Annotated in this window: 55 protein-coding genes, 2 rRNA genes and 1 riboswitch (2 of these 58 cut by a window edge); of the genes, 24 read left to right on the top strand and 33 right to left on the bottom strand. The window is 58.0% G+C overall.

The genetic code is table 11. The features are described 5' to 3' along the window. From L6418_RS05705 to L6418_RS05685, 5 genes are all read left to right on the top strand, one after another. On the top strand, positions 1-428 hold the 3' end of the coding sequence (locus L6418_RS05705; RefSeq protein WP_237248509.1) for an MFS transporter. It extends 853 nt beyond the left edge of the window; only the last 428 of its 1281 coding nucleotides appear in the window; its start codon lies beyond the left edge, outside the window; it ends in the stop codon at positions 426-428. Continuing rightward, positions 425-634 carry a hypothetical protein gene (locus L6418_RS05700; protein WP_237248508.1) on the top strand — a complete coding sequence of 70 codons (210 nt, stop codon included), beginning with the start codon at positions 425-427 and terminating at the stop codon, positions 632-634. Before L6418_RS05705 ends, L6418_RS05700 begins: the two co-directional genes overlap by 4 nt. Beyond that, the gene (gene miaA / locus L6418_RS05695; RefSeq protein ID WP_237248507.1) at positions 631-1572 is read left to right on the top strand and encodes a tRNA (adenosine(37)-N6)-dimethylallyltransferase MiaA; all 942 of its coding nucleotides are present in this window, start codon (positions 631-633) and stop codon (positions 1570-1572) included. Before L6418_RS05700 ends, miaA begins: the two co-directional genes overlap by 4 nt. Before the next feature lie 20 nt (positions 1573-1592). Further along, complete coding sequence (locus L6418_RS05690) at positions 1593-1982, top strand: DUF302 domain-containing protein (protein ID WP_237248506.1); 390 nt, start codon at positions 1593-1595, stop codon at positions 1980-1982. 69 nt (positions 1983-2051) lie between these two features. Beyond that, positions 2052-3218: a nucleotide sugar dehydrogenase gene (locus tag L6418_RS05685; RefSeq protein ID WP_237248505.1), complete on the top strand. Its 1167-nt coding sequence runs from the start codon at positions 2052-2054 to the stop codon at positions 3216-3218. A 34-nt stretch (positions 3219-3252) separates the two neighbouring features. Here L6418_RS05685 and L6418_RS05680 read toward each other — a convergent pair whose 3' ends face one another. From L6418_RS05680 to xseA, 9 genes are all read right to left on the bottom strand, one after another. Continuing rightward, positions 3253-4101, bottom strand: coding sequence for an HDOD domain-containing protein (locus tag L6418_RS05680; protein WP_237248504.1), 849 nt, complete (start codon positions 4099-4101; stop codon positions 3253-3255). A 55-nt stretch (positions 4102-4156) separates the two neighbouring features. Further along, positions 4157-5062, bottom strand: coding sequence for a polysaccharide deacetylase family protein (locus L6418_RS05675; RefSeq protein WP_237248503.1), 906 nt, complete (start codon positions 5060-5062; stop codon positions 4157-4159). Between the two features lie 80 nt (positions 5063-5142). Continuing rightward, positions 5143-6186: a bifunctional UDP-4-keto-pentose/UDP-xylose synthase gene (locus L6418_RS05670; RefSeq protein ID WP_237248502.1), complete on the bottom strand. Its 1044-nt coding sequence runs from the start codon at positions 6184-6186 to the stop codon at positions 5143-5145. Positions 6187-6196: 10 nt separating this feature from the next. Continuing rightward, entirely contained in the window at positions 6197-7120 is a 924-nt protein-coding gene (locus L6418_RS05665; RefSeq protein WP_237248501.1) for a formyltransferase, read from the bottom strand. Beyond that, positions 7117-8190, bottom strand: a complete 1074-nt coding sequence (locus L6418_RS05660; protein WP_237248500.1) for a glycosyltransferase — start codon at positions 8188-8190, stop codon at positions 7117-7119. Before L6418_RS05660 ends, L6418_RS05665 begins: the two co-directional genes overlap by 4 nt. Positions 8191-8233: 43 nt before the next feature. After that, a complete protein-coding gene (locus L6418_RS05655) occupies positions 8234-9355 on the bottom strand; it encodes a DegT/DnrJ/EryC1/StrS aminotransferase family protein (RefSeq protein WP_237248499.1) in 1122 nt (373 codons plus the stop codon). Between the two features lie 150 nt (positions 9356-9505). After that, positions 9506-9877, bottom strand: coding sequence for an EamA family transporter (locus tag L6418_RS05650; protein ID WP_237248498.1), 372 nt, complete (start codon positions 9875-9877; stop codon positions 9506-9508). Beyond that, complete coding sequence (locus L6418_RS05645) at positions 9874-11520, bottom strand: glycosyltransferase family 39 protein (protein ID WP_237248497.1); 1647 nt, start codon at positions 11518-11520, stop codon at positions 9874-9876. The genes L6418_RS05650 and L6418_RS05645 overlap by 4 nt, the downstream gene beginning before the upstream one ends. 44 nt (positions 11521-11564) lie before the next feature. Next, positions 11565-12899, bottom strand: coding sequence for an exodeoxyribonuclease VII large subunit (gene xseA, locus L6418_RS05640; RefSeq protein ID WP_237248496.1), 1335 nt, complete (start codon positions 12897-12899; stop codon positions 11565-11567). 404 nt (positions 12900-13303) lie between these two features. Between xseA and L6418_RS05635 the strand changes: the two genes are divergently transcribed. From L6418_RS05635 to L6418_RS05605, 7 genes are read left to right on the top strand one after another with little or no spacing between them, the layout of a single operon-like run. Beyond that, positions 13304-13909, top strand: coding sequence for a MotA/TolQ/ExbB proton channel family protein (locus L6418_RS05635; RefSeq protein ID WP_237248495.1), 606 nt, complete (start codon positions 13304-13306; stop codon positions 13907-13909). 9 nt (positions 13910-13918) lie between these two features. After that, positions 13919-14344 carry a biopolymer transporter ExbD gene (locus L6418_RS05630; RefSeq protein WP_237248494.1) on the top strand — a complete coding sequence of 142 codons (426 nt, stop codon included), beginning with the start codon at positions 13919-13921 and terminating at the stop codon, positions 14342-14344. 9 nt (positions 14345-14353) lie between these two features. Then, entirely contained in the window at positions 14354-15337 is a 984-nt protein-coding gene (lpxK, locus tag L6418_RS05625; RefSeq protein WP_237248493.1) for a tetraacyldisaccharide 4'-kinase, read from the top strand. Continuing rightward, positions 15337-15522 (top strand): Trm112 family protein, encoded by a 186-nt coding sequence (locus tag L6418_RS05620; protein WP_237248492.1) that lies wholly within the window; start codon positions 15337-15339, stop codon positions 15520-15522. The genes lpxK and L6418_RS05620 overlap by 1 nt, the downstream gene beginning before the upstream one ends. Before the next feature lie 5 nt (positions 15523-15527). After that, complete coding sequence (gene kdsB / locus L6418_RS05615; protein WP_408641574.1) at positions 15528-16286, top strand: 3-deoxy-manno-octulosonate cytidylyltransferase; 759 nt, start codon at positions 15528-15530, stop codon at positions 16284-16286. Between the two features lie 20 nt (positions 16287-16306). Further along, positions 16307-16963 carry an adenylate kinase gene (adk, locus tag L6418_RS05610; protein ID WP_237248490.1) on the top strand — a complete coding sequence of 219 codons (657 nt, stop codon included), beginning with the start codon at positions 16307-16309 and terminating at the stop codon, positions 16961-16963. A 2-nt stretch (positions 16964-16965) separates the two neighbouring features. Beyond that, positions 16966-17364, top strand: a complete 399-nt coding sequence (locus L6418_RS05605) for a heme-binding protein (RefSeq protein WP_237248489.1) — start codon at positions 16966-16968, stop codon at positions 17362-17364. Between the two features lie 104 nt (positions 17365-17468). Here the strand turns inward: L6418_RS05605 and L6418_RS05600 are convergent, their stop codons facing one another. Then, positions 17469-18245: an MBL fold metallo-hydrolase gene (locus tag L6418_RS05600; RefSeq protein ID WP_237248488.1), complete on the bottom strand. Its 777-nt coding sequence runs from the start codon at positions 18243-18245 to the stop codon at positions 17469-17471. A gap of 184 nt (positions 18246-18429) precedes the next feature. Here L6418_RS05600 and L6418_RS05595 point away from each other — a divergent pair, with 184 nt between their 5' ends. Together L6418_RS05595 and L6418_RS05590 are read left to right on the top strand one after the other, a co-directional pair. Continuing rightward, positions 18430-19683: a 6-phosphofructokinase gene (locus tag L6418_RS05595; RefSeq protein ID WP_237248487.1), complete on the top strand. Its 1254-nt coding sequence runs from the start codon at positions 18430-18432 to the stop codon at positions 19681-19683. Positions 19684-19735: 52 nt separating this feature from the next. Next, on the top strand, positions 19736-21754 hold the full coding sequence (locus L6418_RS05590) for a sodium-translocating pyrophosphatase (protein WP_237248486.1): 2019 nt from the start codon (positions 19736-19738) through the stop codon (positions 21752-21754). 142 nt (positions 21755-21896) lie between these two features. On the opposite strand, the gene L6418_RS05585 is transcribed toward L6418_RS05590, so the two are convergent. Further along, positions 21897-22103 (bottom strand): hypothetical protein, encoded by a 207-nt coding sequence (locus L6418_RS05585; RefSeq protein WP_237248485.1) that lies wholly within the window; start codon positions 22101-22103, stop codon positions 21897-21899. Positions 22104-22586: 483 nt separating this feature from the next. Between L6418_RS05585 and L6418_RS05580 the strand changes: the two genes are divergently transcribed. Continuing rightward, a complete protein-coding gene (locus tag L6418_RS05580; RefSeq protein ID WP_237248484.1) occupies positions 22587-22940 on the top strand; it encodes a c-type cytochrome in 354 nt (117 codons plus the stop codon). A gap of 95 nt (positions 22941-23035) precedes the next feature. Here the strand turns inward: L6418_RS05580 and L6418_RS05575 are convergent, their stop codons facing one another. The 3 genes from L6418_RS05575 to L6418_RS05565 form a co-directional block, all read right to left on the bottom strand. Continuing rightward, positions 23036-23224, bottom strand: a complete 189-nt coding sequence (locus L6418_RS05575; protein ID WP_237248483.1) for a hypothetical protein — start codon at positions 23222-23224, stop codon at positions 23036-23038. Between the two features lie 124 nt (positions 23225-23348). Next, positions 23349-24413 (bottom strand): formylglycine-generating enzyme family protein, encoded by a 1065-nt coding sequence (locus L6418_RS05570; protein WP_237248482.1) that lies wholly within the window; start codon positions 24411-24413, stop codon positions 23349-23351. 141 nt (positions 24414-24554) lie between these two features. After that, positions 24555-25460, bottom strand: coding sequence for a LysR family transcriptional regulator (locus tag L6418_RS05565; RefSeq protein WP_237248481.1), 906 nt, complete (start codon positions 25458-25460; stop codon positions 24555-24557). 91 nt (positions 25461-25551) lie between these two features. Here L6418_RS05565 and L6418_RS05560 point away from each other — a divergent pair, with 91 nt between their 5' ends. From L6418_RS05560 to folD, 6 genes are all read left to right on the top strand, one after another. Then, the gene (locus L6418_RS05560) at positions 25552-26418 is read left to right on the top strand and encodes a pirin family protein (RefSeq protein WP_237248480.1); all 867 of its coding nucleotides are present in this window, start codon (positions 25552-25554) and stop codon (positions 26416-26418) included. Positions 26419-26501: 83 nt separating this feature from the next. Then, a complete protein-coding gene (locus L6418_RS05555) occupies positions 26502-27080 on the top strand; it encodes a YceI family protein (RefSeq protein WP_237248479.1) in 579 nt (192 codons plus the stop codon). Between the two features lie 30 nt (positions 27081-27110). After that, positions 27111-27677, top strand: coding sequence for a YceI family protein (locus L6418_RS05550; protein ID WP_237248478.1), 567 nt, complete (start codon positions 27111-27113; stop codon positions 27675-27677). A gap of 33 nt (positions 27678-27710) precedes the next feature. Beyond that, positions 27711-28805 (top strand): alkene reductase, encoded by a 1095-nt coding sequence (locus tag L6418_RS05545; RefSeq protein WP_237248477.1) that lies wholly within the window; start codon positions 27711-27713, stop codon positions 28803-28805. A 103-nt stretch (positions 28806-28908) separates the two neighbouring features. Further along, positions 28909-29457, top strand: a complete 549-nt coding sequence (gene ppa, locus L6418_RS05540) for an inorganic diphosphatase (protein WP_237248476.1) — start codon at positions 28909-28911, stop codon at positions 29455-29457. Positions 29458-29474: 17 nt separating this feature from the next. Beyond that, the gene (folD, locus tag L6418_RS05535) at positions 29475-30329 is read left to right on the top strand and encodes a bifunctional methylenetetrahydrofolate dehydrogenase/methenyltetrahydrofolate cyclohydrolase FolD (RefSeq protein WP_237248475.1); all 855 of its coding nucleotides are present in this window, start codon (positions 29475-29477) and stop codon (positions 30327-30329) included. Between the two features lie 427 nt (positions 30330-30756). Here the strand turns inward: folD and L6418_RS05530 are convergent, their stop codons facing one another. From L6418_RS05530 to gloA, 5 genes are all read right to left on the bottom strand, one after another. Further along, complete coding sequence (locus tag L6418_RS05530; RefSeq protein WP_237248474.1) at positions 30757-31956, bottom strand: hypothetical protein; 1200 nt, start codon at positions 31954-31956, stop codon at positions 30757-30759. Positions 31957-32138: 182 nt separating this feature from the next. Next, positions 32139-33569 carry a tetratricopeptide repeat protein gene (locus L6418_RS05525; protein ID WP_237248473.1) on the bottom strand — a complete coding sequence of 477 codons (1431 nt, stop codon included), beginning with the start codon at positions 33567-33569 and terminating at the stop codon, positions 32139-32141. Positions 33570-33691: 122 nt separating this feature from the next. Then, positions 33692-34498 carry a hypothetical protein gene (locus L6418_RS05520; protein WP_237248472.1) on the bottom strand — a complete coding sequence of 269 codons (807 nt, stop codon included), beginning with the start codon at positions 34496-34498 and terminating at the stop codon, positions 33692-33694. A 188-nt stretch (positions 34499-34686) separates the two neighbouring features. Next, complete coding sequence (locus tag L6418_RS05515) at positions 34687-35130, bottom strand: hypothetical protein (RefSeq protein WP_237248471.1); 444 nt, start codon at positions 35128-35130, stop codon at positions 34687-34689. 134 nt (positions 35131-35264) lie between these two features. Further along, positions 35265-35651: a lactoylglutathione lyase gene (gene gloA, locus L6418_RS05510; RefSeq protein ID WP_237248470.1), complete on the bottom strand. Its 387-nt coding sequence runs from the start codon at positions 35649-35651 to the stop codon at positions 35265-35267. Between the two features lie 107 nt (positions 35652-35758). Here gloA and L6418_RS05505 point away from each other — a divergent pair, with 107 nt between their 5' ends. Next, positions 35759-36235 (top strand): Mut7-C RNAse domain-containing protein, encoded by a 477-nt coding sequence (locus L6418_RS05505; protein WP_269807832.1) that lies wholly within the window; start codon positions 35759-35761, stop codon positions 36233-36235. A 180-nt stretch (positions 36236-36415) separates the two neighbouring features. Here L6418_RS05505 and mgtA read toward each other — a convergent pair whose 3' ends face one another. Together mgtA and L6418_RS05495 are read right to left on the bottom strand one after the other, a co-directional pair. Continuing rightward, positions 36416-38935, bottom strand: a complete 2520-nt coding sequence (mgtA, locus tag L6418_RS05500; RefSeq protein ID WP_237248468.1) for a magnesium-translocating P-type ATPase — start codon at positions 38933-38935, stop codon at positions 36416-36418. A gap of 21 nt (positions 38936-38956) precedes the next feature. Then, complete coding sequence (locus tag L6418_RS05495; protein WP_237248467.1) at positions 38957-39256, bottom strand: hypothetical protein; 300 nt, start codon at positions 39254-39256, stop codon at positions 38957-38959. 171 nt (positions 39257-39427) lie between these two features. Between L6418_RS05495 and L6418_RS05490 the strand changes: the two genes are divergently transcribed. Continuing rightward, positions 39428-41932: a cation-translocating P-type ATPase gene (locus tag L6418_RS05490; RefSeq protein ID WP_237248466.1), complete on the top strand. Its 2505-nt coding sequence runs from the start codon at positions 39428-39430 to the stop codon at positions 41930-41932. Between the two features lie 15 nt (positions 41933-41947). On the opposite strand, the gene L6418_RS05485 is transcribed toward L6418_RS05490, so the two are convergent. The 6 genes from L6418_RS05485 to recQ all read right to left on the bottom strand — a co-directional run bounded on the left by L6418_RS05485 (position 41948) and on the right by recQ (position 48036). After that, on the bottom strand, positions 41948-42874 hold the full coding sequence (locus tag L6418_RS05485) for a DMT family transporter (RefSeq protein WP_237248465.1): 927 nt from the start codon (positions 42872-42874) through the stop codon (positions 41948-41950). Positions 42875-43153: 279 nt separating this feature from the next. After that, a complete protein-coding gene (locus L6418_RS05480; protein WP_237248464.1) occupies positions 43154-43492 on the bottom strand; it encodes an integration host factor subunit beta in 339 nt (112 codons plus the stop codon). 77 nt (positions 43493-43569) lie between these two features. Further along, positions 43570-44487 carry a flagellar motor protein MotB gene (gene motB, locus L6418_RS05475; RefSeq protein WP_237248463.1) on the bottom strand — a complete coding sequence of 306 codons (918 nt, stop codon included), beginning with the start codon at positions 44485-44487 and terminating at the stop codon, positions 43570-43572. A 77-nt stretch (positions 44488-44564) separates the two neighbouring features. Beyond that, positions 44565-44667, bottom strand: a riboswitch (cyclic di-GMP riboswitch). 138 nt (positions 44668-44805) lie between these two features. After that, positions 44806-45510, bottom strand: coding sequence for a YebC/PmpR family DNA-binding transcriptional regulator (locus tag L6418_RS05470; protein ID WP_237248462.1), 705 nt, complete (start codon positions 45508-45510; stop codon positions 44806-44808). A 131-nt stretch (positions 45511-45641) separates the two neighbouring features. Next, positions 45642-46106, bottom strand: coding sequence for a hypothetical protein (locus L6418_RS05465; protein ID WP_237248461.1), 465 nt, complete (start codon positions 46104-46106; stop codon positions 45642-45644). An 82-nt stretch (positions 46107-46188) separates the two neighbouring features. Continuing rightward, positions 46189-48036 (bottom strand): DNA helicase RecQ, encoded by a 1848-nt coding sequence (gene recQ / locus L6418_RS05460; protein ID WP_237248460.1) that lies wholly within the window; start codon positions 48034-48036, stop codon positions 46189-46191. A 116-nt stretch (positions 48037-48152) separates the two neighbouring features. Here recQ and L6418_RS05455 point away from each other — a divergent pair, with 116 nt between their 5' ends. Further along, on the top strand, positions 48153-49784 hold the full coding sequence (locus L6418_RS05455; RefSeq protein ID WP_237248459.1) for an alpha-D-glucose phosphate-specific phosphoglucomutase: 1632 nt from the start codon (positions 48153-48155) through the stop codon (positions 49782-49784). On the opposite strand, the gene ftsB is transcribed toward L6418_RS05455, so the two are convergent. From ftsB to L6418_RS05425, 6 genes are all read right to left on the bottom strand, one after another. Beyond that, on the bottom strand, positions 49777-50109 hold the full coding sequence (ftsB, locus tag L6418_RS05450; protein ID WP_237248458.1) for a cell division protein FtsB: 333 nt from the start codon (positions 50107-50109) through the stop codon (positions 49777-49779). The two genes, L6418_RS05455 and ftsB, sit on opposite strands and share 8 nt — an antisense overlap. After that, positions 50109-51392, bottom strand: coding sequence for a phosphopyruvate hydratase (gene eno / locus L6418_RS05445; RefSeq protein ID WP_237248457.1), 1284 nt, complete (start codon positions 51390-51392; stop codon positions 50109-50111). Before eno ends, ftsB begins: the two co-directional genes overlap by 1 nt. A gap of 17 nt (positions 51393-51409) precedes the next feature. Then, positions 51410-52261, bottom strand: coding sequence for a 3-deoxy-8-phosphooctulonate synthase (gene kdsA / locus L6418_RS05440; RefSeq protein ID WP_237248456.1), 852 nt, complete (start codon positions 52259-52261; stop codon positions 51410-51412). Positions 52262-52355: 94 nt separating this feature from the next. Next, positions 52356-54002 (bottom strand): CTP synthase, encoded by a 1647-nt coding sequence (locus L6418_RS05435; protein WP_237248455.1) that lies wholly within the window; start codon positions 54000-54002, stop codon positions 52356-52358. Positions 54003-54308: 306 nt separating this feature from the next. Then, positions 54309-54421, bottom strand: a 5S ribosomal RNA gene (rrf, locus tag L6418_RS05430). 119 nt (positions 54422-54540) lie between these two features. Continuing rightward, a 23S ribosomal RNA gene (locus L6418_RS05425) occupies positions 54541-57407 on the bottom strand; it runs 15 nt beyond the window's last position.

Genomic DNA, 57407 nt, shown 5'->3' with positions numbered 1-57407 from the left:
TCTTCATGGCAGCCGCCACGCCGCTCTCCGCCTGGCTGGGCGACCATTATGGCCGCCGCCCGGTGTTGCTGGTTGCGGGTATTGCCGCGCTGCTGTCCGGTTTTCTGATGGAGCCACTGCTTAACAGCGGTTCGCCGGTGTCGATCACTGTGTTCCTGAGCCTGGAACTGTTCCTGATGGGTGCGACGTTTGCACCGATGGGCGCGCTGCTGCCGGAACTGTTCCCGACCGCCGTGCGCTATACCGGCGCAGGCGCGGCCTACAATCTGGGCGGCATCCTCGGCGCGTCGCTGGCGCCTTACCTCGCACAGCAACTGGTGCAGCATGGCGGCCTTGCCTGGGTGGGCGGATACATTTCGGTCGCGGCGGCGATCAGCGTGCTGGCCGTGTTGGCGATACACGAGACGCGACATCAGGAGTTGGCATGAACGCCAACATTGATTTCCCCCGTCATTCCGGCGCAGGCCGGAAAACAAGGCCAGCGGCCGCAGTTTCGAGGGACGGCCATCCAGTTGAAAAAATGATTCCCGCGAAGCGGGACAGCTGGTTGTGTCGCTGCGCGGTGGTCTTGTTTCACTGGATTCCGGCCTGCGCCGGAATGACTCGCTTTGTCCTAACGGATTATTTGGGATGAACATTCTGCCCCCTGCAATCTTCCTGATGGGCCCCACCGCCAGCGGCAAGACCGGCGTCGCCGTGGAACTGGTGCAAAAACTTCCGGTGGAACTCATCAGCGTGGATTCGGCACTGGTGTTCCGTGACATGGACATCGGCACCGCCAAACCGGATGCCGCCACGCTGGCCCGCGCACCGCACCACCTGATCGACATCATCCCTCCCACCGAAGCCTATTCCGCCGCGGCCTTTCGCCATGACGCGTTGCGCCTGATGGCGGACATCACCGCGCGCGGCAAGGTCCCGCTGCTGGTGGGGGGGACCATGCTCTATTTCAAGGCGCTGCGCGAAGGCCTGAGCCCGTTGCCGCAAGCCGATGCCGCACTGCGCGCCGAGCTGGATGCCGAGATCGCGCAGCAAGGTATCGAACACCTGCACGCCAGGCTGGCCGAGGTGGATGCCGAAACCGCCGCCCGGCTGCATTCCACCGACACGCAGCGCATCCAGCGCGCAATGGAGATCTACCGACTCAGCGGCCAGCCGATGTCGGTGCTGCTCAAGCAGCAGGAACAGAACCCGCTGCCCTACCGCATCCTGCCCATTGCGCTCATCCCTTCCGACCGCGCCGTGCTGCACCAGCGCATTGCCACTCGCTTCGCAGAGATGCTGGAACAGGGGCTGGTGGATGAGTTGCATCGCTTGCGCAAAAAATACACACTGCATCCGAACATGACTTCGATGCGCTGCGTCGGCTATCGGCAAGCCTGGCAATTCATCGAAAACGAGATCACCGGACCGCAACTGCTGGAGACCGGCATCGCCGCAACACGGCAACTGGCCAAGCGCCAACTGACATGGTTGCGCTCAACACCGGATATTATCGAACTGGATTGCCTGAAACCGGAGCTTGCCTCTGCTGTCCTAACCATCGCCGAACAGGCTGGCATCGCCCATTGAACCCGAACAAGGAGACCACCATGACCGCCATCAACTTCAAACGCGAAATCCACGACACCTTCGACCATGCCATCGAGCGCGCCACCAAAGCCCTCGCTGCCGAGGGTTTCGGCATCCTCACCCGTATCGACATGCACAGCAAGATCAAGGAGAAAACCGGCAAGGAGATCATCCCCACCGTGATCCTCGGCGCATGCAACCCGAATCTGGCCTACGAGGCGTATACCGCAAACAGCGACGTGGCCAGCCTGTTGCCCTGCAATGCGGTGATCCGCGAATTCGCGCCGGGCAAGGTGTCGGTCGAATTCGCCAAGCCGACCGGAATGATGAAGATCATGGGCGATGCCAAATTGGTCGCATTGGCTGCAGAAGCGGATGCCAGGATCGAACGCGCGCTGACACAAGTCTGAAAGATGCCTGTAAACCTCCATCGCGTATAATGCGCGCCATCGTTTTCACATTACGCTAACGTTCATTCCATGAAAATCGCCATCGCCGGTACCGGTTACGTAGGCCTTTCCAACGCCATCCTGCTTGCCCAGCACAACGAAGTCGTGGCCATCGACATCGTTCCGGAAAAGGTGGCAATGCTCAATCGCAAGCAGTCGCCGATCGAAGATGTCGAGATCGAGGACTACCTGACGCACAAAAAGCTCAATTTCAAGGCCACGCTGGACAAGCGCGAGGCCTACACCGGTGCGGAATACGTCATCATCGCCACGCCGACCGATTACGACCCCGAAACCAACTACTTCAACACGAAATCCATCGAGGCGGTGATCAAGGATGTGCTGAGCATCAACCCGCAAGCGGTGATGATCATCAAGTCCACCATCCCGGTCGGCTATACCGCCAAGCTCAGGCAGCAACTCAAGTGCGACAATCTCATCTTCTCGCCCGAATTCCTGCGCGAAGGCAAGGCGCTGTACGACAACCTGCACCCGTCCCGCATCGTGGTCGGCGAGCGCTCGAAGCGTGCCGAGACCTTCGCGAACCTGCTGAAGCAAGGCGCGATCAAGCAGGACATCCCGACCCTGTTTACCGACTCGACCGAGGCCGAGGCGATCAAGCTGTTTGCCAACACCTATCTCGCGATGCGCGTGGCCTATTTCAACGAGCTCGACACCTACGCGGCCACGCATGGACTGGATACGAAACAGATCATCCAGGGGGTGAGCCTCGATCCGCGCATCGGCGACCACTACAACAACCCTTCGTTCGGTTACGGCGGCTACTGCCTGCCGAAGGACACCAAACAGCTGCTGGCCAATTACCGCGACGTGCCGCAGAACCTGATCCATGCTATCGTCGAGTCCAACACAACGCGCAAGGATTTCATCGCGGAAAGCATCATCAAGCGCAACCCCGGCGTGGTCGGCATCCACCGCCTGGTCATGAAGAGCGGCTCCGACAATTTCAGGTCAAGCAGCATCCAGGGCATCATGAAACGCATCAAGGCCAAGGGGATAGAGGTGATCGTGTATGAACCCGCGCTCAAGGAGCCGGAATTCTTCCACTCCAGGGTAGTGAACGACCTGGCTCAATTCAAGAAGCAGGCCGACGTCATCGTGGCCAACCGCATCACCGACGACATCCGGGATGTGGCGGACAAGGTCTATAGCAGGGACCTGTTTGGGAAAGACTGAACGCCTGCCTTGGCAGGCAGGGAGATGAACCGGCTCAGTGCGGCTTGCTCAGGTCGCACACGATGCCCGCTTCGGCACCGACGATGAGCATCGCCTGCTCCGCACTTGTACGCAACAACTCGCCGATATCCTTGTAATCGTCCGGCAAGGCCGCATCGTCCCAGCCGTTGGCCGAGTGGCGCGCCAGGTTGACCGCCAGCACGACGTTTTTCACCCGGGTCTTCTTGGCGTTCGCATCGTCCATCAGGGTCATCAGCAATTCCGGCAGTTCCCATTGCTGGACCAGTTTCTTCTGCAGGTCGCCCAGGGCAAACCCGAATACCTGCTCCTGCGCCACCCGACTGCGCAGCGTCTTGTCCTGCTGCTGCATGGCACGCACTTTCAGCATGTCCTGCGGTGCAAAACACCACATCAGCATCTCGGCCAAATCATGCAGCAACGCCGCTATGCGGACCTCCTCGTAATGCAGGTCGTTCAGCCGCACCGCCCAATCATAGGCATATTCCGAGGCACGGTGCGCACGATGGATCGCATGCAGCAGATGGACCAAGGCATCCATCTGGCCTTTCAGCACATCCTGCACCGTGGGTTGGGAGGGTATCTTGTTGAAGAAGGCTTCGACGCCCAGCATGATGAGCGCCTGCTCGACCTGCATCACTTCGCTGGTCTGGCTGCGCCGTTTATGTTGCTGGAGATAGCGCAACAGCTTGACCGTCATCATCGGATCGACCGCGATCACCTGGGCAACGGCTCGCGCGCTCAACCGGTTCTGGTCCTGGTGGAGCGCATCCAGGTCGCGCGCGGTCTGCTTGAGCACCGGAAGGTCCGCCCTGGTCAGGAAATCGACCCAGCCATCCAACCCTGTCACATTCTGCTGTTGCATGATTGCCCCTCCCCATACCGGTACACAGCAGTTTACGGCATTTTTACAGCAATCTTTAGCTGTTCCGGCCTTGTACCGCCAGCGTACCACTGCGTCCTTCGACCATACCGGGTTTCACTTCGTATCTGGGCAGATCGGCCAGCTTGAATCCTTGCAGGTATTGACGCATCGATACCAGTTCGTAGCCCTGCGCCGTCCAGCCTTGCAACAGCTGCTCGAAGATCGGCATCCACTTTTGCCCTTCCAGCTCGGCATGCAGGGTATAGACATGACCGGTCTCGGACGGCTTGCTGGTGATGTCGAGCAGATGCTGGGCGACATTCTGGATGGTAATGCCGTCGCGCCCGACGAGTTCGTCCAGCGTCGGCAAGGTGGTGGGCAATTGCGGGCAGGCGATAATCTCGGCATCCCAGGTCGGAATGAATGGCCGCGTACCGCGCGTATCGGAGCTGTATTCAAAGCCCAGGTGCTGTGTCTGCCGCAAGGCATGACGATTGGTCTGCCATCCTGCCGCCGCATGGGCCTTGGGCGGGGTGCCGAATATCTCGGTGAATCGCCCGACCGCCCGCTGCATCTCGCGCTTGGTCCAGCGAGCCCCTTTGGCTGCCACATGGTCCTGCCAGCGGATATGGTCGTAGCAATGGATGCCCACCTCGAAACCCGCATCGCGCACGCTACGCATGATATCGGCACAATTGCGCCCGATGTCCGGCCCCGGCAGCAAAGTGCCGTACATCAGGGTCTTGAAACCATAATGTTCCAGCACCGAGGTACGCGACACTTTTTTCATGAATCCCGGACGAAACACGCGCTTGATCGCACGTCCGGTATGGTCCGGCCCCAGGGAAAAATAAAAACTGGCCTGCGCGTGATGATTCTTCAGCGTTTCCACCAGACGTGGCACACCTTCGCGCGTGCCGCGATAGGTGTCCACATCGATCTTGAGGGCGATTTGTTTCATAAAGACGAGTACTGAGCGCCGAGTTCTGAGTGCTGAGTACTGGTGTTAACTCAGCACTCGGCACTCGTTACTCAGCACTTTCAGTCGACCAGGCCGCGTGCTTCGGCGATCTGGCTGCGATAGGCGTCGAATATCTTGCGCAGGGTGTCGGCCATGGTGGTGGACGGTTTCCAGCCAAGATCTTCGCAGGTGTTGGTGATCTTGGGCACGCGGTTCTGCACATCCTGGTAGCCCTTGCCGTAATACGCATCGGAAGTGGTCTCGACGATCTTCACCTTGGCGGCGGAATCGCGATACTCCGGATATTCCTTGGCCAGCTTCAGCATCATGTCGGCCAGGTCGCGGATGGCGTAGTTGTTGGTCGGGTTGCCGATGTTGTAGATCTTGCCGGTAGCCACGCCGTTCTTGTTCTCGATGATCTTCATCAGCGCGTCGATGCCGTCGTCGATATAGGTGAAGGCGCGTTTCTGATGGCCGCCGTCCACCAGACTGATGTTGTTGCCGCGGATGATGTGGCCGAGGAACTGGGTCACCACGCGCGAGCTGCCTTCCTTCGGCGTATTGATCGAATCCAGGCCGGCGCCGATCCAGTTGAACGGGCGGAACAGCGTGAAGTTCAGGTTGTCCTGCATGCCGTAACCCCAGATCACGCGGTCCATCAGCTGCTTGGAGTTGGAGTAGATCCAGCGCGGCTTGTTGATCGGGCCGCAGATCAGTTCGGAATTTTCCGGGTCGAATTCTTCGTCGTGGCACATGCCGTAGACTTCGGAGGTCGATGGGAACACCAGGTGCTTGTTGTACTTCACGCAGGCGCGCACGATGGGGAGGTTAGCTTCGAAGTCCAGTTCGAACACGCGCAAAGGCTGCTTCACATAGGTGGCCGGTGTGGCAATGGCAACCAGCGGGAGGATCACGTCGCATTTCTTGACGTGGTACTCGACCCATTCCTTGTTGATGGTGATGTCGCCTTCGAAGAAGTGGAAGCGCGGCTTGCCGATCAGGTCGGAGATGCGGTCGGTGCTCATGTCCATGCCGTAGACTTCCCAGTCGGTGGTGGCCAGGATGCGGTTGGACAGATGGTGGCCGATGAAGCCGTTCACACCCAGGATCAGTACTTTCTTCATTTCTTTTTCCTCAACGATTGAACTCAAACTTTTCCGCGCCGTACTTCGCTGCGAATTCTGCGGCACTCATTTCGACACCGTCCAGCTCGAAGCGCACCACTCGCAGCAGCCCGCTGCCGCATGTCGCATACGCCCTGCCTTCTTTAACGTAGAAGGCTGGCCGTTCCTTGCCTGAAGCTGCGCGTTCGCCGACCAGCGTCTGCAGGATGCGCATCGACTTGCCCATCACTTGTGTCGTCGCTCCGGGATACGGGGGCGCTACAGCGCGCACCAGGTTGTGTATCTGCGAAGCCGACTGCGTCCAGTCGATGATGCCATCTTCCGCCTTGCGCCCGCCGAAATAGGCACCCTTGCTCAGATCCTGTTTCACTGCCTGTGCCTTGCCTGCCAACAGCGAGGGCAACACGCCGTTCAGCGCCATTTCTGCTGCCACCGTCACCTTCTGGAACACCTCGAATGCCGTGTCGTTTGGCAGGATGGGTACAGCCTGCTGCGCCACGATGTCGCCGTTGTCGGGCTTTTCGGTCATGTAGTGCAACGTCGCGCCGGTTTCCGTTTCGCCGCGGATTATCGCCCAATTCACCGGCACACGCCCGCGATATTTAGGCAGCAGCGAACCGTGCATGTTCAGCGCACCGCGCCTGGGAATGGCCAGCAGCGGCGCTTTCAACATCTCGCGGTAGTAGAACGAGAAATAGAAATCCGGCTGCAAGGCGCGTATCCGCTCTTCCACTTCCGGCACATTCGGATTGTCCGGCGTGATGGTCGGGATGCCGTGCAGTTCGGCCAGCTTCTGCACGCTCTCGAACCAGATGGTCTCTTTCGGGTTGTCGCGATGAGTCACCACCAGCGCCACATCGACGCCGTGCGCCAGCAGGACATTGAGGCATCGGACGCCAACGTTGTGATACGCTAAGACGACGGCCCTGCTCATTCCTCACCATCCGCGAACAAGGAAGGATGCGCCGCATCACCGGCAGGCTTGGCCTTCGCCCTGGCTTTCCTGGGTGCGGTCTCAGCAGCGTCGGGAGCAGCTGCCTTGCCCTTCCCGCTTCCCTCCTCCCCCTTCTCGGACTGCTCCAGCACTGCTTCGACCAGATAACGCGGGCGATGACGTACCTGCTGGTAGATGCGCCCGACGTATTCACCCAGCAGGCCGATACCGAACAGCGCAATACCGATGAGGAAGAACATCAGCGCAAACAGGGTGAACAAGCCCTCGGCTTCGGGGCCTATCACCAGGCGACGCACGACTAGGAAGACGAAGAACAGGCCTGAGAGTACCGAAATCAGCATCCCCAGCATGGAAAACATCTGCAACGGCACCAGCGAGAAGCTGGTCATCAGGTCGAAATTAAGACGGATCAGACTGTACAGCGAATACTTGGATTCCCCCGCTGCGCGCTCTTCATGCCCCACCACCACCTCGGCGGGATTGCGCGCGAAGCTGTAGGCCAATGCCGGGATGAAGGTATTCACTTCCTTGCAGCTGTTGATCGCGTCGATGATGTTGCGGTCGTAGGCGCGGAACATGCAGCCCTGGTCGGTCATCTTGATGCGGGTGATCTTCTCGCGCAGCCCGTTCATGGCGCGCGAGGCGACATGCCGCCACCAGCTGTCGTTGCGCTGGCGACGGATGGATCCAACGTAATCGTATCCCTCGTCCATCTTGGCCAGCAGCAGACCGGTGTCTTCGGGCGGATTCTGCAGATCGGCATCCAGCGTCACCACACGTTGTCCGCGGCAGTGCTCGAAACCGGCCATGATCGCCATGTGCTGGCCGAAATTGCCGTTGAACAGCACCACCCGTGTCACATCCGGCCGTTTCTGGAACTGCTCGCGCAGGATAGCGGCGGAACGGTCGCGGCTGCCGTCGTTGACGAACAGTATCTCGTAACCGATGCCGAGCTTGTCCAGTGCGGGATACAGACGGTCGAACAGGGCATGCAGGCCCTGCTCTTCGTTATAAACTGGGATGACGACGGAAAGTTGGGGTGTACTCATAGGGGCGGCATTTTACCGCAGAGAGGCGAGATAACGAAATTCGCTAACTTGCCAGCACTTCCCGAACAGCCTTCACCACGCGCTCGACATCCGTTTCGCCCATCTTCGGGAACAACGGTAACGTGACGATGCGGCGCCCTACGCTCTCCGCGACAGGGAACATGCCTTCCTTGAAGCCGCGCTCGCGGTACATCCTGAACAGGTGGATAGGCGGGTAATGCACACCGCAGCCGATGTTGCGGGCCTTCATCTTTTCCATGAACCCGGCACGCACCACCCCTTGCGGCAGCACGATCTCGAACATGTGCCAATTGGTGTTCTCGAAATTCGCCAACGGCAGCTGCACCCCGGTCTGCCGCTCGAAATCCGCGCCGAAGGTCGCGAAATAATGCCTCGCCAAGGCATGGCGACGCGCAGTGATGGCATCCAGCTGCGGCAACTGGTTCAGGCCGATGGCGGCGGCGACATCGGTCATGTTGTATTTGCCGCCCAGCACATCAACCTCCATGCCGTCGAAACCGCTGCGCGTCACGCCTTGCAGGCGATATTTTTCCGCCAGCCGTGCCTCATCCTCGTTGTTCAGCACCAGGCAGCCGCCTTCGGTGGTGGTGAGGTTCTTGTTGGCCTGGAAACTGAACGACACGAAATCGCCGAACGAGCCGATGCGCTTGCCTTTCCACAGCGAGCCGATGGCCTGCGCCGCGTCTTCCACCACGCGCAGCTTGTGGCGCCTGGCGATGTCGTAGAGCCTGTCGCGATCCACCGGCAAACCGGAAAGATCGACCGGGATGATGGCTTTCGTGCGAGGCGTGATCGCCGCTTCGACCTTGTCCAGATCGATGTTGCGCGTGGCCGGGTCGATGTCCGCAAATACCGGCGTGGCCCCGGTCTCGATGATCACATTGGAAGTGGCCACCCAGGAAATGGGGGTGGTGATGACTTCGTCGCCGGCGCCGATGCCCGCAATGCGCAAGGCGATCTCCATGGTGCAGGTACCTGAGTTGAAGGTACGTACCGGGCGCCCGCCGAAATATGCGGAGAGCTGCTTCTCGAATTCCAGTACCTTGGGGCCGCTGGTGACCCAGCCGGAACGCAGCACGTCGCCAACGGCCGCGATGGCTGCTTCGTCGATATAAGGTCTGGTAAAGGGTAAGAATTCGCTCATAATTTCATCCGTTTCTATTCTACAAATCCGCCATTCCGGCGCAGGCCGGAATCCAGCGGTTTTATCAAAATGCCTTTGGTTTTATCTCCGCGGTGCGGAGAATCCTTTCACTTGTCTGGATACCGTCCGTCGCCGGCATGACGGTCAATCTCAAGCTCTTGAAATGATGATGACACCGAGGATGATCACCCCCATGCCGGCCAGCTTGGTCGGATTGAAGGCCTCGCCCAGCAGGTACCAGGCAGCGACTGCATTGACCACATAGGCCATGGACAGCATCGGGAAGGCGATGCTGACCGGCACGCGCGACAGCGCCAGTATCCACACCACCACGCTGATGCCGTAGCAGAACAGCGCGGTAACGATGTGCCATTCGGTCGCCAGCTTCCAGCCGATGGGCAGGATGTTCGCCGCGCTGAATTCGAAATGACCGATGGCGTTGGTACCTGCCTTCATCAGGATCTGTGCAGCGGCGTTCAGCATCACGCCGGTAAAAATCAAACCGAAACTGACCAGGTTCATGGCTTGCTCACCACCACATATTGTTCGTCACGATAAATCTCTTTCATTGCCATTCCCTGCTGCTGGAGGATATAGAACAGTTGCGTCGGCACGATAGCATAAGCCTGCGCCTGTGCGCTCCAGCGCTTGGCCAGCAGCTCCACCGAGGGTATCCAGCGTTCCGGCTCCATCTTGATGCCGAAATCCATCTCGTCCTGATAGCTCACCAGAGTGAACGTGCGCTTGAGGTAGAACGGCAGCGTCTGCTCGTAGCAGAACACGGAGTAGAACGGCACCTCCGGCTTGATCAGCGGTTTGATGGCTTCGGCGAGGATATAACTGGAACGCTCCGGGGCGATGGTGTTGTAGCCCGAGGTGGCCAACTGCGCGGCAGTGAGCGAAGAGAACGACAGCAAGATGACGGCGATCATCTTGCGTTCGCGGCGCAACAGCCACAATGCGCCAGCCACCCCGACGAACCAGCTCGCCGCTGCGATCACCAGCCACACCGAGTAGTTGCCGTACATCTCATGCTGCAACGGCGTATCGGCAGCCCTGTCGGCAAAAGGAGCCCCCGCCAGCAACGCCACCACCACGGCCAGCACGGGCAGCGTCAGCCAGAACAGGCGGCGCGCATTCATTTCCGCAAGCTGTTTGCCCATCAGCAGCGCCAACGCCGGGAACATCGGCAGCAGGTAAGACGGCAACTTGGAATCGGAAACCGAGAAGAAGAGGTAGACGAACACCGCCCACACCAGCAGGAAACGTTCCGGACTGAATGATCTGGCCTTCTGCACGCTCCCGCGCCATGTGCGCAGCAAGGTGTCGAACATCAGCAGCGTCCACGGCATCATGCCCAGCAACAGGATAGGCACGAAGTAATACCAGGGCTGGAAGCGCCCGTGCACCTTGGTGGTGAAGCGCTCAAAATGTTCGTAAATGAAAAAACGCTGGAAAAATTCCGGGTTGGCCTTGATCACCAGCACGAACCAGGGAACCGCGATCAGCGCGAATAACAACAAGCCGCTGAACCAGTGCATGCGTTTCCACACGCCGATATCCCGGTTGAACACGGAATACAGGAACAGCGCAGCCCCCGGCAGGATCAGCCCCATCAGCCCCTTGCTCAACACGGCCAGCGCCAGCCCGGCCCAGGCCAGCAACATCCAGTTGCGTCGGGTCGCGACCCGCTCTTCGCCTTGGGCGAGCAGCAGCGAGAATAGACCGAGCGTGATGAAGAAGGTCACCCCCATGTCCAGCGTGTTGATATGCGCCAACATCGCGTACAGCATGCTGCTGCCCAGCAACAATGCCGCATAGATGCCCGCCTCGCGCCCGAACAGGCGTGTGCCTGCGAACCATGCCAGCAGGATGCCGGCAAAACCGGTCAGCGCCGCCCAGATACGCGAGGTCCATTGATGCTCGCCGAACACCTCATATGCCACGGCGGTGGCCCAATACTGCAGCGGCGGTTTCTCGAAATACTTCAGCTCGTTCAGGCGCGGCGTCGTCCAGTCGCCGCTCACCGTCATCTCGCGCGGGATCTCGGCATAACGGCCCTCGTCCGGCCGGATGAGTTTGCGGTATTCGAGATTGCCGAACCAGATGATCGCGACCAGCAGCAACAACAGCCAGAGTCCGCGTCGGGAAATGTCATTCGTCATAAAGAAACAATTCGTGGACTGAAAGAACAGGCGCGGATTTTAACCTAATCCGTTTGGCGCCCGCGCTTTTCCTGCACCACGGCACGTGCCCCGCCTTGCGCAAACGTGATGTCCAACAGCTCTCCCGGGGCGAGCTGCTCGCTGCTCGCCACGATGTCGCCTCGCGCATCGCGCACCAGGCTGTATCCACGCGCCAGCACCTGTTGCGGATCGAGGAACTGCAAGTGCTGCTGCAATGCGACCAGCCGCGCGTCATGGCGATCCAGCAGGTTGCGCATGACCGAGATTAGCCGCCGGGCCCGGTTGGCATGCTGTTCGCGCGCGCGGCTAATCTCCGGGCGCAACGCCCGCAACCGCTGCCACAACACATTGCAGCGCGCCTGCTGATGCTGCATGGCATAGGTTTGGGCGAGCCGCACGCGCTGTTGCAATCCGTCCAGGCGCTCGCTTTGCTGGCGAATGCGTTGCGCCGGATGCACCAGCCGCCGTTGCAGGAAATCCACCTGTTGCATGCGCTGCTCGAACTGGCGCATGGCCGCACGCGCCAGATGCCGTCGCTGCTGCACCAGGCGTTGCTGCAATTCCTGCCGATCCGGCACCACGGCTTGAGCCGCCGCCGTCGGCGTGGCGGCACGCAAGTCGGCCACGAAATCGGCAATGGTAAAGTCGGTCTCGTGCCCCACTCCGCACACCACCGGGATGTGGCTGGCGGCAATAGTCCGCGCCACGACTTCCTCGTTGAATGCCCACAGGTCCTCGATGCTGCCGCCGCCACGGCACACGATCAATACGTCGCACTCAGCACGCTGGCTCGCCGCCCTGATCGCTTGCGCGATCTTTTGCGCGGAGCCCTCGCCCTGCACTGGCGTCGGATACAACACCACCGGCACGCCAGGCATCCTGTTCGCCAAGGTACGCAGCACATCGCGCAGCGCAGCCGCTTGCGGCGAGGTGACGATGCCGACCTGTTTTGGCAGCAGCGGCAGGGCGCGCTTGCGGTCGGCATCAAACAATCCTTCATCCTCAAGCCTGGATTTCAGGCGCTCGAACGCCTCATACAGCGCGCCCAGTCCCGCCGGACGCATCCTTTCCAACGTCAGCTGAAAATCCCCCCGCGCTTCATAGAGCGTGGCCAGTGCCAGAACCTCGACCTGCATGCCGTTGGCAGGTTTGAAATCCAGGTACTGACTCTTGTGGCGAAACATCACGCATCGGACCTGGGCAGCTTCGTCCTTGAGCGAAAAATACCAGTGCCCGGAAGCCGCACTGACGAAATTCGATATCTCGCCACGCACCCACAATAACGGGATGCCGCTTTCAATCAATTGTTTTGCCGCGAGATTCAATTCGCGCACACTCAACACATGGTTTTTATCCATCCAGATTCCCGATCCCGCATTTGCCCAAGGCAAAATTTTTTATCGCAATTAGGCCAAATGGCATATTGACAATTCGTTTCCATCCACAACCCCAGCAAATTCGCCGCTTTCCATGGGGATTACATTTCGCGCAGATGACAACTTACATCAAGTCATTGTTTTTAATCGATTTTAATGCGGCGCATTTTTTGAGCGATTATCCGGAAAGCGCGACAGTACTAGGGTTCCGATGGCCATCCCGGATATTCATGCACAAAGTTATCCACAGATTTTGTGCATAAGAAAACAAATCGTTTATACAGCGCTCAGTTAGCGCGCAGCACTCCTCGCCCACCTTGCTCAAACATGCCCTACAAGATACAGTGCCGCCTTCGAATTTAAGCATAATTTCCTGGAGACGTTGCGTGTTCACACTCATTGAAGCAGCCGGCTGGCCGATTTATTTACTCCTCATCGCTTCCGTGGTCGCTGGCGCACTCATCATCGAACGAGCCATCTTCCTGCGCAGCAAGAAGATCGTGCCCCCCGCCCTGCTGGACGAAGTGGTACAAGAACTCAAACAGCGCGGCGTCAGCCAGCAGATGCTCGCCAAATTGAGCGAAGGCTCGCCGCTGGGCATGGTGTTCGCCGCCGGATTGAAGAACATCAAGAGCTCGCCGGAGGTCATGAAGGAATCGATCGAAGAGGCCGGCCGCAGCGCCACCCACCAGCTCGATCGCTTCCTCACCACCCTGGGCACCATCGCTTCCATCAGCCCCCTGCTTGGCCTGTTCGGCACGGTGATCGGGATGATCGAGATCTTCGGTTCGCAGAATGCCGGCGGCGCAGCCCCCACCGAACTGGCACACGGCATCTCGGTCGCCCTTTACAACACGGCGTTTGGCCTGATCGTGGCCGTGCCCAGCATGATCGCCTACCGCCACTTCCGCGCCCAGGTCGAGAGCCTGACCATCGAGATGGAGCAGCAAGCGATCAAGCTGGTCGAGATCGTGCATGGCGAACGGAAATAAGGGGGCCTTATGAATTTTCGGCGCGGCATCACCCGTGAAGAGCCGGAGATCAACCTGATCCCGATGATCGACGTATTGCTGGTGATCCTGATCTTCCTGATGGTCACCACCAGCTACTCGAACTTCGCCCAACTGCAGATCAACCTGCCCCAGGCCGCCGGAGATGAAGGCGTGTCGCCCCCGGGCAAACCGATCAATGTCGCGGTCGATGCCTCCGAACATTATGCGGTGAACAGCGTGCGCACGCCCTTCAACGGCGTAGCGGATTTCAGCGCAGCCTTGCGCAAGGCTGCCGGCAGCCAGAACGACCCGACCATCATCATCAACGCCGATGGCAAGGCAACCCACCAGTCCGTCATCAACATCATGGAAGCCGCACGCATCGCCGGCTTCGGACGCATCACCTTCACCACCCAGAACCAGAACAACAAATAGACACCCGGCATGGAGCGGCTGCAACACCACTGGTATCGACTCTCGCCGCTTCACCTGGTGCTGCTTCCCGCCAGCCTGCTCTTCCGCGCACTGGCTGCCGTGCGGCGCTTCCTTTACCGCAGCGGGATCGTCGCTTCGGTCAAGCTGCCTGTCCCGGTTGTCGTCGTCGGCAACATCAGCGTAGGGGGCACCGGCAAGACGCCGCTCACGCTATGGCTGGCCCGGCAGTTGATCGATAACGGCTGGCACCCCGGCATCATCAGCCGCGGTTACACCAGAACCGCCAGAGGGCACAAAGCGCCGCAGGAAGTCAGCGGCACCGATGACGCCGACGATGTCGGCGACGAACCGCTGCTGATGGCGCAGCGTGCGCTATGCCCGGTATGGATCGGCCGTGACCGTCCGGCAGCGGCATTGGCCCTGCTGCAGGCGCATCCCGAATGCGACATCGTGCTCAGCGACGATGGCATGCAGCACTATCGCCTGCAGCGGGATGCCGAGATCGCGGTCGTCGATGGTGCGCGGCATTTCGGCAACGGCCTGCTGCTGCCGGCAGGCCCGCTGCGCGAGCCGGTATCGCGGTTGCGCCAGGTCGATGCGGTCGTGATCAACGGCGGCAAGGCAGGCGACGGGGAATTCTCCATGAGCCTGCACGGCTCGCTCTTCTACAACCTGCTCAATCCTGAGATCGAGGTTGCGGCGGGCGAATTCGCCGGCCAGCGTTTGCATGCCATTGCAGGCATCGGCCATCCGCGTCGTTTCTTTTCCCACCTCGACCAGCTCGGGCTGGATGTGCAACCGCATGCTTTCCCTGACCATCACCGCTATGCCGCGAGCGATATCGCCTTCGCCGATGCGGATGCGATACTCATGACTGAAAAAGATGCGGTAAAATGTGCAACCTTCGCCACCGAAAGATGCTGGGTGCTGCGAGTGGATGCACAAATCGATCCGTCCCTCACCCAACTCATCCTAAAAAAGGTCACGCCGTAATGGACGCCAAACTTCTCGATATCCTGGTTTGCCCGCTGTGCAAATCCCCGCTCATCTATCGCAAGGCCGAACAGGAGCTGATCTGCAAGGCCGACCGCCTGGCTTTCGCCATCAAGGACGGCATCCCGGTGATGCTGGCAGACGAGGCACGCGAACTGAGCGCACAAGAGGTCGAGGCACTTTGAAAGCGATCTTCAAGGTCGTCATCCCCGCCCGTTTTGCCTCCACCCGCCTGCCCGGCAAGCCATTGCTGGACATCGGCGGCAAACCGATGGTGATTCGCGCGGCAGAGCAGGCCTCGCTCAGCGGTGCCGGGCAGGTCATCATCGCAACCGACCACCAGCCCATCGTGTCCGCCGCCCAAGAACACGGTTTTCAGGCCTGCATGACGCGCGCCGACCACAACAGCGGTACCGACCGCATCGCCGAAGTGTCGGCGCAACAAGGCTGGGCCGACGACACCATCGTGGTCAACGTGCAGGGCGACGAACCGTTGATCCCGCCCGCCCTCATCCGCTCCGTCGCGCAACATCTGCACGACCATCCGGATTGCGCCATCGCCACGGCATGCCACCCCATCCATGACGAAGCGTCCATGCGCAATCCCAACATCGTCAAGGCAGTGCTGGACAAGCAAGGCAATGCCCTGTATTTCAGCCGCGCCCCCATTCCCTGGCCGCGCGATGCCTATGCCGGCAACCTGCCGTCGCCGCAACACGCCCATGCGCTGCGGCACATCGGCATCTATGCCTATCGCGCCAGCTTCCTGCGGATATATGGCCAGCTGGCCCCGGCACAGATCGAACAGATCGAATCGCTGGAGCAGCTCCGCGCGCTGTATCATGGCTACCGGATCGGCGTAGCCATCACGCCCGAGGCTCCGCCCAGCGGCGTGGACACCGAAGCAGACCTGCTGCTTGCCAGAAAGATTTTCGAAACGAGACGATAAATTAACTGGAGGAACGAACCATGAGACTGATCCTGTTAGGAGCACCCGGAGCCGGCAAAGGCACCCAGGCGAATTACATCAAGGAAAAGTTCGGCATCCCGCAGATTTCTACCGGCGACATGCTGCGTGCCGCCATCAAGGCGGGCACACCGCTCGGCCTCGCAGCCAAAAAAGTGATGGATGCGGGCAACCTGATCTCCGACGAGATCATCATCAACCTGGTCAAGGAGCGCATCAAGGAAGCCGATTGTGCCAAAGGATTCCTGTTCGACGGATTTCCCCGCACCATTCCCCAGGCACAGGCGATGAAGGATGCTGACATCCGCATCGACTATGTGGTGGAAATCGACGTGGCCGACAGCGAGATCGTCCAGCGCATGGGCGGCCGCCGCGTGCATCTGGCATCGGGACGCACCTACCACGAGATATTCAACCCCCCCAAAGTGCCCGGCAAGGACGACATCACCGGCGAGGAACTGGTGCAACGACCGGACGATGCGGAAGATACCGTGATCAAGCGTCTCAACGTCTACCACGAGCAGACCCAGCCATTGGTCGAGTACTACACCGCCTGGGCCAAATCCGGAGACCTGAAGGCCCCGAAAATCATACACATCCCGGGAGTGGGCAGCGTGGAAGGCATACGCGACCAGGTCTTCCGCGCACTGGGCAAGTGACCATGGCCGGCAAACCCATCCTCACACTGGAAGATGCCAGACGCGTTGCCGCGGCCGCCGAAAATGAAGCGCGCGCCAACGAGTGGAAGGTCGTCATTGCGGTGGTGGACGACGGCGGCCATCTGCTCTATCTGCAACGCAGCCATGACACCCAGTTCGGCAGCGTCGAAACGGCCATCGCAAAGGCACACGCCGCTGTTGCCTTTCAGCGTCCGACCAAGGCCTCCGAGGATGCCGTACTCAGCGGCCGGCTCATCCACCTTGCCCTGCCGGGGGTGATACCGGCTGAAGGTGGCGTGCCGCTGGTGCGTGACGGAGTCGTCGTCGGCGCGCTCGGCATCAGCGGAGTGCGTTCCATCCAGGACGGACAGATCGCCCAGGCCGGGGCGAGCGCACTTTGATCCGCGGCTGGTTCGCTCCCCTTACCGCACAAGCAATACCGCTCATCAAATGAAACGGGCATCATCCGCACACGGATGATGCCCGCTCAGCGCATACATGAAAATCAGTTGGCCGGCGCCCGGTAGTTATCCTGCGTCAGCAGGTCGATGCCGCAAGGCAGGGCTTCGATCCAGTTCAGGAATTCGTTCACCATTTTCTTGCCAACGAAAGAACGCCCATGCTGGGGCACGATCGCCTCGACATCCATCTGGCGCACCATATTCACCCAGAAACGGCAAATCTTGTTGGAAATCATGTAGCGCCTGTGGAAACCTTCCATGTACTGGATATGCGACTTGAAGTTCTCGACCGGCTTGTCAGCCTCGGTATGGCCCACGATGGAAGCACCCATGTCGCCCGAGAACAGGATCTTGCTGACTGGATCATAGAACTGGAAGTTGCCTTCCGAGTGCATGAAGTGGGCCGGGATCGCCTTGATGACGGAACTCCCGAGGGGAATATTCATGCCCTCGTCGGGGATGCCGAGCACTCGTCCGGAAGAGTTGTCGCCGCTGCAGAAATGGGGCACAAAGCGCACCCACAGCTTGGAGATCATCACATTGCAGTCGGAATGGATCATCCACTTGTTGACCGAGGCGATGATGTCGGGGTCTGCGTGCGAAGCCAGAATGTACTTCAGCTTCTTGGGCGGGAAATAATTGTGCATCTCCATCAACAGACCGTTATAGGTCATGTTGCCGCCCGGATCGACCAGCGCGCCTTCGCCGTTATCGACGATCAGGAACTGGTTGGCCTGCACCGCCTCGCCGGCGGAATCATCCACCAGATCGTCGAACATCAGGCACTGGTGCTTGCCGTTATTGAATAATTCGATGGCCATTCTGCTTCTCTCCCCCTGGATTTTTATGGACACTTACCGAGCATCGGCGCCATTCTACTTGAGTCCGCCCCAAGCCGACAGGGCATGATTTTCTTCGGCAACACATGACACATCGAAAGGCGTAAGATAGCCCCGGCATCGTGCTCGAAAGTCACTACTAAATCACTCATGGAGAGCTAAAAGTATGGCAAAGAAGAACGCGTTCTATGCACAGTCCGGCGGCGTCACCGCCGTCATCAATGCTTCAGCCTGTGGCGTCATCGAAACCGCCCGCAAACATAAAGACAAGATCGGCAAGGTATATGCGGGGCGCAACGGCATCATCGGTGCACTCACCGAAGACCTGATCGACACCTCCAAAGAATCCGCCAAAGCCATCTCCGCCCTGCGTTACACCCCTTCCGGTGCCTTCGGCTCCTGCCGCTTCAAACTCAAATCTCTGGAACAGAACCAGCGCGAGTATGAGCGCCTGATCGAAGTGTTCAAGGCCCACAACATCGGCTATTTCTTTTACAACGGCGGCGGCGATTCCGCCGACACCTGCTACAAGGTCTCGCAACTGTCGGAAAAGATGGGCTACCCGGTGCAGGCCATCCATGTACCGAAGACGGTAGACAACGACCTGCCCATCACCGATTGCTGCCCCGGTTTCGGCTCCGTTGCCAAATACATCGCCATCTCCACCCTGGAAGCCAGCTATGACGTACGTTCCATGGCCAAGACCTCGACCAAGGTATTCGTGCTCGAAGTGATGGGACGCCATGCAGGCTGGATCGCTGCGGCAGGCGGCCTTGTCGAGGAGCACGGAATCCCGGTCGTCATCCTGTTCCCGGAAATCGAGTTCGACCAGAAGAAATTCCTCGCCAAAGTGGATGCGATGGTCAAGAAGCACGGCTACTGCAGCGTCGTGGTATCGGAAGGCTGCCATTATCCGGATGGCCGCTTCCTCGCCGAACAGGGCACGCGCGACGCCTTCGGTCACGCACAGCTGGGCGGCGCCGCGCCGGTGGTCGCCAACATGGTGAAGGATGCGCTGGGCTACAAATTCCACTGGGCTGTCGCCGATTACCTGCAACGCGCGGCGCGCCACATCGCCTCCAGGACCGACGTCGAACAGGCCTATGCACTTGGCAAATCGGCCGTCGAGCTGGCACTCAAGGGACAGAACGCGGTGATGCCCACGGTGGAGCGCATTTCAGACAAGCCCTACAAATGGAAGGTCGGCGTCGCCCCGCTGTCGAAAGTGGCCAATGTCGAGAAGTTCATGCCGCGCAACTTCATTACGGCCGACGGCTACGGCATCACCGAAAGATGCCGCGCCTATCTTGCCCCGCTGATCAAGGGCGAAGACTATCCTCCTTACAAGGACGGCATGCCGCAATACGTGCAGTTGAAGAATGTAGCTGTCGCAAAGAAGCTGGTGGAATTCAAGATTTAACGTCGCTAACTCGCCGCTCCGCAAGGGGCGGTTTTTACTTGAGGAGAACATCATGGCAAGTGGCCTGGGATTTGCGCTGTTTTGTGCGATTGCAGCGATTCTGTATGGCGTACTTTCAAGCAAATGGATACTTGGAAAATCGACCGGTAGCGCCGAAATGCAGCGCATCGCCGCCGCCGTACAGGAGGGGGCATCCGCTTACCTGAAACGCCAGTACACCGCCATTGCCTGGGTTGGCGCAGCCTTGTTCGTCGTCATCCTGATCGCGCTGGGCTGGAAGACCGCCTTCGGCTTCGCCATCGGCGCCCTCCTCTCCGGCCTGACCGGCTTCATCGGCATGAATGTTTCTGTGCGTGCCAACGTACGCACTGCCGAGGCAGCGAAACACGGGCTCAACCCCGCACTCAACATCGCCTTCAAGGGCGGCGCGATCACCGGCATGCTGGTGGTGGGTCTGGGGCTGCTCGGCGTGGCAGGCTACTACGTCTTCCTCACCGGCATGGGAGCAAGTTCCACTGAAGCCACGCACGCTCTGGTGGGTCTCGGCTTCGGCGGCTCGCTGATCTCCATCTTCGCCCGTCTCGGCGGCGGCATCTTTACCAAAGGCGCGGACGTCGGCGCCGACCTGGTCGGCAAAGTCGAGGCCGGCATCCCCGAGGATGACCCGCGCAATCCCGCGGTGATTGCCGACAACGTCGGCGATAACGTCGGCGATTGCGCAGGCATGGCTGCCGACCTGTTCGAGACCTATGCGGTGACCATCATCGCCACCATGCTGCTCGGTGGCCTGCTGATGGCGAACGCCGGCCCCAATGCGGTGATCTATCCACTGGTACTGGGCGGTTTCTCCATCATCGCCTCCATCGTCGGCACCTTCTTCGTCAAGGCGCGCGAGGGCGGCAAGATCATGAACGCGCTGTATCGCGGCCTCGCGGTTTCTGCCGCGCTGGCGCTGATCGCTTTCTACCCGATCACCAAATGGATGATGGCTGACAATGGTGTCTACAGCGTCAATGCGCTGTATGCTTCTGCGGTCGTGGGCCTGATCCTTACCGCCGCGCTGGTATGGATCACCGAGTACTACACCGCCACCGAGTTCAGCCCGGTACGCCACATCGCACTGGCTTCCACCACCGGACACGGCACCAACATCATCGCGGGCCTGGGCGTATCGATGAAATCCACCGCAGCGCCGGTCATCGCGGTATGCATCGCCATCTGGACCGCTTTCCATTTTGCCGGACTGTATGGAATCGCCATCGCCGCAACTTCGATGCTCTCCATGGCCGGCATCATCGTGGCGCTGGATGCCTATGGCCCGATCACCGACAATGCCGGCGGTATCGCCGAGATGTCACACCTGCCCCATGACATACGCGTGATCACCGATGCACTGGATGCGGTAGGAAACACGACAAAGGCAGTCACCAAGGGCTACGCGATCGGCTCTGCAGGTCTCGCGGCACTGGTACTGTTCGCGGACTACACGCATGCGCTCACCGCCAGCGGACATAATCTGACGTTCGACCTGTCCAACCACATGGTGATCATCGGCCTCTTCATCGGCGGCATGGTGCCCTACCTGTTCGCGGCGATGGGCATGGAGGCGGTGGGCCGTGCGGCAGGCAGCGTGGTGATCGAAGTGCGGCGCCAATTCAAGGAAATCCCGGGCATCATGGAAGGCACCAGCAAACCCGAATACGGCACTTGCGTGGACATGCTGACCAAAGCGGCCATCAAGGAAATGATCGTTCCTTCGCTGTTGCCAGTCGCCGTTCCGGTGGTGGTCGGTTTGACTCTGGGAGCGCAAGCGCTTGGCGGTGTGCTGGTCGGCACCATCGTCACCGGCATCTTCGTTGCCATCTCCATGACCACCGGCGGCGGTGCATGGGACAATGCGAAGAAATATATCGAGGAAGGCAACTATGGCGGCAAAGGCTCGGAAGCCCACAAAGCCGCAGTGACCGGCGATACCGTGGGCGACCCCTACAAGGACACTGCAGGTCCGGCGGTGAATCCACTGATCAAGATCATCAACATCGTTGCGCTGATGATCGTACCGCTGCTGTAAACGCAACCTGGCCCCAGCGCCCAGCAAATGGCCGGCAGCCGCCGGCCATTTTTGTTGCACGGACGATTAATGCGAGCTGGATACAAGATGCGCAGGCATGGCGTCAGCCATCTTCAGTTCGACACCGGCGACAGCAGTCCGATCAGCGAAGAACCAGAAACTGGCCTGTCAGGTCTATGGTGTATTTCTGCGCTTCGCGCCTGGACAGGAAGCGGTTTGACTTGACGTCATAGTAGAGGCGTTTCCTGGATGACTTGTGCACCATGCATATCACGGCATCCCCGCTCGGATTCTTGTACTGCATGAAAAGCTGTTCCCAATCGTTTTCGATCCTGTCCAATTTGCCCATGATCTCTTCCTTCCATTCAATAATGCCAAGCATTACCACTGGCGGAATTCCACGCTATCAAAGATCAACTCTCCGACCCAAGACCGTGCGTCGTTCGGGATGCGGGCGATTTGTCGGTACAAAAGGAGATGGGCGGTTTGCCCATCGAGGATGAACGGTTGTGAGCCCGCTGTGCCAGGCTTATGACAGCGCGGGGGCCCTCCTTCCAGGCGGCCGTCAGATCGTTCTTGCCATCATCGTGAGTCAGCACTGGCGCAATTTTTACCTGACTTGAATCTTCGGCTCACAAGGCTGTTGCAGCAAACGCAAATTAACCCATATTTAATGCTTTATTAACGAATTATTAACTTAATCATTGCTAGGATATGGAGTATCGAGCTGTCCTGAAACGCGATCACGCCTCCTTATTCGTATGAATGGGCGGACAGATAAGATACGTAATTTTCACATTTATTATTCACTAACTCTACAAGGGGGAAACACATGAAGTCTATTCTCGTAAGCATGACAGTTGCAGCAGGGCTGATGGTTGCTGGCAGCGCAATGGCCGCAGAAATGCCGGAACTGGCCAAAAAGAACAACTGCGTTGCTTGCCACGCGATCGACCACAAAGTGGTTGGCCCGGCCTGGATGGATGTTGCCAAGAAATACAAAGGCGCCAAGAGCTACACTTTCAAGGGCAAGGAATATCCCCTGGTTGAAGGCCTGATGATGAAGGTTTCCCAAGGTGGTTCCGGCAACTGGGGCTCCGCAGCCATGGTTCCTAACGATCCAGCTGGCAAGAAGCAAGACCAGATCAAGGAACTGGTTGAATTCGTTCTGGGCTTGGCCAAGTAAGTCAGTAGCTGTATACGAAAAAGCCGACGCAAGTCGGCTTTTTTATTTGCTGTTTGCTTTTGCAACACGCCCCCCTTCGAAGCGGTATCAGCAGGTCAGAACATTTCCCACACCTTATCCCGGTTGACATACGCCAGCGCCCAGGCGCCGATGGTGAAGGCCCAGGCGATGATCTTGAAAATGACCGACTTGATGATCAGCATGTCCAGTTGCAGCAGCACGGTGAATGCGGTGATGTTGAAAGCAATGATCATGTAGACGATCACGGCGGGTAGCTTGAACATTGGGTACTCCTTCCCCTTGAATTGTCGAATCCTGTCGCCCGCTCAGGGCGCCTTGGCGGCATGTCCAGCCCGCCCCGGTATCCGCCCTGCGCTGTCATAACTTATCGCATCGATCGCGGATCGATTACGGCAGCGTACGCGCCAGGCGGAATCCGTAACTGTAGTAACGATAGGTGGAGCCGAACTTGGAGCGGGATGCCGCTCGCCCGAATTTCTGGTCATATCCCCAGGAGCCGCCGCGCAGCACATGCATCGAACCGCCCATCCATGCACTGCCATCGGCCGGGGCGCCGTTGTAATCGTCATGGTAGTTGTCCTCGACCCACTCCCACACGTTGCCGCTCATGTCGAACAGGCCAAAGGCATTGGCCTGCTTGGTCGCCACCGGATGCGGTGTGTTGAAGAAGAAGCTGCCGCTGTTGAAACTGTTCCACGACACGCTGTCCCCGCTGTCGCTGCCGCAATATTCCTGCTGCTTGCCCGCGCGACAGGCATATTCCCATTCAGCCTCGGTCGGTAACCGGTATTGCTTGCCGGTCCTGGCATTGAGTTTCTGGATGAACGCCTGGGCGTCATCCCAGCTGACCTGCTCCACCGGGCAGGTATCGCCGCAAGTCGAGAAATAACTGGGATCGTTGCCCATGATCGCGCGCCATTGCGCCTGGGTGACCTCGGTCTTGCCGATGGCGAAAGGCTGCGCGATGGCGACGGGATGCACCGGTTTCTCGTCGGCCTCGCCATTGTTCGAGCCCATGTCGAAGCTGCCCGCCGGCAGCTCCACCATCTCAGGGCATTCCGGACAATCCTTGAATGTCCTGCCCGCTTCGGGTTCTGCCACGCTCTCCCACTGGTATATCTTGTCCTGCGCCGCACGCGCTTCGGGGGCGGCTGGCGCAAGCAGCAAATAACGCTTCATTTCGCGCATCGCATCGCGATATTTCTTCGTTTCTCCCAGCACCAGCGCCAACTGGTAATGCCCTTCCGGCCACCACGGGGCAATCTCCAGCGCCTTGCCGTACAGTTCGATTGCCTTGTCGTTACGCTTCTCCTGCACGGCGAATTCCGCCTGCACCTTGTACTTGTGCGCCTCTTCCGACAGCACCGGCTTGGGATCGGCTGCCAGATATTTGGCGGCGATTTCCTGGAAGGGATCCTTCGCCACCTCGGCCAATGCCGGTGTACAGAGCAAGAAAAGAACAGCCAGCAGGCCTTTCCGAATGTTTACCAAAATATCACTCCCTATCGTGCGCATTGTCGGTGCAATCAGTCGAGCATTGTAGCCGCTTTTTCGACATGGTTTTTCATCAAGCTGCCGATCGGCCGCAGCGGCCTATCCCTTTTCCATGAAGCGATCGAGATGATCGAGAAAAGCTCGCGTCTTGGCCGGCAGGTAGCGGCGCATCGGCATCACCGCCCATGCCGGCACGGAAGGCAGACACCATTCCGGCAACACGCGCACCAGCCGTTTCATGCGTACATCCTCCTGCGCGAACCGGTCGGGCAAGGCGCCGATCCCGGCGCCGTCCAGCAACACCTGCTGGATGAGGCCGATGGAATTCAACGCCAGCCGCCCGGAAGGAACCCCCTCCCAGATCGCCTTGCCGCGTGACAGCTTCCACGGAACGGAATCGCCGTGATCGGAAAGCAACCGGACCGCAACGTGCTGCAGCAACTCATCCGGGTGTTTCGGCGCGGGATGCAGGCTCAGGTAGATGGGACTGGCATACAGGCCGAAGTGCTGCTCGTCTATCTTGCGGGCGACCAGCGTGGAATCGTTTTCCAGGCTGCCCATGCGGATGGCGAGATCGAACCGTTCTCCGATCAGGTCGACCCGGCGCGAACTCAGATCGAGATCGAGCTGGATCTCCGGGTAGGCTTCGATGAAAGTGGCCAGCGCGCGCGACAGATTGTGCTTGGCATAATCTTCCGGCATGGAGACCCGCAGACGACCATGCGGCTGCACATCCTGGCTGCGGACGAAATCCTGCGTGGTCGCCACCTCCTCGGCCACACGGCGGCAGTGATCGAGGAACTCCTGTCCGAACTCGGTGAGCGTCAGCCGGCGCGTCGTGCGCAGCAACAAGCGCTGCCCCAGCGCGGTTTCCAGGTTGGTCAAACGGCGCGAAACCGTGGCCTTGGGCATGCCGAGCTGCTCGGCGGCCCGCACCAGACTTTCCTGGTCGGCGACAGCGACAAACAGGATGTAATCATCGGCAGAGATATTTTTTTGTTCCATTTATGGGACAGTCTATCCCGAATTAGCGGCTTTATCTATCTTTTCGGGACGCATAATATGCAAGCACTTTACTCCACCAAGGAGAGTTGCCATGAATATCGCCACCCAGACAAAATTGCGGCAATCGCGCACCATAGAACGCCTGGTCGAGGGCATCGCCACTTCGGACGGTGCCGGCGTCAAGCTGACCCGCGTGCTGACCGGCAAATTGCAACACCGGCTCGACCCGTTCCTGATGCTCGATGCGTTCGGCAGCGACGATCCGGACGATTACATCGCCGGATTTCCCGATCATCCCCATCGCGGTTTCGAAACAGTGACCTACATGCTTGCCGGGCGCATGCGTCATCGCGACAGCGCCGGACACGAGGGCCTGCTGGGCAATGGCGGCGTGCAATGGATGACCGCGGGACGCGGCGTGATCCATTCGGAGATTCCGGAACAAAAAGACGGAGTGATGGAAGGTTTCCAGCTCTGGCTGAACCTCCCGGCACAACAAAAAATGAGCGCGCCCTGGTACAAGGATTTCGCCAGCGAGGACATCCCGGAATACACCACGGCCGACAATGTCACCGTACGCGTGATCGCCGGACACAGCAACGGCGTGGCCGGGGCCGTCACGCGCGAAACGACCGAACCGCTGTATCTCGATATCCACCTGCCGGCAGGCAGTTCGTTCTCGACCGCGGTGCCCGAAACGCACAACGCGTTCATCTATGTCTACCGCGGCACGGTGCAAGCCGGCGGCATGCCAGTGGGAGCGCAGCGCATGGGCATACTGGGCAACACCCCGGGGGCCGACGGCATCATGCTTGCCGCAGCGGAAGACGCGCGCCTGATCCTGGTCGCAGGCAAACCGCTCAAGGAACCCATCGTGCAGTACGGACCGTTCGTGATGAACACCCAACAGCAGATACACGAAGCGCTGGACGATTATCGTTCAGGCCGCCTCGCCTGACGCTCGCGATGCCACAGAACCCGGCATTCATCATGGCGTCATCTGGCACAGGTCGAATACGAACGCATTCAGCAAGGAGAAAAATGAATACCGCAATCAAGTACATTGGCAGCGTTGCCGCCCTGATACTGCTGACCAGCCCGGCCGGTGCGGCCGAGTTCAGGCAGGTGCAGCCGAGCGAAAGCGCCGTGACGTTCGGCTTCACGCAAATGGGCGTGCCGCTGGAAGGCAAGTTCAACCAGTTCTCGGCCCAGATCTACTTCGATCCTGCCAAGCTGGCCAAAGCTCAGGCGCGCATCGACATCAACGTTTCCAGCATCGATACCGGCTCGGCCGAAGGCAACGAAGAAGTGGTCGGCAAAAAATGGTTCAACGCCAAGGATTACCCCACCGCCAGTTTCGTTTCCACCGACCTCAAGGCGCTGGGCGGCAACCGCTATCAGGCAACCGGCAAGCTCAGCATCAAGGGCAGGACGCTGGATGTCACCACGCCTGTCACCTTCCAGGCCAATGGAACGCATGGCTCGTTCGATGGCGCCTTCACCATCAAGCGACTCGACTACATGATAGGTGAAGGCGAATGGACCGATGTCAGCTCGGTCGCGAACGAGATCCAGATCAAGTTTCACGTTGTAGTGAATGCAGCACCCAGTCACAAGTAGCTTTAACTTCATCAACCACAGGAGAACACCATGAATAAATTAGTCGCCCTGGCCCTGGCCGCTTCGATGTCTTCGGTCGCTTATGCCGCGTCTGAAACCTATGTCATCGACACCAACCATACCAAGCCGCGTTTCGAGTACAGCCACTTCGGCTACTCCAACCAGGTCAGCCGTTTCGATACTGTGAAGGGAACGATCACGCTTGACCGCGCAGCCAAGACTGGCGCAGTGGACGTCGAGATCGATGCGAAGTCGGTGGATACCGGTTACGCCCTGTTCAACGAACACATCCAGGGAGAAGATTTCTTCGATACGGCGAAGTATCCGACGATCACCTTCAAATCGACCAAGGTCAAGTTCGACGGTGACAAGGTAGCCGCAGTAGACGGCAACCTGACCATCAAGGGCATCACCAAACCAGTGACGCTCACCGTGACCTCGATGATGTGCATGCCGCACCCGATGGCCAAGAAGGACGCTTGCGGCGCCAACGTCACCGCACAGGTCAAGCGCTCTGAATTCAATATGGCCAAATATGTGCCATACGTGGGCGACGATGTCACCCTGTCGATCCCGGTCGAATCCATCAAGCAATAATCCGTTATCTCCCCCTCCCGCCGAGGGGGAGATATGTCCGAAGTCAGCAAGGAGCACGACATGAGCAATATCCTGTTCACCCCTGTCACCCTGGGCAAACTGCAGTTGAAGAACCGTATCGTGATGGCCCCGATGACGCGCTCTCGCGCCATCGACAATGTGCCGAACGCGCTGATGGAAAAATATTACGCAGACCGTGCAACTGCCGGCCTGATCATCACCGAAGGTACATCCCCCTCCCCCAACGGGCTCGGCTACGCACGCATTCCCGGCATATTCAGCGATGAGCAGGTAAAGGGATGGAAACAGGTCAACGATGCCGTACATGCCAGGGGCGGCAAGATTTTCATCCAGTTGATGCACACCGGCCGCGTCAGCCATCCGGCCAACATGGCCGCTGGCAGCAGGATCCTGGCGCCTTCCGCCGTTGCGGCCCCGGGCGAGATGTGGACCGACAGCAGCGGCATGCAGCCGCATCCGGTACCCGCAGCAATGAACGAAGCGGAGATCCTCTCCACTATCGCCGAATATGCAAATGCGTCGAAACGTGCGATCGAAGCGGGCTTCGACGGCGTCGAGCTGCACGGCGCGAACGGCTACCTGATCGACCAGTTCTTCAACACCGCCACCAATCAGCGCACCGACCAATGGGGCGGCAGCGTCGAAAACCGCATCCGCTTCGCCGTGGAAGTGGCCAAAGCCTCTGTCGCCGTGATCGGCGCCGACCGCATCGGCATGCGCATCTCGCCTTATGGCGCGTTCAACGGCACTGTTTCCGACCTCAAGATGGATGCGATGTATCTGCGGCTGGTCGAGGAATTGAACAAGCTCGGCCTGGCGTACATCCACGTCGTCGATCACAGCTCGATGGGCGCACCGGAAGTCAGCCCGGAATTGAAGGCCAAGATCCGCGCCAACTTCACGGGCAAGTACATCCTGTCCGGCGGCTACGATGCGGCGCGCGCCCATGCCGACCTTGATGCGCAGCGTGGCGACCTGGTGGCCTTCGGCCGCCCCTTCATCGCTAATCCAGATCTGGTGCAGAAACTGCAGAACGGGACCGCATTGACTGCGCCGGACGCAGCCACTTTCTACACACCGGGCGAGAAGGGCTATACCGACTACTGATCGGGGCTGTTGACCAGTATTGGCACCGGGTGGCGGTCTTTGGCAGACGGTCACTCGGTGATACAATTCGCGCCTTTCAATTTTCACGTAAAGGCGTCGCACCATGAGTTTGAACAAAGTCCCCTCCGGCAAGGATCTTCCCAACGATTTCAACGTCATCATCGAGATCCCGATGCATGGCGAGCCAGTGAAATATGAAGTGGACAAGGAATCCGGTGCGATTTTCGTGGATCGCTTCATGAATACGGCGATGCACTACCCCTGCAACTACGGTTACATCCCGCATACGCTGTCCGACGACGGCGACCCCGTCGACGTGCTGGTCATCACCCCGGTGCCGCTGAACAGCGGAGTCGTGGTACGTTGCCGCCCGCTGTGCGTGCTGAAGATGGAAGACGAATCCGGTTTCGACGCCAAGGTGTTGGCGGTGCCGGTGGACAAGCTCTCCACCCTGTATCGTGGCCTGAAGAGCCATACCGAACTGCCAGAGATCGTGCTGAAGCAGATCGAGCACTTCTTCGCCCACTACAAGGACCTCGAACCCAACAAATGGGTGAAGATCGGCGGCTGGGGTGATGTGGAAGAAGCCCGCAAAGAGATCATGGCAGGCGTTGCCAATTACGAAAAATCCTCGGACAAGCCGCAGTTCTGAGACACAAGGAGATCAACATGACCGCACGCATCATTGACGGCAAGGCCATCGCGCAGGAAGTACGCGCCGAATGGAAAGCTCGCGCCGATGCCCTCAAGGCGCGCGGCATCGTTCCCGGACTCGCGGTCATCATCGTCGGCGAAGACCCGGCCTCCAAAGTCTACGTGGCCAACAAGGTAAAAGCCTGCGCCGAGCTCGGCCTGCATTCCGAGCACATCGTCATGCCTGCCGATACATCGGAAGCGGCACTGCTGGGCAGGATCGCTGCACTGAACGCAGACCCGAAGATACACGGCATCCTGGTGCAACTGCCGGTGCCCAGGCATATCGACAGCGGCAAGGTGCTCGAAGCCATCAGCCCGGACAAGGACGTGGACGGTTTCCATCCGGTCAACGTCGGCGCACTGGCGACCGGCAACATGCGCTTCGCGCCCTGCACCCCCTATGGCGCGATGAAACTGCTGGAAAAGAGCGGGGTTTCCATTGAAGGCAAGCATGCAGTCGTGATCGGCCGCAGCAACATCGTGGGCAAACCGATGGCCATGCTGTTGCTGCAAGCCAACGCCACCGTCACCATCTGCACCTCGAAAACGGTCGACCTCGCCAAGTTCACGCGCGACGCCGATATCCTCGTGGTTGCCACCGGCAAGCCGAAGATGATCACCGGCGACATGATCAAACCGGGCGCTGCCGTCATCGACGTCGGCATCAACCGCATGGCGGATGGAAAATTGTGCGGCGACGTGGATTTCGATTCCGCCAAGGAAGTCGCCGGCTGGATTACCCCCGTGCCCGGCGGCGTCGGCCCCATGACCATCACCATGCTGGTGGCCAACACCGTTCGATCGGCAGAACGCACCGTCGGGAAATAACCTGCCGCAATGTCGCCCCAAGCGTTGCAGGACTAGTCAAGATTTCATCTGGCAGGGTCAGATGCTCGGCCATAAGCAACATCAATGGTTTGCTGGACAGGGAGTTTGTTCAAGGTGCAGCGATGTCCGCTGTTCCTTCAGTAGCAGACGTTGCCAGCCAACGTTTTGTTGAACCTAAGACGTCGGTTCCTAACCCTTAGCGGACGAGATAACCAAAATCACCAATCCAGAATTTCTGGCCGAGGCAGTCAATTAAATCTGTAGGGTATTACTCTCGCTTTCAAATAAAATAGATGTAACGAATCTCTTTCCTGTATTGCCAGCTAGCTGATTCCCACGTATTTACATCGGACCAGAGAGTAGAACTTCATATCGATCGCTGTGACGAGCTATCCCACTGAGTATTCATCAAGTAGAGAAACCCTCATCAACCTTTTAGCCCTTCCGGCGTTTCATCTCCAATCGTAACTATCGATAGCAAGCTGGGAAAGCCAGGTTCGTCCGGTGGTTGCTCATTTCCGACCTTAGGCGGAAGCACGTCACCATCATCCTCGCGAGCAATGGCTCGGATAATATCGCGGTAGGACACGAAGAATTTGCCATCTGGCCAAGGCCAATAGATCCAGGGGAGCCACCCATCGAATTTATCAATATCCCAAAACCGACGCGCAAGCACTTTGTTGAATCCCACCGAATACCTCCTGCGTAACAGTTCCAGAATTGGTTGCGCCGCAACAAACGAAGAGATTCCCCCCATTCGCTTTGTTGGCTGGGTTATTCCTGTTCGGGCGGATAAATAGGTGTAATTTGTCGATAAGGCATGGTCCAGCATTTCCGTGACGAAGGTCGACCAGTGGTCGGTCTGGGACCACAGCCCGGGGGTAAATGGAACGCCTGCATTTCCTTTTATGAACTTGGCGAGCAAGAGGGCAAAGTCGGTGCCGCAATTCACGCCTGCAGCGGGGGTGGTTAACGGGCCGATCTCTCCATAACCCCAGCTCCCTTCGGCAGGAAACGTATAGGGAGCGAATTGCGCATTTCGAGCCGGGCAGCCTTGCCAAACTGGTGGTGCAACCGCTGGAACGAAAGCATTACCATCGAGAACCGCCAGGTAGCGACCATATGGATTACCCGGTATATTCGGAAATCGCCAGTTCGCACTATTGGCCGCTCCTTGGGATAGGCGGGTAGTACCTTCGAAAGGGGGCCAATTTTGGTAGAGATTAAATTGAATTAAGGGGTTTCCGGCAGCGACATTCCCACTGTTGGGTACTGTGTTTCGCTTTGCCTGAAGAAGAAATGCCCGCCCGGAAATGGGTACGCCGGTATTTGGATTGACGTGCTGACGGACCAGCATAAGATCGGCGATTTCTACCGAATTTGAATTTGGCGCGACCATCGGCCTGACTGTCGGTGTCTTGTGGGTAAATATGCCGTCCACCAACACCGTTGTACTCGCTCCCAACTCTGCCTTGACCAATCGTTCGAGCTCGTCGAGCATTGGCTTGGCAATAAAGGCGCTAACCAGCCCCGGTTCATCGGGTACTTTCCCGACAGTTTTCGCCTGGCGCCATGCGTAGGCATGGGTCAAATTGATAAAGTTTCGCAAATCGTCTTCGAAAGGCATCCCATATCCCTAATTTATGCAATCGTACGGCGGTGTACTGATTCGCGCCTTACGAAAAGTAGTGCAAGGGTACTTTAAACTCGAATGCCGAAGGCGAGTAGATCTGTTTACCTGTGATCAATGATTAGCTGATCACTCGCGCAGCTTGTTTAAGTTAACATGCTGCAACTGCAGCAATCACATTAATTAGCTTTTTGCGAGAGTTCTTTGAGTTTTTTCGTAGCATATTTTGCACCTTGAGCAGCAGCCTTCCGATACCAGTAAATTGCTTTGCTGTAGTCTTGTTGAACGCCACGACCTTTTTCGAATGCAATACCCAAAGCCATTTGGGCCAAAGCATTACCCTGCTCAGAAGCCTTTTGATACCAATAAGCTGCCTTATTGTTATTCTGATTAACTCCCTGTCCATATTCGTACATATTCCCCAACATGTACTGACCAAGAGCAAACCCTTGATCAGCGGATTTTTGAAACCAGTACACCGCCTCAGAGTAGTTTTGATTTACACCATGGCCGCTGAAGTACATAAAACCTAATTGATGCTGCCCAAACGAATTCCCTTGATCGGCTGACTTTTGATACCAATAGACTGCGTTAGTGAAATCTCGTTTTACACCATAACCGTAGTCGTACATAAATCCTAGATTAGCTTGACCATAAGCGCTCTCTTGATTGGCCGATTCTTGGAACCAGTGCACGGCCTGCATGTAGTCCTGAGGCACACCAAGCCCATTTGCGTACATAAATCCAAGGGCTGCTTGAGCAACAGCATTGCCTAGATTTGCGGACTCTCTATATAATTTTATTGCGCTAGAGTAATCTTTTTGCCTGTAGTACAGGTCTCCTTGTCTATACAATTCTGCTGCAGACACTGTATTAACGTTCTTCGTATAAGTTGCCTGAATTCGCTGCTGTTCTTCAGCCGTATTTATATTGGCAAATTGATTCTTTAGCCGTTCATTTTCTGCCAATGCAGCTTCAGTTTTTTTCCTTAACTCTTTTAATGAGGTCGCCGCATCTTTGTTTGCGGCGTTTGCCTTGGATAATGCCGTATTAAGCCGATCAATCTGCTGTTGCTTATTTTGTACATCGAGCATCTTATCGATTGCTTTAAGAACGTCATTTGGGTCGGCTTTGATCTGTGCCTTCAGGTAATACTCAGAGCCGTTCCACTTCTCCTCCAATATATCAATCTTAACAACCCCAGCAGACAATGTCTCAATGTCAACCTTGTTGAGATTCATACCATCTGAAGAAGTTTGCTGCGATACGATTGCGCTGACATGAGTTCCTAGCTCTTGTAACAGCAATGTTTTGACTTGCTGTAGCGCAAGTGTTCTAGACGACACCTTGCTATCAACTTCGCTAGCTTGATATGTGTATTCGCGGATGTAAGTTTCTTCAACTGCAAACGTACTACAAGAAACTATTGACAGCGAGAACAGCAGAATTACTTGTAATAATTTCATGCTAATCCCTGATATAAATTTTCGTGTGATTTTCCATTCGGCATATTGCTCTGAATGCCTGTTATTCCAAGGCTTAGAAGCCCCTGGTGATTTGAGTGAACGTCCGTTCATGGCCGATTTCGCCCAGTTTGCCTTTGCTAACATGAGCGTCCGAAATGCACACAGCTTGAGACGTCCATTCTCCATTTTTTCGTTCGTCCCTGGGTAACTTAACGAACATTGCTCTCAAAAGCGGGCGCCAATTTTAGTTAGAATGACCTATGTTACTAAACGATACTAGCAAGAGACTGAGGTAATTTAGGTAAATTCGACTTTCGATAGGCAACTGGAATTTCATGCACATTATTCCCTATCACTTCAACACCGAACCGAGTTAGCAATTCGTTCTGAAGCATTCCAAAAATTTTAGAATATCTTGCCTCATCACGAACAAGGCGAACAATCACGGAATGTTGCTGACTAATCACTCTTCCAATTAACTCTGGCCCAATTTCATATTCCATTGTTTGAAACGAGGGATGCTGGTAATTAAACTTTATTTGGATAATCCCCGACATCGTCTTTTGAAGTTCGATCGCACTACCGTTTAAATCGTTATATCTAGCCATGAGATCTAAATAAGTACGCTCAAGCAGTTGCAAATGCTGATAAACATCCTTACCCGATGGTGACGTTAAGAGAAAGTCTATAGATTTAAAATCAAAAACATTTGAAGGGTTAAAATTAAAACCTAATGGCTTAACAAATGACCAGTCCGGAGCGCCAGGTATTTGGGCACTTTTTGTTGTAGCAATTGAGTTATATATACCCAACCTACAATTCAAATAATCATCGAACTGGCTTCTAATTGTAAATAATGCTGCTAGACCAGCTGCAAGATTTTCCTTTGTTTCTTTCCTATCATGCAGAACCAGATTAAATCCAAAAGCAATTAGTCCACCAACTGCTGTATTAAAAATATCTTTAGTGCTAACAAAAGAAAAAGGGAAATGGAGTACAAAATAATTAAAGGTCACAAATATCCATAAGGCGATCCAAGACCATAATATGTATGTCCAGTTCTCTTTCGACATATTTGTACCTCACTTTTAGGCCGTATTATTTGGCTCCACCAGCGATCAAACATAGTTGCAACCATCAATGTCTGTAGCTGGCCGAATTTTGCCTGTTTGCATTCGGTAACGCCACCGTCTCTAGCCTCCGCTAAAGCGGACGTAAATAAGTTGCCCTTCCTAACCCATTTCAGACGTTCAGCATTGCCTTACCTCGGTGGTACGGGCTCGAATTTAGAGTCCCAACGTCCGAACTCGACCATTGTGCGAATTAGTCTACCGTCCTTGAAAAAAAGAATAGTTTCATTGCGTCCAACAGGAGCAATTAGTGGTAGTGGAATGATAATAAAGATACCGAAGAAGCCACGCCAAGCGATACTGTTATTGTAGGAAATATATTCTAGTCCGAATTTTTCTCCATGTTCTTTCGGCTTCCCCCATGTAGCAACAAAGTCTTCCACGGTGAGGGCGTTAGCCTCGGCTTGGCTGCAACTCGTTAACACCCCAGACTCCTTTGAAGGACACATCACTACAAAATAGCGCCCTGTAATTTGACGCGGCTTTCTTTGACATCCAGTTTGCACGCTATCGGTGGATGAGCATTCATCCGAATAGAAGAATGGTACAGTTGAAATATGGTAGTCATCTCTCACAAGCCCTCCCCCTACTACTCCGCAGCCAGAAATAAATAGGGGCGACACAATCAGCAACAGAATTAGCCGCATGACTACACCATTATCTAAAACGTTCGATTGCGCTCCGATTGCGCAAGCCAGAACACAGCCCCTCAGACTTTCTTGCCAATCAGTTCGATCATATAGCCATCGGGGTCGCAAACAAACGCTATGGCCTTTGTCCCACCCTTCATCGGGCCGGCCTCTCGCACCACCTTTCCGCCTCGCTGCCTGATCTCGTCACAGGCAGCGTAGACATCATCGACCTCGATGGCGACATGCCCGTAGCCTGTACCGATATCGTAGCGATCGACACCCCAGTTGTAAGTCAGCTCAATCGCAGCCTGCTCGCTTTCGTCGCCATAGCCGAGAAAAGCCAGCGTGAATTTCCCATCGGGATAGTCGTGCTGCCGCAGCAGTCGCATGCCCATCACCTTGGTGTAGAAGTCGATGGAACGGTCGAGATCGCCGGTCCGTATCATGGTATGCAGTATTCGCATCTTGCCGCTCCTGAAATGTGATCGATTGTTTGCCGCTCGCCATTATGAGCAAAAACGTTGTCTTCTGCTTCCCTCGCGAACGAATGAATCTGGCTTAATATCCCGAAATGGATTCGCCCCCTCGTTTTCTTTGCGATGAAATGCTGGGCCGGCTATGCCGCTATTTGCGTGCCGCCGGCTACGATACGCTGTTTGCCAAGGGCGGACATCAGGACCGCGATCTGCTGCGACAGTGCCATGACGAAGGGCGCTATTTTCTGACCCAGGACCGATTGGTACGCGAGCACAAGGCAGCGCGCGACATTGCGCTGATCCTGCCGCACGGCGATATTGAACGGCATGCCGCCATGCTCAGGGCGCGCTTCCAGCTCGACTGGCTCAGTCACGCCTTCACCCGCTGCCTGGTGGACAATACGCTGCTGCTGACAGCCGATGCAGCAGCGGCTGCGAAAGCTCCTGCGGATGCGATCAGGCCAAACGAACCGCTGAGCGTTTGCCCCTCATGCGGCAGGGTCTACTGGCGCGGCTCGCATTACAAACGCATGCATGCCCGCCTCGCCAAGTGGCAATCGGGGCTAACGTAAGCAGCGTCCAGCACGGTCACACAATCCCGGCTTCGTCATTCCGGCGCTGCGTGCGTTGTTGAGGCTTTAGCCCCCCACACCCACGGCATACTCCTTGCGGGTGCAGACGGTAATCAAGCGTATTTGTCTACTGGACATCGGCCTTCGCCGGTGTGACGAGCTTATCGAAGGTTCCTTGAATCATTTCCTCACTGCCGACCAGCGATAGAAAGTCCGCTTGGCCAGTTCGACTGCGGAGAGATAGACCAGCACCATGCCGCCGAGGATGAGATAGAACTTGGCGGGCGGAGACACGAAGCCGAAATGTACTCCAAGTGCCGTAATGGGCAGCAGCACCGCGATGCACACCACCGCCAGCGAGGTCGCCACCAGCAAAGGATGGGCGCGGCTCTTCAGCGGATTGCCGCGGGTGCGGATGATGAAGATGACGAGCACCTGGGTGCACAGCGATTCGACGAACCAGCCGGTCTGGAACAGCCGCTCGTCTGCATGCAGTACCGCCAGCATGACGTAGAAAGTCAGGAAGTCGAACACCGAGCTGACCGGCCCGATCACCAGCATGAAGTTGCGCACGAAATTCAGGTCGAGCACGCGCGGTCTGGCCACCTCCTCAGCATCCACCTTGTCCAGCGGGATCGGTATTTCCGAGATGTCATAGAGGATGTTGTTGAGCAATATCTGTGTCGGCAACATCGGCAGAAACGGCAGGAACAGCGAAGCGCCCGCCATGCTGAACATGTTGCCGAAATTCGAGCTGGTTCCCATCATGATGTACTTCATGATGTTGCCGAAGGTACGCCGCCCTTCCACCACGCCCGCATGCAGCACATGCAGGTCCTGTTTCAGCAGGATCATGTCGGCCGCCTCCTTTGCCACATCCACTGCCGAATCGACCGACAAACCGATATCTGCCGAGTGCAGCGATGGCGCATCGTTGATGCCATCGCCCAGATAGCCGACCACATGACCGCGCGCCTTGAGCGCCCGGATAACTCGATCCTTCTGCGCCGGATTGACCCGGCAGAACAGGTTCACCTCCCCCACTCTGGCGCGCAGCGCGAGGTCGTCCATCTGCGCGATCTCCTTGCCGCTCAACACCCCGGTGACTGGGATTTTCAGTTGTTGGCAGACATGCCGCGTAACCAGATCGCTGTCGCCCGTCACGATCTTGATCGCAACGCCCGCTTTCTTCAGCGCAGCAAGCGCGGAAGCTGCGCTCTCTTTGGGGGGATCGAGGAAGGCGGCGAATCCGGCCAGCACCAGTTCCGTCTCATCGCTCACCACGGCATGCGGATGGTCCAGCGGCACCTGGCGCCAGGCAACGCCCAGTACGCGAAAGCCTTCCTGTTCCAAGGCGTGGTACTGGTCGCGTATGCCTGCCAGAGCCGCATCGTCGATCGGGCGCTGGAGATTGGTTCCATCCGCTTCGTAGCGCGTGCATAGCCCGACGATCTCGTCTGGCGCGCCTTTCACCACCAGCCATCTCGCCTCGCCGTTGTCGATCAGCACCGAGACGCAACGACGCTCGAAATCAAATGGCACTTCGTCGATCTTTTTCCAGCCATCCAGATCGATATGCGTGTGGTTGAGAATGGCTTCGTCGAGCGGGCTCTTCAAGCCGCTTTCGAAGAAGCTGTTGAGATAGGCCAGTTCCAGCACCCGCTCGCTGGGCCGTCCTTCCGCATCGACATGCCGTTCCATGCGGATCTTCGCTTCGGTCAACGTACCGGTCTTGTCTGTGCACAGCACATCCATCGATCCCAGGTTCTGGATGGCTGCCAGGCGCTTGACGATCATGTGCTGCCTGGCCATGCGCATCGCTCCACGCGACAGCGTGACCGAAACCACCATCGGCAACAGCTCTGGCGTCAGGCCAACGGCGAGTGCCACGGCGAACAGGAAAGACTCGAGCCAGGGCTTGTGGAAAAATGTGTTCACGAGCAGTACGAACATGACCATCAGGAATGTCAGCCGCATGATCAGCATGCCAAAGCGGCGGGTGCCGATCTCGAACGAGGTCGGTAACGACGGGCGGGAAATACTGTCGGCGATCTCGCCGATGGCGGTGGTCGTCCCCGTCTTGACCACCAGCATGCGGGCGCTGCCGCTGATGACCGAGGTGCCCATGAACACCGCGTTGGTCGCCTCCTGCAGTTCGGTGGCAGTGTCGGGCAATGCGCCCGGTTTCTTTTCCACCGGATAGGATTCCCCCGTCAGCAGCGCCTGTTTGACGAAAAAGTCGTGCGCCTCTATCACTCGTCCATCCGCCGGAATCAGGTCGCCAGCCTCGAGCAACACGACATCGCCGGGAACGACCCTGCTCACTGCCACATCCTGCGGCGTGCCATCGCGCAACACGCTGGCGCGCAAGGAAACCGACAGCTTCAACTTTTCTGCGGCCGCGTTGGCGCGATACTCCTGCACAAAATCCAGCGTGACACTCATCAGAACGATGCAGCTGATGATGATGAAGTTGGTGAGCTCTCCGGTGAACGCCGAAACCGCGCTGGCAACGAGCAGGATGATGACCAGCGGATTTTTGAAGCGGGTGAGGAATTGCAACAGCAGCGGTTTTTCCGCCCGTTCGCGAAACAGGTTGGGGCCGAACCTGGCCAAGCGTGCCCTGGCCTCCGTCCCGGACAAGCCGGCCGTCCCTGTCGGCGGGGGTTCCAGCCACCACGGCCGAAGTGTCCCATCCATCGGCATTCCGGCATCCACCGCTCAGTCCGGCGTGGGATAGTGGTAGTAACGGGTATTCAGGTAGCGCGCAACCGAGGCGACATCCTCGTCGCTCCAGCGCAGCTTGCCAAGTTTCTGCCAGCGACGCACTTCCCGGCGGAGCCCCTTCCAGTCCGCGGCCTGCTTCCTGTCCCGCCAGTGCACCTGGGTATCGTGACAGGCAATGCAATGCGTCGAGTACAACAATTCGCCACGCGTCGGGTCGTGCAGGGATTGCGCGTTTGCCGCAATGACGCAGCCGAACCAGGCCAACAGAACGATAAAGACCGATCTCAGAAGCATGACAACCTCCTAACCATCCCTGTGTTTTTCAGTATACGCCCTGCCAGGTGCCCGAACCACCCTGCCGCCGGATATCCGCGCCGGGCGAATTTGAGGCGGACGCTGTACGGATGAGTTTGCTATAGTTGCCGCGCATGCACACCCGACACTGAACGATGCTCCCGAGCTGACATGGCCACCGCCTTTCCACCAGGACTGACTCACGAAATAGCGGCCGCACGCCTGGCTGCCGAGGGAGCCAATGAACTCGGCACGGACCAGCGCCGCACCTTGCTGGCGATCGCAGGCGAAGTGATGCGCGAACCGATGTTCATGCTGCTGCTAGGCGCCGGAGCAATCTATCTCGCCATGGGCGATGCCCATGAGGCCGTCATCCTGCTCGGGTTCGTGCTCATCATCATGGCAGTCACCGTGCTGCAGGAACGGCGCACCGAGAACGCACTGGAAGCGCTGCGCGACCTCTCCAGTCCGCGTGCGCTGGTGATCCGGGATGGCGTGCCGACGCGCATCGCCGGACGCGATGTGGTGCGCGACGATATCCTGGTCCTGGTCGAAGGCGACCGTGTCCCTGCTGACGGCAGCGTGCTGCAGGCGCATGAACTGGCGGCGGACGAATCGATGCTGACGGGCGAATCCGTGGCGGTGGAGAAATTCCCGGAGCACAGCGCAGTGTTTGCCGGCACCCTGATCGTACGCGGACAGGGATTGATACGCGTGACGGCGACCGGCAGCAAGACCGAGCTGGGCGGCATCGGCAGGTCGTTGCGGCAGATCGACATCGAAGCATCGCCCCTGCGCGACGAGATCGGCCTGCTGACCAGGCGCCTGGCATTGTTCAGCATCGGTTTGTGCATCCTGCTGGCCCTGCTGTACCTGTCTTTGCGCGGCGGCTGGCTCGACGGGCTGCTTGCCGGCATCACCCTGGCGATGGGCATCCTGCCGCAGGAATTCCCGGTCATCATGATCGTGTTCCTTGCACTGGGCGCGCGCCGCATCGCCGAGCAGCGTGTGCTGACGCGGCGCCTCAACGCCATCGAGACGCTGGGCGAGACCACGGTGTTGTGCGTGGACAAGACCGGGACATTGACCCAGAACCGCATGACGGTGACTGCCCTGTCAGTCTCCGGAAGGCTGCTGGAAACGACCGATATCGCCCGCAGCGGACTGCCCGAGGCCTATCACGAGTTGCTCGAATACGCCGTACTGGCGAGCGAGATCGATCCCCATGATCCGATGGAACTGGCATTCCATCGTTTTGCCCGCGAATTCCTGGCCAACACGGAACACCTGCACCCGGACTGGTCGCTGGCGCGGGAGTACGAGATTTCGCCGGAGCTGCTTGCCATGTCGCATCTGTGGCGCAACGATTCCGGCAAACATGATGTCGTCGCCACCAAAGGGGCGCCTGAGGCCATCGCCGATCTTTGCCACTTGTCCGAAGCTGAACGGCAACGCGTGCAGCAGGATGCGCAGTTGATGGCGGATCGCGGCCTGCGCGTGCTTGGAATCGCCAAGGCAAGACACAGCATCCACAAGGATTGGCCGGACATCCAGCACGACTTCGATTTCGAATTCGTCGGCCTGGCCGGGCTTGCCGATCCGCTGCGTCCGGAAGTGGCCGATGCGGTCGCCGAATGTCGGCGCGCCGGTATCCGCGTCGTGATGATCACCGGCGACCATCCGCGCACCGCCCGGGCGATTGCAACCCATGCCGGGATCGACGGCCGGAATCTGTTGACGGGGGACGAGCTGGCCGGCATGGATACCGCTACGCTGGCGCGGCGTATCGCATCGGTGAATGTCTTCGCACGCGTTTCGCCGCAACAGAAGCTCGCCATCGTCGAAGCGCTCAAGGCCAATCGCGAAGTGGTCGCCATGACCGGCGACGGAGTAAACGATGCGCCGGCGCTGAAAGCTGCCCATATCGGCATCGCCATGGGCAAGCGCGGTACCGACGTCGCCCGCGAAGCCGCCTCGCTGGTGCTGCTGGAAGACGATTTCAGCGCCATCGTTGCCGCCATCCGGCTGGGACGCCGCATCTTCGCCAACCTGCGCCTGGCAGTGCTGTACACCCTTGCCGTACACATCCCCATCATCGGCCTGTCCATCCTGCCCCTGCTGTTCGGCTTGCCGCTGGTCCTGGCGCCAATCCATATCGCCTTCCTGGAACTGATCATCGACCCCGCCTGTTCCATCGTATTCGAGGCGGAAAAGGGCGATGCCAGGCTGATGGAGCGACCGCCGCGCACACAGGCGGAACACCTCGTTTCGCCCCGGCATCTTGTGGTCAGCCTGGCCCAGGGCGCCTGGGTCACGCTGGGGATCGTTGCGTTCTATATGTGGAGCCTGCGCTCCGGCATGCTGGCCGAAGAGGCCCGTGCACTGGCCTTTATCGTCATGATTACTGCCAATGCAGCGCTGATATTCTCCATCCGCCCCCGTCAGCAGAAGCGGCAGCAGATCTTTGCGTCGCCTTCTGCGGTGGCCTTGTGGGTGCTCGCCGGAACATTTGCAGGATTGGCCGTGATCACCGGCATCCCCGCCATTGCAGCCGCATTCGCCTTCCGGCCGCCTGCGCTCCTGCACTGGTTGCTTGCCTGCGGCATCGGCATCGGCATCGTGTTCCTGCTTGAAGCTATCAAGCTCGTGCTCGGCAAGCTGCGCCGCCCTGCCTGATCGCCCTCCCCGCCGTTACTTGCCTTCGCGCTTGCTGTTCAGGCTGATGATGAGCACGCCAGCCAGCACCAGCGACGACCCTGCGATCTGCAGCAGCGAGACGCTCTCGTGCAGGAACACGTATGCCATGTAGATCGTGCTGACCGGGCCGATGGAGCCGATCAGCGAGGCGCTGCCGGAGCCGATGCGGCGGATCGCGAAAGACAGCAGGAACACCGGCAGCACCGTGGAGAAGATCGCCATCGCAGCGGAGAGTTCATACACGCGCAACGGCAAGTCGAGCGCGCTCAGCGGACGCATAGCCGCGAATTGCAGCAAGCTGGCAACGCTGGCCACCACCATGGCATAGGCGGTGAAGCGCAGCGTGCCGATGCGTGCGATGGCATGCCCTGCCCCCACCAGGTAGATCGAATAGGACAGCGTGCTGGCGAATACCAGCGATGCGCCCAGCACGATACCGCCTTCCTTTGTCCCGGCATCGTGCAGGAAGACCAGCGCGATCCCCGCGTAGCACAAAGCCATCGCCGCCATGGTCATGCGGCCGATGGCGCGCTTGTAGAACAGCGCGGAAAGGATCACCGTCATCGTTGGATAGAGGAACAGGATCAGGCGTTCCAGCCCGGCGGAAATGTACTGCAAGCCAAGGAAGTCGAGGAAGCTGGAACAATAGTAGCCGATCAGGCCCAGCCCCAGCACCAGTATCCGGTCATGCATGTCGAGCGGCACGGCGTGGCGGCGCCTGACCCAGATCGCCACGCCAATGAAGAACGGCGCCGAGAACACCATGCGCAAGGCCAGCAGCGTCACGGCATCGACATGATCGAGATAAGCCAGCTTGACCAGGATCGCCTTGGCCGAAAAACCCACCGCGGCAAGCAGGGCGAAGACGATGCCGAACAGGACATCCCGCTGGTTGAAGGCGCTGCTGGTTTGATTTGCCATCTTTGCAAGACCCTTTGTTTATCGGCAGTACGGGTCTCAGGCAGAAGCAACGCGGTCGACCCGCAGTTGCCCGGTTGGAAACAGAAACGTCAGAACCGGAGTGTGCTGCGGCTATGTGCTGGCAGGGCCAGCCACAGTCGCTTGGACATCGTCGATCGGGCGGAAATGAGTTGCTGTGCGTACATGGGGCGAAATATACGGGGGCGACTGGCGGCAAGTCAATCGGATATCGGGGCCGGCTACGCTGCTGTCAGGCGCACCGGGCATCTCGATAGCGTTTCAGGCCTCCATCGCCTCCAGCCTGGCCTCAGGGCAGGCAACCGAACGGGGCACTGCATGGGAGCGATTCACTCGTTCGCGCAAATCCTTGCCGGCCCTGAAGTGCGGCACATCCTTGGCGGGCAATTCGATGATCATGCCGGTGTTCGGATTGCGTCCTTTGCGAGGCCGGCGATGGAACACCGCAAAGGCGCCGAAGCCCCGGATCTCCACCCGCCCTTTTTGTTCCAGCACGCTGGCTATCTTGTCCAGGATAAGGCGGGCCGCCATTTCAATGTCTTTCTGGGTCAGCTCGGGATGGCGTGAAGCAAGCTGTTGAATCAGTTCCGATCGAGTCATGATGGTTCAAGTGTCGAGATGAAATAAAACGGTACGAGGCCAGCCCGGTGCTGGACGCTTTGTCATAGGCATGGACATCATTCGCCCTCCGGCGCTGCGCCGTCCATGGCGGCAGCCTGCTCGGCCTGCGCATTCATCACAATGATGCTGATGCGCCTGTTGTGTGCGCTGAACGGGTCTGCCGGATCGAACAAGGCAGATGAAGACAGGCCGACAACACGAAGGATCTTGTCGTCCTTCAGGCCGCCGCCGACCAGCGCACGCCGGGCTGCATTGGCTCGATCCAGGGATAATTCCCAGTTGCTGTAATTCCTGGTGGTTCCCTGGTAGGGCGTCGCATCGGTATGTCCGGTAATGCCGATCTTGTTCGGAACGGCGTTCAGGGTGGTGCCGAAACTGTGCAGGATGTCCACCGCATAGGGCTGCAACGTAGTGCTTCCCAGATTGAACATGGGACGGCTCTGCTTATCGATGATCTGGATGCGCAAACCGTCTGTAGTGATATCGATCTGGAGTTGATCCTTGAATGCACGCAACTCTGCATGCGCTTCGATTTCCAGTTCCAGGCTGCGCTTCAATTCCTGCAGGCGCAACCTTTCCTTGCGCTGCGCATCCAGCCGCCCGTCGCTCAAGGTAGCCGGGGCCATCCCCGGTGCTTCACCCTGCCTGAGTTGCGCTTCGCCAGCCACCGGGCGATTGCTCCCTTCATGGATAAGGCTGCTGTGATCGGACATATCCTTTCCGCCTGACAAGACGACCATCAGGGGAGTCTGGAAATACTGCGCAATGCTGCGCAGGCGCGCCTCGGAATTGCTCCCGAGCAACCACATCAACAGGAAGAAAGCCATCAGGGCGGTCACGAAATCGGCATATGCGATCTTCCAGGCGCCGCGCGCATGCGGTTTGCCGGTTCGCACGATCCGCTTGACCACCAGAGGTCGAATCTTCTGCTTGCCGCCGCCTGACTTCCTGACTTCCGGATTGACCACTGCCATATAACCCTCATGTCGGTTATACGCAAAGACTTCATTACAGCGGAACGCCAAAAGGAATAGAGGGAATGCTCAGATCACCTGGCGGCCCCGCTGGCACTCGACGAAATGTCGAATAGGAACTTGTCCCTTAGCCCGGAAGCTTTGCGTCCCCGCCTTTCGACGGGTTTGCCCTTGCAGGCGTTGATGTTGAAATCAACGATTGCGCGTGGATTCTATGGTCTGGAAGCAGTAACTGTCAAACCTGGCGGTCATGCAGCATTCGAAACCGGAGTTTTTCAGCCTGCGACGGCCCGACACAGGCCGTCAACTGCAGCCCGCCTAACCGGCCAAGCCGACGTAGACGTTCTGCACATCATCATCCGCGTCGATGGCCTCGAGGAACGCTTCCACTTCTTCGCGCTCGGCATCATTGCTGATGGTGACAGGATTCTTGGGACGGTAGCCGAGCTGGGCGGAGACGACGGTAAAGCCATGGTTAGGCAACGCCTTGCATACGGCATCCAGGTCGGTGACATCGGTGATGAACAGGCTCGCCCCTTCTTCGGAAGGCTCGAAATCCTGCGCTCCCGCTTCGATGGCAGCGATCTCCGCATCACTTTCCTGGCTGTTCGGCGTCGCCTCGATCATGCCGACATAGCTGAAGTCCCAGGAAACGGATCCCTCCGCCCCCAGCTGGCCTTTGCGGAACAGCACATTCATGCTCGACTTGGTGCGGTTGACGTTGTCCGACAGGCATTCGACGATGACAGGTACGCGGTGCGGGGCAAAGCCTTCATAGACGAGGCGTTCCAGTTGCGCTCCACCGTCGAGCAGACCGGCGCCCTTCTTGATGGCGCGATCCAGCGTGTCTTTGGGCATGGAGGCTTTTTTGGCCTGTTCGACCACCAGGCGCAGGCGCGAATTCAGGCTCGGATCGGCACCGCCTTTGGCCGCGACCATGATTTCTTTGGCCAATTTGCCGAATATCTTGCCCTTGGCATTCGCCGCCACTTCCTTATGTCTGGCTTTCCACTGTGCACCCATGTCTGCTCTCTTGAACTGTTGATCGATACGATACCTTGCCGGGACGAATCCCAAGGGGCGCATCTTGCCTCAAGTGAGGGCCGGGTTCAATCTTGACGGAAGACGCGCCGGCTATTGCGCAGTCCGAAGCCTCATTGCACCGGCTGCAATTGCCAGGCGGAGTGGCATGCCACACACTTCGACATCGTATCGGACAGCATGCCCAGCAGATCGGCCTGGCCCTTGCCGCTTTCCGCGGCCAGCGCCAGGTCATCCATATCGCGATGCACGCTCATGCCGAGGGACTTGAACGCGACCGGCAGCTTGGCCATCAGCGCCGGATTGACATCGGCAGCCGAAGCCATGCCCGCTGCCCGCGCCGACTTTGCCACCAGTTTCATGTCGCCCTGCCGTATGCCTAGCACGACCTGCTGCGATGCAGACAACAAGCCGCGCATCTCGCCCAGGACCAGGTCGCGTTCTGCCGGCGCCAGCACCACGGCAGTCCGGCCATCCGTTCCGGCCGTCGTGTTGCCCCGCACGAAGAACCATGCAAACACCGCTACTGTGGCTATCCACAGCACCATGGCGACCAGCGCGAAACGATTCGTGAACATGCCTACCCTCCTGTCATTGATGAGTGCGATACCTTACTGCACATCGACCAGACCGTCTGTGAGAATAATCACATATGGCCTGTCAGGGTGCTGGCTTGAATTGAGCGACATCTTCCAGCACTCGCAGGAAATCGTCGCCATACTTCGCCAGCTTGGCCTGCCCCACGCCGCTGACCTGCCCCATTTCATCCAGCGTCTGCGGCTTGCGGTTGAGGATTTCCAGCAAAGTGCTGTCGTGAAAAATGACATATGGCGGAACCCCCTGCTCGCGCGCCAGCTCCATGCGTTTGGCTTTGAGTGCCAACCACAGCGGATCTTCATTGGCCCCGGCGAAGGCTTCGCGCAGCCGCGAGCCGCGTTCTGCCTTGCTGGATTTGCGTTTCGCCGGCTCGGCATCGCGGCGCAACCACACTTCCTGCTCGCCGCGCAGCACCGGACGCGCCGCTTCGGTAAGGCGCAGGCCGCCGTAGCCCTCCATGTCAACATTGATGAAGCCGGCCGCGGTGAGCTGGCGATAGACGCTGCTCCATTGCGCTTGCGCCAGATCCTTGCCGATACCGAAGGTGCTCAGTTGCTGGTGGTTGAATTGCTCGACCTTGGGCGTGAGCTTGCCGAGCAGCACGTCGATCAGATGCACGACGCCGAAACGCTGCCCGGTGCGGTAAACGCAGGAAAGCGCCATCTGTGCGGCTTTGGTGGCATCCCAGGTATCCACGGGCGACAGGCAGTTGTCGCATGCGCCGCAATCGCCGGGATGCTCCTCGCCGAAATAGCGCAGGATGGTCTGGTGGCGACAGGCGGTGGATTCGCAAAAGCCCAGCAGTGCATCGAGCTTCTGCAGTTCGACGCGCTTGCGCTCTTCCGCCGCATCGCCGGACAGCAGCATCTGGCGCATGGACACGACATCGCCCAGGCCATAGGCCATCCAGGCGTTCGCAGGCAGGCCGTCGCGGCCGGCTCGGCCGGTTTCCTGGTAATAGCCTTCCATGCTCTTGGGCAGGTCGAGGTGCGCAACGAAGCGCACGTTGGGTTTGTCGATGCCCATGCCGAACGCGACGGTGGCGACCATGATGACGCCCTCCTCGCGCAGGAAACGCTTCTGGTTCGCGTTGCGCGTGGCGGCATCCAGCCCGGCGTGGTACGGCAGGGCATCCCAGCCCTGCTCCTTCAGCCATGCGGCGGTCTCCTCCACCTTCTTCCGAGACAGGCAATACACGATGCCGGCGTCATCGGGATGTTCGGTTTCGAGGAAGGTCTGCAACTGCTGGCGCGCGTTGTCCTTGAGCGTGACGCGATAGCGGATGTTGGGGCGATCGAAGCTGGAGACGAACTGGGTAGCCCTTTCCAGCGCCAGGCGCTCGACAATCTCGCTGCGCGTCGGCGCATCCGCCGTGGCGGTGAGCGCGATGCGCGGCACGGAGGGGAAGCGCTCGTGCAGCACCGTCAGCGCGCGGTATTCGGGGCGGAAATCGTGGCCCCATTGCGATACGCAGTGCGCTTCGTCGATGGCGAACAGGGCAACCCGGTTCTCTTGCTGCAGGCGCTCCAGCAGATCCAGGAACCCTTCCGTCATCAACCGCTCCGGCGCGACATACAGCAGCTTCAATTCGCCGCGCATCAGCTGCCGCGAGACTTCGCGCGCTGCTTCGGCTTCCAGGCTGGAATTGAGGAAAGCGGCCGACACGCCCAGTTGCTTGAGCGCATCGACCTGGTCCTGCATCAGCGCGATCAGCGGCGAGACCACAATGCCGACGCCATCGCGCAACAAGGCGGGGATCTGGTAGCACAGCGATTTGCCGCCGCCGGTAGGCATCAACACCAACGCATCGCCGCCGGCCGCAACGTGCTCGACGATGGCCTGCTGCGCGCCGCGGAACGCGGTGTAACCGAACGTGTCGCGCAGGATTTGTTGGGCGTGGCCGTGACTCATGGGGACTGTGTTCAAACGAAAATGAGAGCTTAACCCGAACAGCAGAATCCGGGGTTATCCGGTTGCAGCCGATGGTATGATTTCGCAAGAATAATACCGCCAAGGAAGGTTGTTTGATGAATATCCGCACCGTTTCGACCCAACCGTTCTCCGACCAGAAACCCGGCACTTCCGGCCTGCGCAAGAAGGTCACCACCTTTCAGCAAGCGCATTATCTGGAAAATTTCGTCCAGAGCATCTTCGACAGCGTCAACGCACCCCAGGGCGCGACGCTGGTGCTGGGCGGTGACGGGCGTTTCTACAATCGCGAGGCGATTCAGGTCATCCTGAAGATGGCCGCAGCCAATGGCTTTGGCAAGGTGCTGGTGGGCCGCGGCGGTATCCTGTCCACGCCGGCGGCCTCGTGCGTGATCCGGCAATACCAGACCTTCGGCGGCATCATCCTGTCGGCCAGCCACAATCCGGGGGGACCGGACGGTGACTTCGGCATCAAGTTCAACGGCTGCAATGGTGGGCCGGCCACCGAATCGGTGACCGAAGCGATCTTTGCCAAGAGCAAGGCCATTTCCAGCTATCGCATGCTCGATGCTGCGGATGTTCCGCTGGATTTGTTGAGCGAGACGACTTTGGGGAATATGAAAGTCAAGGTAATCAACCCGGTAAGCGACTATGCCGATCTGATGGAGTCTTTATTCGATTTTGGCGCAATACGGTCGCTATTGCAGGGCGGCTTCAAAATCAGGTTCGATGCAATGCATGCGGTGAACGGGCCATATGCCAAGGAGATACTGGAAAGGCGCCTGGGTGCACCATCCGGCAGCGTGATGAATGCCGTGCCGCTGGAAGATTTTGGCGGCGGCCATCCCGATCCCAACCTGACCTACGCCCACGATTTGGTGGAGATCATGTACGGTACAGATGCCCCGGATTTTGGTGCGGCATCGGATGGCGATGGCGACCGCAACATGATCCTGGGCAAACGCTTCTTCGTAACACCTTCGGACAGCCTCGCCTTGCTGGCGGCGAACGCCACGCTGGTACGCGGCTATGCCAAGGGCCTGGCAGGCGTGGCGCGTTCGATGCCGACCAGCGCCGCCGTGGACCGTGTGGCGCAAGCGCTGGATATCCCCTGCTTCGAGACGCCGACCGGCTGGAAATTTTTCGGCAATCTGATGGATGCGGGCAAGGTCACGCTGTGCGGCGAGGAAAGCTTCGGTACCGGGTCCAGCCATGTGCGCGAGAAGGACGGGCTGTGGGCAGTGCTGTTCTGGCTCAACATCCTGGCAGTCCGCAAGCAATCGGTGGAAACCATCACTCGCGAGCATTGGGCCAGATTCGGCCGCAATTTCTATTCGCGCTACGATTATGAGGGGTTGCCGACGGAAGCGGCCAATGGCGTGATGCGGCATCTGCGCGACAGCTTCGGCACGCTGGCCGGCACGGCTTTCGGCAGGTATTCGATACAGGCTTGCGACGATTTCAGCTATACCGATCCGGTCGATGGCAGCATCAGCAATGGCCAGGGGATACGCATCCTTTTCAGCGACGGCTCACGCATCGTCTTCCGCCTGTCCGGCACAGGCACGGAAGGCGCGACGCTGCGCGTTTACCTGGAAGCATTCGAATCCGCCGTCTCGCGCCACCATCTGGATGCTCAGGAGGCCTTGAAGGACTTGATCAGGATTGCGCTGCATATCTCGGAATTGCAGACCCGCACGGGGCGGGAACAGCCGACGGTGATCACTTAGCGTCGAGTGTGGAAGGAACGGTGGCTGCCACGCCCGAGGCCGTTGCAGCCCCTTCTCCACCGACCACCTGGAAGAACACTTCGCCCTGCTTGACCATGCCCAGTTCGCTACGCGCACGTTCTTCGATAGCATCGGTGCCGCGCTTGAGGTCGCGCACCTCCGCATCCAGTGACGCATTGCGCTTTTGGGTCTGATCGTTGATCTGTTTCTGGGCTTCGACCTGCTTGCCCATCTCCCACACCTTCAGCCAGCTACCCTTCCCCAGCCAGAGCGGATATTGCAACAGCAGGAGAAGAGCAAGCAGGATGTAGGTGACGACACGCATCAGCCTAACTGGTAATAAGCCTCACGTCCCGGATAAGAGGCACTGTCGCCGAGGTCTTCTTCGATGCGCAGCAGCTGGTTGTACTTCGCCATGCGGTCGGAGCGGGACAAAGAGCCGGTCTTGATCTGCATGGCATTCGTAGCCACAGCCAGATCGGCGATGGTGGAATCTTCGGTCTCGCCGGAACGGTGCGAGATCACGGCGGTGTAGCCGGCACGCTTCGCCATCTCGATGGCCGCAAAGGTCTCGGTCAGGGTGCCGATCTGGTTGACCTTGATCAGGATGGAATTGGCGATGCCGCGCTTGATACCTTCGCGCAGGATCTTGGTATTGGTCACGAACACGTCGTCGCCGACCAGCTGGATCTGCTTGCCGAGACGGTCGGTCAGTGCCTTCCAGCCATCCCAATCGTGCTCGCTCATGCCGTCTTCGATACTAACGATGGGATATTTGTCCACCCAGGTTGCATACAAATCGACCATTTGCGCTGAAGTGAGAGTCAATCCGTCGGCCTTCAGGTGATACTTGCCATCTTTATAGAACTCGGAAGCAGCAGGGTCCATAGCGATGGCCACATCTGCACCAGGTACATAGCCAGCAGCCTCAATGGCTTCGACGATGACCTTTAATGCCCCCTCATTTGAACCCAGCGCCGGTGCAAATCCCCCTTCATCACCAACCGTGGTGGGAAGTCCACGATGATGCAGGACTGACTTCAAGGCATGAAATACTTCGGCGCCGTAACGCAACGCCTCGCGGAAACTTGGCGCCCCTACCGGGACGATCATGAATTCCTGCATATCTGCACCGCCAGTCGCGTGTGCTCCACCGTTGATAACGTTCATCATCGGCACCGGCATTTCCATGCGTGCTGCACCGCCGAGGTAGCGATACAGCGGCAGGCCGCTCTCTTCTGCTGCGGCACGCGCCACGGCCATGGAGACGGCGAGAATGGCATTCGCGCCCAGGCGCGATTTGGTATCGGTGCCATCCAGTTCGATCATGGTCTGGTCGATGAAAGCCTGCTCAGCGGCATCCAGGCCGATGATCGCTTCAGCGATTTCCGTGTTCACATTTTCAACGGCATTCAACACGCCTTTGCCGAGATAACGCTTCTTGTCGCCATCACGCAACTCGATCGCTTCTTTCTCTCCTGTGGAAGCTCCGGACGGCACAGCGGCACGGCCCATCACGCCCGACTCCAGCAACACATCCGCTTCTACGGTCGGGTTGCCACGGGAATCCAGTATTTCACGCGCTACTACATCAACGATTGCACTCATTCTTATTCTTCCTTCACTCACACACTTTTCAAGTTAACGTTCTCTTCGATAAAACCGTGTTGCTTCACCAATTCGTCCAGCGCTTTGAGCGTCTGCAACAGCGCTTGCAGATGGCCCAACGGAAATGCATTCGGCCCATCCGACAATGCTTTCGCAGGATCGGGATGCGTTTCCATGAACACCCCCGCCACCCCGGCCGCGACTGCTGCGCGTGCCAATACCGGCACGAATTCGCGCTGGCCGCCGCTCGCCGTGCCCTGCCCTCCGGGCAATTGCACGGAATGCGTGGCATCGAATACCACCGGACAACCGGTATTGCGCATGACTGCCAGCGAACGCATATCCGACACCAGATTGTTGTAGCCGAACGAGGCACCGCGCTCGCACACCATGATGTTGTCCGCGCCGCTCACTTCGCGCGCCTTGTCCACCACGTTCTTCATGTCCCACGGCGACAGGAACTGGCCTTTCTTGATATTCACCGGCTTGCCGGCTTTCGCCACGGCATGGATGAAGTCGGTCTGGCGGCACAGGAATGCGGGCGTTTGCAACACATCCACCACCGCAGCGACAGGAGCAATCTCATCCTCGGTGTGCACATCGGTCAGTACCGGCACGCCGATCTGCGCTTTGACCTTTTCCAGAATCTTCAAGCCCGCTTCCATGCCAAAACCGCGGAAGGTCTTGCCCGAACTGCGATTGGCTTTGTCGTAGGAGGATTTGTAGATGAACGGGATCCCGAGTCGCTGACAAATCTCTTTCAGCTGGCCTGCGGTGTCCAACGCCATCTGTTCCGATTCGATCACGCATGGACCGGCAATCAGGAACAACGGCTTGTTCAGGCCAACATCAAATCCGCACAGCTTCATAATTCGACGCCTCCAGACTGATGTTGGGCAAGCCCTTCCCGCACCAAGCGCTTTGCGCCACCGTGTCCGGGCTGCACATCGAATCCGTACAATTTCATGCTGCCTCCTTGTGCTTCACGGCAGCCTCGACGTAGGCCTTGAACAGCGGATGTCCGGCACGCGGTGTGGAGGTGAACTCCGGGTGGAACTGCACGCCAACGAACCACGGATGCATGCTTTGCGGCAACTCCATCATCTCCGGCAGATCTTCGGAGGGAGTGCGCGCAGAAATGATCAAACCGTTTTTTTCCAGCGCAGGGACGTAATGGTTGTTAACTTCATAGCGATGACGGTGACGCTCGTTCACTTCATCGCCATAAATTCGCTGCGCCAAGGTGTTGGATTTGATCGGACAACGTTGCGAACCGAGACGCATGGTGCCCCCCAGATCGGAGTCGGCGCTGCGCTTGGCAACCTTGCCATCGCGGTCCAGCCATTCGGTGATCAATGCCACGACCGGATGTTCCGTTTCCAGGTTGAATTCAGTGCTATTGGCATCCGCCATACCGGCAACATGGCGAGCATATTCGATCACCGCAAGTTGCATCCCCAGGCAAATACCGAGATAGGGTATCTTGTTCTCCCGCGCATAGCGAATCGCGGCGATCTTTCCTTCCGTGCCACGCACTCCGAATCCGCCTGGCACCAGAATCGCATCAAGCTCTTTCAGGCAATCAGTCCCTTCATTTTCGATTGCCTCAGAATCGAGGTATTCGATGTTCACTCGAGTGGCGGTATGGATACCGGCGTGACGCAATGCCTCGATCAACGACTTATAGGATTCGGTAAGATCGACATACTTGCCAACCATGCCGATGGTGATTTGGTGTTGCGGGTTTTCCTGCGCCTTGATCAGGTTCTGCCACACGGTCAGGTCGGCGGGCGGCGCATTCAACGCCAGCTCTTCACAGATGATGCGGTCCAATCCTTGCTCGTGCAGCACTTGCGGCACTTTATAGATACTGTCCACATCCCACATCGAAATCACGCTGTCTTCGCGCACATTGGCGAACAGCGAGATCTTTGCGCGCTCATCATCCGGAATACGGCGATCCGCGCGGCACAGCAAGGCGGTCGGGAAGATACCGATCTCGCGCAGTTTCTGCACGCTGTGCTGGGTCGGCTTGGTCTTCAATTCGCCAGCGGTGGCGATATAGGGAACCAGCGTCAAGTGGACGTAGGCGACCTGGTGCCGTCCCATGCGCAACCCCATCTGGCGAGCCGCTTCCAGGAACGGCAACGATTCGATGTCACCTACCGTGCCACCGATCTCCACGATGGCCACATCTGCCTTGCCCTCATGCGACGCGGCAGCACCGCGCTCGACGAAGGCTTGTATTTCGTTGGTGATATGCGGGATGACCTGTACCGTTTTGCCCAGATATTCGCCACGGCGCTCCTTGCGGATCACGCTCTCATAGATCTGGCCGGTGGTGAAGTTATTAGCCTTGCGCATCTTGGCCGAGATGAAACGCTCGTAATGCCCCAAATCGAGATCGGTCTCGGCACCGTCTTCAGTGACAAAAACTTCGCCATGCTGGAACGGGCTCATCGTGCCCGGATCGACATTGATATAGGGATCCAGTTTAAGCATCGTGACCTTGAGGCCACGAGATTCGAGGATAGCCGCAAGTGAAGCGGCGGCGATGCCCTTTCCTAAGGAAGAGACAACGCCGCCGGTAATGAATATGTACTTGGTCATGGAACGCGATTGTATCGCAAAACAGGTATCCTCTCAAAGGAAGAAGCGCGCCAAGCAATGCGAAGAGGCATCGAGGGCGAATTTCTGCAGCAACCCTCTGTCGACGGCTTCAACGTGGCCGTTACCGTTTGCAACGGAATCTAAGGATTCCGCCGCCTTTCCCAGGTTGGCGGACATCGAGCACGCGGCGCGCGCTCAGCCAACCGCACCGCACCTGCGTGCGCGCGTTGCCAGAGCCTTGGATCATTTCAAACCCGCAAAGCAAAACACCCCGCCTTTTGGGCGGGGTGTTTTGCTTTGTAAGGAGTCTGACGATGACCTACTTTCACATGCGGATGCACACTATCATTGGCGCGAAGTCGTTTCACTGTCCTGTTCGAGATGGGAAGGAGTGGGGCCAACTTGCTATGGTCGTCAGACATAACTGTTATCAATCGCTGAAGCGGGTTCAGGGTTCCAGCGCTTGATGTAATTTTGGAAGAAGTAAAGTGTGTTCTGATTGTTGCGAGCGTTGTTACTTGCGCTTGCCTAATGTTATAGGATCAAGCCGCACGGGCAATTAGTATCGGTTAGCTTAACGCATTACTGCGCTTCCACACCCGACCTATCAACGTGGTGGTCTTCCACGACCCTTCAGGGCAATCAAGTTGCCAGGGAAGTCTCATCTTGAGGCGAGTTTCCCGCTTAGATGCTTTCAGCGGTTATCTCTTCCGTATATAGCTACCCGGCGATACGACTGGCGTCATAACCGGTACACCAGAGATACGTCCACTCCGGTCCTCTCGTACTAGGAGCAGGCCCCCTCAAACTTCCAGCGCCCACGGCAGATAGGGACCAAACTGTCTCACGACGTTTTAAACCCAGCTCACGTACCACTTTAAATGGCGAACAGCCATACCCTTGGGACCGGCTACAGCCCCAGGATGTGATGAGCCGACATCGAGGTGCCAAACTCCCCCGTCGATATGAACTCTTGGGAGGAATCAGCCTGTTATCCCCAGAGTACCTTTTATCCGTTGAGCGATGGCCCTTCCATACAGAACCACCGGATCACTATGACCTGCTTTCGCACCTGCTCGACTTGTCAGTCTCGCAGTTAAGCATCCTTTTGCCATTGCACTATCAGTACGATGTCCGACCGTACCTAGGATACCTTCGTACTCCTCCGTTACAATTTGGGAGGAGACCGCCCCAGTCAAACTGCCTACCATGCAATGTCCCCAATCCGGATTACGGATCTAGGTTAGAACCTCGAACACACCAGGCTGGTATTTCAACGTCGGCTCCACGATGTCTGGCGACACCGCTTCAAAGCCTCCCAGCTATCCTACACAGGTCTATTCAAAATCCAATGCAAAGCTACAGTAAAGGTTCATGGGGTCTTTCCGTCTAGCCGCGGGTAGATTGCATCTTCACAAACATTTCAACTTCGCTGAGTCCCGGGTGGAGACAGTGTGGCCATCGTTACGCCATTCGTGCAGGTCGGAACTTACCCGACAAGGAATTTCGCTACCTTAGGACCGTTATAGTTACGGCCGCCGTTTACTGGGACTTCAATCAAGAGCTTGCACCCCATCATTTAATCTTCCAGCACCGGGCAGGCGTCACACTCTATACGTCCACTTTCGTGTTTGCAGAGTGCTGTGTTTTTATTAAACAGTCGCAGCCACCATTTCACTGCAACCCCATCGAGCTTCAAGAGCAAGTCTCTACACTCTACCGGGGCGCACCTTTTCCCGAAGTTACGGTGCTAATTTGCCGAGTTCCTTCACCCGAGTTCTCTCAAGCGCCTTAGAATTCTCATCCTGCCCACCTGTGTCGGTTTGCGGTACGGTCCCAATGCAACTGAAGCTTAGTGGCTTTTCTTGGAAGCTTGGTATCAGCAACTTCGCGCCCGAAGGCACTCGTCATCACGCCTCAGGATTGACCTCCCGGATTTGCCTAAGAGATCTCCCTACACGCTTAAACCAGGACATCCAACACCTGGCTCGCTTAACCTTCTCCGTCCCCACATCGCATTGCATTGAGGTACAGGAATATTAACCTGTTTCCCATCGACTACGCATTTCTGCCTCGCCTTAGGGGCCGACTCACCCTGCGCCGATGAACGTTGCGCAGGAAACCTTGGGCTTTCGGCGAGGGAGCCTTTCACTCCCTTTATCGCTACTCATGTCAGCATTCGCACTTCTGATACCTCCAGCATCCGTTACCAGACACCTTCGCAGGCCTACAGAACGCTCTCCTACCATATCCGAAGATATCCGCGATTTCGGTGCATAGTTTGAGCCCCGTTACATCTTCCGCGCAGGACGACTCGATCAGTGAGCTATTACGCTTTCTTTAAATGATGGCTGCTTCTAAGCCAACATCCTGACTGTTTTAGCCTTCCCACTTCGTTTTCCACTTAACTATGTCTTGGGGACCTTAATCGGCGGTCTGGGTTGTTTCCCTTTTGACACCGGACGTTAGCACCCGGTGTCTGTCTCCCATGCTCGCACTTCTCGGTATTCGGAGTTTGCAATGGTTTGGTAATCAGCAATAGACCCCTAGCCATGACAGTGCTCTACCCCCGAGAGTGATACATGAGGCACTACCTAAATAGTTTTCGGAGAGAACCAGCTATTTCCAAGTTTGTTTAGCCTTTCACCCCTATCCACAGCTCATCCCCTAGTTTTTCAACACTAGTGGGTTCGGACCTCCAGTGAGTGTTACCCCACCTTCATCCTGGCCATGGATAGATCACTTGGTTTCGGGTCTACGCCCAGCAACTATCGCCCTTATCAGACTCGGTTTCCCTACGCCTCCCCTATTCGGTTAAGCTCGCTACTGAACGTAAGTCGCTGACCCATTATACAAAAGGTACGCAGTCACGGAACAAGTCCGCTCCCACTGTTTGTATGCATACGATTTCAGGATCTATTTCACTCCCCTTCCGGGGTTCTTTTCGCCTTTCCCTCACGGTACTGGTTCACTATCGGTCGATTACGAGTATTTAGCCTTGGAGGATGGTCCCCCCATGTTCAGACAGGGTTTCTCGTGCCCCGCCCTACTTGTTCCAAACCTAGTTCCACTCCTGAATTTTTGCGTACGGGACTATCACCCACTATGGTCAGACTTTCCAGACTGTTCCACTAATTCAGAAGCTAAAGTTTGCAGGCTGCTCCGCGTTCGCTCGCCACTACTAGCGGAATCTCGGTTGATTTCTTTTCCTCCGGGTACTTAGATGTTTCAGTTCTCCGGGTTCGCTCTACCTGACCTATGTATTCAGTCAGGAGTGACCCTTGCGGGCCGGGTTTCCCCATTCAGATATCTGCGGATCAATGCTCTATTGCCAGCTCCCCGCAGCTTTTCGCAGGCTTACACGTCTTTCATCGCCTGTAATCGCCAAGGCATCCATCATATGCA

The organism is Sideroxyarcus emersonii, assembly GCF_021654335.1.
Taxonomy (GTDB): domain Bacteria; phylum Pseudomonadota; class Gammaproteobacteria; order Burkholderiales; family Gallionellaceae; genus Sideroxyarcus; species Sideroxyarcus emersonii.
Note: the sequence above shows the minus strand (reverse complement) of the source record. Positions and strands in the feature narration are given on the sequence as shown.

Excerpts from the sequence above, each read along its gene's own strand:
- L6418_RS05630 (WP_237248494.1), top strand. The coding sequence starts at position 13,919 with ATGAATTTTCGGCGCGGCATCACCCGTGAAGAGCCGGAGATCAACCTG.
- L6418_RS05590 (WP_237248486.1), top strand. The coding sequence starts at position 19,736 with ATGGCAAGTGGCCTGGGATTTGCGCTGTTTTGTGCGATTGCAGCGATT.
- L6418_RS05575 (WP_237248483.1), bottom strand. The coding sequence starts at position 23,224 with ATGTTCAAGCTACCCGCCGTGATCGTCTACATGATCATTGCTTTCAAC.
- adk (WP_237248490.1), top strand. The coding sequence starts at position 16,307 with ATGAGACTGATCCTGTTAGGAGCACCCGGAGCCGGCAAAGGCACCCAG.
- miaA (WP_237248507.1), top strand. The coding sequence starts at position 631 with ATGAACATTCTGCCCCCTGCAATCTTCCTGATGGGCCCCACCGCCAGC.
- L6418_RS05670 (WP_237248502.1), bottom strand. The coding sequence starts at position 6,186 with ATGAAGAAAGTACTGATCCTGGGTGTGAACGGCTTCATCGGCCACCAT.
- L6418_RS05585 (WP_237248485.1), bottom strand. The coding sequence starts at position 22,103 with ATGGGCAAATTGGACAGGATCGAAAACGATTGGGAACAGCTTTTCATG.
- L6418_RS05495 (WP_237248467.1), bottom strand. The coding sequence starts at position 39,256 with ATGCTTCTGAGATCGGTCTTTATCGTTCTGTTGGCCTGGTTCGGCTGC.
- ppa (WP_237248476.1), top strand. The coding sequence starts at position 28,909 with ATGAGTTTGAACAAAGTCCCCTCCGGCAAGGATCTTCCCAACGATTTC.
- kdsA (WP_237248456.1), bottom strand. The coding sequence starts at position 52,261 with ATGAAGCTGTGCGGATTTGATGTTGGCCTGAACAAGCCGTTGTTCCTG.
- L6418_RS05650 (WP_237248498.1), bottom strand. The coding sequence starts at position 9,877 with ATGAACCTGGTCAGTTTCGGTTTGATTTTTACCGGCGTGATGCTGAAC.
- L6418_RS05480 (WP_237248464.1), bottom strand. The coding sequence starts at position 43,492 with ATGACTCGATCGGAACTGATTCAACAGCTTGCTTCACGCCATCCCGAG.
- L6418_RS05435 (WP_237248455.1), bottom strand. The coding sequence starts at position 54,002 with ATGACCAAGTACATATTCATTACCGGCGGCGTTGTCTCTTCCTTAGGA.
- L6418_RS05470 (WP_237248462.1), bottom strand. The coding sequence starts at position 45,510 with ATGGGTGCACAGTGGAAAGCCAGACATAAGGAAGTGGCGGCGAATGCC.
- L6418_RS05680 (WP_237248504.1), bottom strand. The coding sequence starts at position 4,101 with ATGCAACAGCAGAATGTGACAGGGTTGGATGGCTGGGTCGATTTCCTG.
- L6418_RS05660 (WP_237248500.1), bottom strand. The coding sequence starts at position 8,190 with ATGAGTACACCCCAACTTTCCGTCGTCATCCCAGTTTATAACGAAGAG.
- L6418_RS05520 (WP_237248472.1), bottom strand. The coding sequence starts at position 34,498 with ATGTCGAAAGAGAACTGGACATACATATTATGGTCTTGGATCGCCTTA.
- L6418_RS05595 (WP_237248487.1), top strand. The coding sequence starts at position 18,430 with ATGGCAAAGAAGAACGCGTTCTATGCACAGTCCGGCGGCGTCACCGCC.
- motB (WP_237248463.1), bottom strand. The coding sequence starts at position 44,487 with ATGGCAGTGGTCAATCCGGAAGTCAGGAAGTCAGGCGGCGGCAAGCAG.
- L6418_RS05550 (WP_237248478.1), top strand. The coding sequence starts at position 27,111 with ATGAATAAATTAGTCGCCCTGGCCCTGGCCGCTTCGATGTCTTCGGTC.
- L6418_RS05620 (WP_237248492.1), top strand. The coding sequence starts at position 15,337 with ATGGACGCCAAACTTCTCGATATCCTGGTTTGCCCGCTGTGCAAATCC.
- eno (WP_237248457.1), bottom strand. The coding sequence starts at position 51,392 with ATGAGTGCAATCGTTGATGTAGTAGCGCGTGAAATACTGGATTCCCGT.
- L6418_RS05565 (WP_237248481.1), bottom strand. The coding sequence starts at position 25,460 with ATGGAACAAAAAAATATCTCTGCCGATGATTACATCCTGTTTGTCGCT.
- ftsB (WP_237248458.1), bottom strand. The coding sequence starts at position 50,109 with ATGCGTGTCGTCACCTACATCCTGCTTGCTCTTCTCCTGCTGTTGCAA.
- L6418_RS05545 (WP_237248477.1), top strand. The coding sequence starts at position 27,711 with ATGTCCGAAGTCAGCAAGGAGCACGACATGAGCAATATCCTGTTCACC.
- L6418_RS05655 (WP_237248499.1), bottom strand. The coding sequence starts at position 9,355 with ATGAGCGAATTCTTACCCTTTACCAGACCTTATATCGACGAAGCAGCC.
- L6418_RS05690 (WP_237248506.1), top strand. The coding sequence starts at position 1,593 with ATGACCGCCATCAACTTCAAACGCGAAATCCACGACACCTTCGACCAT.
- folD (WP_237248475.1), top strand. The coding sequence starts at position 29,475 with ATGACCGCACGCATCATTGACGGCAAGGCCATCGCGCAGGAAGTACGC.
- L6418_RS05685 (WP_237248505.1), top strand. The coding sequence starts at position 2,052 with ATGAAAATCGCCATCGCCGGTACCGGTTACGTAGGCCTTTCCAACGCC.
- L6418_RS05555 (WP_237248479.1), top strand. The coding sequence starts at position 26,502 with ATGAATACCGCAATCAAGTACATTGGCAGCGTTGCCGCCCTGATACTG.
- L6418_RS05525 (WP_237248473.1), bottom strand. The coding sequence starts at position 33,569 with ATGTTAGCAAAGGCAAACTGGGCGAAATCGGCCATGAACGGACGTTCA.
- L6418_RS05560 (WP_237248480.1), top strand. The coding sequence starts at position 25,552 with ATGAATATCGCCACCCAGACAAAATTGCGGCAATCGCGCACCATAGAA.
- L6418_RS05700 (WP_237248508.1), top strand. The coding sequence starts at position 425 with ATGAACGCCAACATTGATTTCCCCCGTCATTCCGGCGCAGGCCGGAAA.
- L6418_RS05645 (WP_237248497.1), bottom strand. The coding sequence starts at position 11,520 with ATGACGAATGACATTTCCCGACGCGGACTCTGGCTGTTGTTGCTGCTG.
- L6418_RS05580 (WP_237248484.1), top strand. The coding sequence starts at position 22,587 with ATGAAGTCTATTCTCGTAAGCATGACAGTTGCAGCAGGGCTGATGGTT.
- xseA (WP_237248496.1), bottom strand. The coding sequence starts at position 12,899 with ATGGATAAAAACCATGTGTTGAGTGTGCGCGAATTGAATCTCGCGGCA.
- gloA (WP_237248470.1), bottom strand. The coding sequence starts at position 35,651 with ATGCGAATACTGCATACCATGATACGGACCGGCGATCTCGACCGTTCC.
- L6418_RS05505 (WP_269807832.1), top strand. The coding sequence starts at position 35,759 with ATGGATTCGCCCCCTCGTTTTCTTTGCGATGAAATGCTGGGCCGGCTA.
- L6418_RS05600 (WP_237248488.1), bottom strand. The coding sequence starts at position 18,245 with ATGGCCATCGAATTATTCAATAACGGCAAGCACCAGTGCCTGATGTTC.
- L6418_RS05490 (WP_237248466.1), top strand. The coding sequence starts at position 39,428 with ATGGCCACCGCCTTTCCACCAGGACTGACTCACGAAATAGCGGCCGCA.
- L6418_RS05665 (WP_237248501.1), bottom strand. The coding sequence starts at position 7,120 with ATGAGCAGGGCCGTCGTCTTAGCGTATCACAACGTTGGCGTCCGATGC.
- recQ (WP_237248460.1), bottom strand. The coding sequence starts at position 48,036 with ATGAGTCACGGCCACGCCCAACAAATCCTGCGCGACACGTTCGGTTAC.
- L6418_RS05485 (WP_237248465.1), bottom strand. The coding sequence starts at position 42,874 with ATGGCAAATCAAACCAGCAGCGCCTTCAACCAGCGGGATGTCCTGTTC.
- L6418_RS05605 (WP_237248489.1), top strand. The coding sequence starts at position 16,966 with ATGGCCGGCAAACCCATCCTCACACTGGAAGATGCCAGACGCGTTGCC.
- mgtA (WP_237248468.1), bottom strand. The coding sequence starts at position 38,935 with ATGGATGGGACACTTCGGCCGTGGTGGCTGGAACCCCCGCCGACAGGG.
- L6418_RS05675 (WP_237248503.1), bottom strand. The coding sequence starts at position 5,062 with ATGAAACAAATCGCCCTCAAGATCGATGTGGACACCTATCGCGGCACG.
- lpxK (WP_237248493.1), top strand. The coding sequence starts at position 14,354 with ATGGAGCGGCTGCAACACCACTGGTATCGACTCTCGCCGCTTCACCTG.
- L6418_RS05530 (WP_237248474.1), bottom strand. The coding sequence starts at position 31,956 with ATGCCTTTCGAAGACGATTTGCGAAACTTTATCAATTTGACCCATGCC.
- L6418_RS05455 (WP_237248459.1), top strand. The coding sequence starts at position 48,153 with ATGAATATCCGCACCGTTTCGACCCAACCGTTCTCCGACCAGAAACCC.
- L6418_RS05465 (WP_237248461.1), bottom strand. The coding sequence starts at position 46,106 with ATGTTCACGAATCGTTTCGCGCTGGTCGCCATGGTGCTGTGGATAGCC.